Below are 57,671 nucleotides of genomic sequence, written 5' to 3'. Positions count from 1 at the left end.
TGTAGCTAGATGTAACGCTTTCTAATTTGGCTTTACCACCAATTGCAGCTACATAATCTGCTAATACTTTGTTTGCATCTACACCTTCAGGAATAGCAATATCATATTTAGGCTTTTCAACAGCGTTGCCATATCTATCATAATATTTAACGGGTACAGATTGGCCTTTAAAAGTAACTTTTTCTAGGTTTTCTAAAACGTCACTTCCTTTACCAGTAACAACTATACGTGCGTTAGAAGATTTAAAGTATTTTTTAGCAGCGTTCTCTACATCTGCAATAGTTATAGCGTTAACTTTCTCTAAATAAGTTTTGTAGTAGTCTTTGTCTAGACCTTCAGTTTCTATATTAAGGGCATAGTTGGCTATTGTGCTAGGTTTTTCTAAAGCCATAATAAAGTTACCTATGTAAGCTGCTTTAGCTGCGCTTAACTCTTTTTCAGAAACTGGAGTAGACGCTATTTTATCAATTTCAGATAAAATTTGTACTACAGCACTATCAGTAACGGCATTACGTACACTTGCGTAAGCTCTAAATCTAGATACAGAATTTTTATCATTTCCAATACTAGAGTAAGATCCGTAAGTATAAGCTTTATCTTCTCTAAGATTTAAAAATAATCTTGCAGATCCGCCACCACCTAATATACGGTTTGCCATCAAGGCAGCAAGGTAATCAGGATCACTCTTTTTAAGATTTACTAAGTTTTCTACAGCTATCTCAGACTGTACAGCATTAGGAGCGTCTATAAAATTAATTTGTGTGTATTGTACATCTTTAGGTGTAGCTAAAGAAAAAGAAGGAGGAGTTGCTTTTGTCCAGGCAACAAAGTTTTCTTTTACTAATTTTTTAGCCTCTTTGTATTCTACATCACCAATTATAACCATATATGCATTGGCGGGTACAAAATAGTCGTTATAAAACTGCTTTACATCTTGCAAAGAAATATTATTAATTGTCTCTTCTGTTACTTGCTCTCCATACGGGTGTTTTTGTCCGTAAGCTAAAGTACTTTGTACTTTACTAGCAATATTAGATACATTTTTTTCATCTGCTTTTAGGCCGGTTAAAATCTTTTCTTTTTCCTTGTCAAATTCTTCTTGTGTAAAGTTTGGATTAATACTAGCATCTGCTAATAACTCTACAATTCTAGGGAAATATTTAGATAATGCAAATGCAGAAGCACTTTCAGATCCAAAAGCCATACTTGCGCCCATAAAGTCTAACTCCTCATTAAAATCATCTTTAGAGATAGATGTAGATCCGTTGCCTAATAAGCTAGATACAAAAGAACTAACACCAGCTTTGTTACCTTCTGCAACAGGTGGGTTGTCTATAATTAATTGTATAGATACTCTTGGTAATTTATGGTTTTCAACTACTAAAACTTTTAATCCGTTTTTAAGTTCAAAACGTTGTGGTTCAGATAAATTTATTTCTGGTAGTGGACCAGCCTCTGGCATTTTACTACGGTCTACTTGTGCTTGTAGGTTAAAAGCTATTAATGCTATAACCAATAAAGAATATATTTTTTTCATTTTCTTAGTTTTCAGGTTTTGCAACAGGTAAATATTCTAATTCTACGCGTTGGTTAGGCTTAAGGTATTTGTTGGCTACAGTTTTAATGTCTTCTCTTGTAATAGCTTTGTAAATTTCTATTTCAGTATTAATTAAATTTGTGTTGCCGTATAACATATAGTTTCTTGCTAAAGAGTTAGCAATACCTTCTACGCCGCTGTTAGAGTTAACAAAGTTATTTTCAAACTTGTTTTGTAGTTTTTGGTAATCTTTCTCAGAAATTAATTCGGTTTGTAATTTTGCAATTTCTTTATCAAACTCAACAATTAAATCATTTAAAGAGGTTTTTCCTAAAGGTAGAGCACCTATTATGTAAGAGCCATAATCTTCTTGAGAATTGTTAAAAGCAAAAACTTGTAACGCCATTTTTTTGTCATCTACCAAGCTCTTGTATAGTTTAGAGCTTTTTCCGCTAGTTAGGTATGTAGATATCATATCTAATACATATGCATCTTTTTCTGTATTAGCAGGAGTTCTGTATGCAGTAAAGATTGCAGGAATTTGTATGTTTGGATCGTTGTAAGTAGCCTTAATAGTCTTTGTAATAGGCTCCTCTGTATACTTATTCCTTTTTATTTCTTTACCTCTTGGAATAGGTCCAAAATAATCTTGAATCATTTTTTTAGTACTAGCAACTTCAAAATCACCTGCTACTACTAAAACAGCATTGTTAGGGACGTAGTAAATTTTATTAAAATCTTTAAAATCTTCTAATGTAGCGTTGGCTAAGTGCTCTAAAGATCCAATAGTTTGCCATTTGTAAGGGTGATTTTTAAATAGGTTTATGCCAATTTGCTCTCGGAATTTACCGTATGGAGAATTGTCTACACGCATACGTTTTTCTTCTTGTACAACTTCTTTTTGTGTATCTACCCCTATTTGGTTAATAACTGGGTGCATTAGTCTTTCAGACTCTAGCCATAGGCCTAACTCTAATTTGTTAGAAGGAAAAACCTCGTAGTAGTATGTACGGTCTTGTGTTGTATTGGCGTTATTGGTTCCTCCGTTAGATGAAACAATTTCAAACCATTTACCTCGTTCAATGTTTTTTGTTCCTTCAAAAAGTAAATGTTCAAAAAAGTGAGCAAATCCTGTTTTTTCTGGGTTTTCATCTTTAGCTCCTACGTGGTACATTACAGATGTTGTTACTATAGGGGCAGTGTTGTCTTGATGCAAAATAACGTGCATGCCGTTATCAAGATCATATTCTTCAAAAGCAACCTGTTGTGCTTGCATTGTTAATGCGGCACAAAATAGGCTTGCCGATAGGAATAAATTTCTTTTCATTTTTAATAGTGTTTTTATTTAGTTATTTCATAAGTCTAAAATTACTTGATTTGTTACAGATTTTACTTAAAAAAAATAAAATAATTAAGAAAATACTCTCAAAACATTATATTAAAGCCTTCAATTAAGAATTAAAAACAGCTAAAAAACATAGTGAATATATAGGGGTTAAATCAACTTGTCTTTTTTTTGTAAAATAGCTTGTAAGTTAAGGAATTAGCAGTATATTTGCATCCGCTTATTTAGGTAGGCAAGTTCATTAAATTAAACATAATTAATTAATACACAAGCTATGTATGCAATTGTAGAGATAGCAGGGCAGCAATTTAAAGTTGCAAAAGATCAAAAAGTGTATGTTCACCGTTTACAAACAGAAGAAGGTCAAAAGGTAACTTTTGATAACGTTCTTTTGTTAGAGAATGGAAAGGACATTACTATTGGCGCCCCAGCTATAGACGGAGCCGCTGTTGAGGCAAAAGTCGTAAAGCACCTTAAAGGTGACAAAGTTATCGTCTTTAAAAAGAAAAGACGTAAAGGGTATAAAGTGAAAAATGGTCACCGTCAGTATTTAACGGAGATTGTTATTGAAAACATTTTAGCCTCTGGAGCAAAAAAAGCTGCTCCAAAAAAAGAAGCTGCTCCTAAAAAAGCAGAAGCTAAAAAAGCTGCACCAAAGAAAGCTGCAAAAGCAGACGACTTAAAGAAGGTTGAAGGAATTGGACCTAAAATTGCAGAAACATTAGCTGCGGCAGGAATATCAACTTTTGCTGAATTAGCAAAAACTGATGCTGCTAAAATTTCTGAAATCATCGCTGACGTTCGTGGTAACCACGTAACTGATACATGGCCTGCACAAGCTAAATTAGCTGCTGAAGGTAAGTGGGATGAGTTAAAGAAATGGCAAGATGAATTAGACGGTGGTAAAGCATAATTGCATTATCATTTAAGTATAACAAAATAAAACCTAGAAATTATGGCACATAAGAAAGGTGTTGGTAGTTCGAAAAACGGTAGAGAATCAGAATCGAAACGTTTAGGAGTTAAAATTTTTGGTGGTCAAGCGGCTATTGCAGGAAACATTCTTGTAAGACAGCGTGGTACTAAACATAATCCAGGAGATAATGTTTATGCAGGTAAAGACCATACTTTACACGCCAAAGTAGATGGTATTGTAAAGTTTCAGAAAAAAGCAGGCGGTAAGTCTTTTGTTTCTGTAGAGCCTTTTGAGGCTTAAGAAACTAGCTTAAAATTCTATAATTAGCTCTTCCTTTTACAAGGAAGGGCTTTTTGTGTTTTGTTATTTACATAAAAATAACAACCAATTAATAATTAAGAAATTTAGAAAAAATACCTTTCTGGTTTGTTTAATTATTATGAAACTTCTTTTTTCTTCTGTTGTTATATTCTTTTTTGTTTGTCAGGTAAAAGCACAAGTTGTTTCTGCGGAGTTTGTAAAGTTAGATAGTTTAGGAGGTGCTTTTAAAGAACTAAATAAAAGTTTAAAAAAAGCAAAGGAAACAAATAACAGTTATGGTATAGCATTAGCACACTACAAATTAGCTATATTTTGTAAAAATAATAATGCTTATACAGAAGCTTTACATCAAAATAATGAAGCTCTGGTATTGCTACAAAGTAAAAAAGATACATTAGTTGTAAATGTTTTAAACCAAATAGGAGCTTTACATTTAGAACTTAAAAATTACAATTACGCTAAGGATTATTTTGCAAAAGCAATTACACAGGCAACTACTTTAAAAGATTCTTTAGCGCTTGCTTTTTCAACCTCAAATTTAGGTAGTTGTTTTGAAAAGCAACATAAGTATGCAGAGGCTTTAAATTATCAAAATAAGAGTCTTAAACTGTACAAGCAACTAAATAACAGTAGCGGTTTGGCTATTGTAAATGAAAATATTGGTAGTATTTATGAGGATTTAGAAGACTACAAACTTGCCAAATATTTTTTTGAAAAAGCATTAGCTTATGCAAAAAATAGTAAGGAAGCTAGGCTAGCCAACATATATAATAATTTAGGCGATGTTTATAGAAAAACAGATAATTTAACTAAGGGATTAGAGTTTACAACAAAATCCTTAGAGTCTGCCATAAAAACTAATAGTAGTGCAGATGTTGCAAGCGCATATAAAGACTTGTCTAAAAATTATAATTTACAGGGAGATTATAAAAAAGCCCATAGCTATTTACAGTTGTTTGTTGTGCTAGATACTAAAAATAGTAAACAGCAAAATACAAATCAGGCTAGTGCGCTACAGCATATCTACAATTCTAAAGAAAAGGAATCGCAAATAGCATACTTGTTGCAAGTAAATAAGGTTAATAGAGCGCAAAATATAATATTGGTTATACTGGTTGTAACAGTGTTGGCTTTAAGTTTAATTTGGTTTATGTATGTTCAGAAAAAAAGAAGACACTCTCGTAAAGAGCAAGATTATGAACAGCAATTATTAAAAGCAAAATTAGATAAAAAGCAAGCAGAAGAGAAAACATTGCAAAAAGAGGTGTATATAAAAACAGCTGCTTTATCTAGATATAGTTTGCATTTGTCTCAAAAAAATAAAATGCTGTCTAACTTATCTCTAACATTAAAAAATAGTCTTCAGCGTTCTAATATAGATTTAAAGCGCAAGTTAAAAACACTTATAAAAGAGATTGATTTTAATTTGTCTCAAGAAAAAGAATGGGATGAGTTTATGTTGTTTTTTAAAGAAATTCACCCAAGTTTTATAACTAAAATTAGTGCGGCTGCACATTGTAAATTATCTCCTGCAGAGTTAAGGCTCTGTATTTTGCTAAAGCTGAATTTATCTTCTAAAGAAATTGCATCAATATTAAGGTTAACACCAGATAGTGTACGAGTGTCTAGATACAGATTAAGAAAAAAATTACCTATTAATGCCAAAGAGGAATTAGGTGCTTATTTAACCACTTTTTAGTGTGTATAGGTGCAAATATTTTTTTTGAGTTATGGGTGTGTAAATTAATCCTTATTGTTGCCTTGTTGTTTCCTTACTATTCTTGTCTTGTTGCCTTTTTGTTTCCATTAAAAAAATGTGCTATGTGTTTGATAAACATATTTTTGGAGAACAAATAAACAACTAAAATAAAAATGAAAAACTATTTAAAAACTAAGATTTTATTTCTAATTGTTGCTCTGTGTAGCGCAGCTACAATGGCACAAAATGGAAATGTTTCGGGAACAATTTCTGATGAAAACGGAATTTATGTTCCTGGTGCATCTGTAATGATTACGTCTTTAAAAAAAGGAGCTGTAACAGATTTTGACGGACACTTTTCTTTGGTAGACATTCCTGTTGGTACCTATGAGCTAAAAATTACATATTTGGGTTATGCAGACAGCAAGCAAAGTGTTACGATAAGTGCTAATAATACAACAGCAGTTTCTATCTACTTACAACCAAAAAGTGTAGAGTTAGATGGTGTAGAAGTTATGGGTTATGGTTTAGGTAGCCAGGCCAAAGCATTAAATACACAAAAAAATAATTTAAACATTACTAATGTAGTATCTACAGATCAGATTGGGAAATTTCCTGACGCAAATATAGGAGATGCTGTAAAGCGTATTTCTGGTATTACAATGCAGGTAGACCAAGGTGAGGCACGTAACATTATAATTCGTGGCTTGTCTCCACAATTAAACTCTGTTACATTAAACGGTAGTCGTATTCCATCTGCAGAAGGAGATAATAGAAATGTTCAAATGGATTTAATACCTGCAGATATGATACAAACCATTGAAGTAAGTAAAGCAATTACACCAGATATGGATGCAGATGCACTTGGTGGTTCTGTAAATTTAATTACTAGAACATCTCCACAAGGTTTTAGGTTATCTGCAACTGCAGGATCGGGGTTAAATTTTATTACAGATAAAGCAATAATTAATGGTTCTTTCTTGGTTGGTGACCGTGGTAAAGATGGTAAGTTTGGTTATATGTTATCTGCATCTTATAATAACAGCGATTTTGGTTCGGACAATGTAGAAGCAGATTGGACAGATGAGTTTGAGTATTACACAGGCGTAGATGATGTAGAAGGAGAACCTATTTTAAACCAAGTAGATGTAGATCCTTACACCAAAGAATTTCAGCAAAGAGAATATCTTGTGCAGCGTATAAGACGTAGTTTTTCGGCTAATATGGACTATAAGTTTGATGTTAATAACACTGTGTTTCTTAAAACTATTTACAACTGGAGAGATGATAGAGAAAATAGATTTAGGTTGTCTTCAGAAATTTTAGATGCAGAAGATATACAACTTCAAGACTTTACAGTAACTAATGGTATGCTTACTCGTTTTCCTGCAGAAGTTGCACGCGAAACTAAAGGAGGTATTAATAACAGTAGAAATAAAAACAGACGTTTAGAGGATCAGCGCATGCAAAACTATTCACTTGGTGGCAAGCATTTGTGGGGAGATTTAAAAGTAGATTGGTTAACTTCTTTTGCAAAAGCATCTGAAGAAAGGTTAAATGAGAGGTATTTGGTTTATGCCACAGAATATTCAGTATTAAATGATAATTCTAATACTAAATTCCCATTAATGACTGCAGAAAATGTAAATGATGCAGCACTTGATAATTTTGAATATGATGAAATTACAGAAGAAAATCAATTTACAAAAGAAGAAGATTTTAATGCATTTGTTAATTTTCAATTGCCTTCAAATATCTTTGGACAAGGAGATGGCGCTGTAAAGTTTGGAGCTAGAGCTCGTTTAAAAACAAAGTTAAGAGATAACAATTTTTTTGAGTTTGATTTAGAAGATGCATACCCTACATTAAGTACTACAAGAACTAATAATTTGTCTGATGCAGATTTTTTAGCAGGGAGTAAATACAAAATAGGATATTTTACAAGTCAAGATTGGTTAGGAGATTTAAATTTAGTAGATGGTGAGTCAGTCCCAGATGAGTTTTTAAGAGAAAATTATAACGTAGATGAAAATGTATTTGCTGGTTATGTAATGACAAATCAAAAATTATCTAAAAAATTAGATGTTTTGGTGGGTCTTCGTTTAGAGAGTACTAAAATTACGGCAACAGGAAACCGAATTGCTGATGAAGAAAATTTAGAAGGAGAAATTACAGAAGAAAGCTCATATACAAATGTTATGCCTGGTGTGCATTTTAAATATGCAATATCTAATGCTACAATACTACGTTTTGCCTGGACAAATACTTTGGCAAGACCTAATTATGCAGATTTAGTACCGTCTGTAGATGTTATTTCTGGTGATGAGGCAATTGTACTTGGTAACCCTAAATTAGATGCAACTACAGCTATGAATTTTGATGTAATGGCAGAACATTACTTTGCTAATGTTGGGTTGCTTTCTGGAGGTGTTTTTTACAAAGACATAGATAATTTTATTTACACTTTTGTTGGTGAAACTATAGATGATACTTACGGAGCAGATACAAGTGGGTTTGATGTTTATCAACCACTAAACGGTGAAGGGGCAAGTATTTTTGGAGCAGAATTTGCTTTTCAGCGTCAGTTAGATTTTTTACCTGGCTTTGCTAAAGATTTAAGTGTTTATTTAAATTATACTTACATATCTTCTTCTGCAGATGGTATTATAAATGAAGATGGTGATGAACGAGAAAATGTAGATTTGCCTAATACAACACCTAACACTTTTAATGCTTCTTTGGCGTATAATACCAAACGCTTTTCTGCAAGGTTGTCTTCTAATTTTTCAGATAGTTATATTGATGAGTTGGGCGGTAATGAGTTTGAAGATAGGTATTATGACAAACAATTTTTTCTAGATTTTAATGCAACATATAAAGTAAATAGCAATTTAAGTATTTATGCAGATTTAAATAACATTACAGATCAACCATTACGTTATTTTCAAGGAGTTAAAAACAGAACACAACAGGTAGAGTACTATGGTCAAAGGTTAACTTTTGGTTTAAAGTATGATTTGTTTAAAAAATAAATACCTAAAAATGAATAAATACATAAACTATATAGGGGTAATGGTTGTTGTGCTTGCATTTGCGTGTAAAGAAAATAGTTTGCCTGCAATAGCTCCAAATGTTATCACAGAAAAAACTAAGAATGATACAGACGACCCTGCTATTTGGGTGAACCCTAAAAATGCAGAAAAAAGTATTGTTTTTGGAACAGATAAAGAAACTGATGGCGGAGTGTATGCTTTTGACTTAAATGGGAAAATAATTAAGAATAAAAGTATTACCGGAGTAAAAAGACCAAACAATGTAGATGTGGCTTATAATTTTAAAATAAACGATTCTACCTTTACAGATGTTTTGGTTTTTACAGAACGAGAAAAACAACAAATTAGGATGTTTTCTGTGCCAGATATGATGCCTTTGGATAACGGTGGATTTTCAGTTTTTAAAAATGAAAAAAAATTAGAATACACACTTCCAATGGGTGTAGGCTTGTATACCTCTTCTGTAGATAATACATTGTATGCTATTGTAGGCCGTAAAAACGGCCCTAAAGATGGCTATTTACATCAGTATAAATTAAGTACAGACACAACTGGTGTTGTGCAGTCTACTTTGGTACGTAAGTTTGGTGTTTTTAGCGGGAAAAAGGAAATAGAAGCAATAGCTGTAGATAGTGAACTGGGTTATGTTTATTATTCTGATGAGCAACACGGTATACGCAAGTATTATGCAGAGCCAACAAAAGGTGATAAAGAAATTAGCTGTTTTGGAGGCGAGTTGTTTTTATCAGATATAGAAGGTATTGCAATTGCAAAGCAAGCTAAAGGAAAGGGTTACATAATAGTATCTGATCAGCAAAAAGGGCAGTTTAATATTTTTTCTAGAGATACAAATAAGTTTGTAAAAGCTGTTAACTTGTCTACAACAGAAACTGATGGTTGTGAGGTTGTAACAGTGCCTCTAAATAATGTATTTAAAAACGGATTGTTTGTTGCAATGAACGATGCTAAAGACTTTTATTTTTATGATTTAGCTAAACTGGGGCTATAAAAAGTAATACGTAGTTATAATAAAACCAAAAAAGGGATAACATTTTATGTTATCCCTTTTGTTATTGTAATGTGGTTATACTACCATTTCTGATTTCTAAAATTTTTAAGCTTTGCAAACTCTACTGTGTTGCCTAAATATTGTTCTAAATCGTACTTAGGTATAGGTAAAATGCTTTCTAGTAAAGAGGTGTCCCATTCATATGGTTTAGACGTTAAGTACGGGTTTAAGTGCACGCCAATAGTCTCGTAATAAAATTGTTCTAATTTAGATTCGAAGCCTGCTGCTTTAGTAATAATATCTTGTGTAATATTGTACGAGGTAAAATCTACCGTATCTAAAATTTTAGAAATACCTTTTGTTATGTTGGTAGCTTTGTTGTGTACAATATTTAGTTGTTGTACATCGGTATCAAAAACCTTAACAATAACTTTGGCAGCATAATCTGTTGGTATAATGTTTAACCCACTATCTGCATTTGCAGTAATTCTTATATGCTCCTTTGATGGGGTGTTGTAAAAGAATTTTGCAAATAGGTAAAACACCATATATTTAGAAATAAAAAAACTTGGATTGTCTATAGCGTTACCTCCTAGTACACTAGGTCTTAGTATTTGTAGTGGTATGCTATTTTCCTTACTCTTTTGAGTTAAAAACTTTTCAGAAGCGTGTTTAGATGCTTCATAAAAGTTACGGTAAGTTCCGCCTTCAATCTCTATATAATCATCGCCAATAATGCCGCCTAAATCACCAATAGAAAAAGCAGTGCTTATGTAAATAAACTTTTTTAAATAAGGTAAATATGCATTGTAAATAGACTTGGTGAAATTAAAATTTTCTTCAAAAATTTCATCTTTATTAACAGGGTCTACAGATAAGTTAACATAGCCAGCAGAATGTATAAAGTAATACTGCTTGTTAGTTTCTAAAAAAGATTTTGGCTCCAAAATATTATCAGCATTAATAACCTTTATTTTAGAGGTAATTGCATCTAAATTATCTTTCATAAACTGCGGAGCATATTCGCTTTTTAGCATATTTATAACTCTTTCAAGTGGGGCAGTTAAGCCTTTTTTACGAACCAAAAGATACACTGTATTAATTTGGCTGTATTTAGTTTCAAAAAGAGTGTGCAGCACTTTAGAGCCTAATGTACCCGTTGCTCCTGTTAAGATAATGTTCATTTATAAAGTTGTATAAGTGAGGTTGGTGTATAAAAAAAGCTCTTTTCCAAATAGGTTTATATATGAGGAAAAGAGCTGAGTTATTTTATAATGCTAAAAGAATTAGTATCTGTAATGCTCTGGCTTGTATGGGCCCTCTACAGTTACCCCAATATAACTAGCTTGGTCTTCTTTTAATTCAGTAAGCTCAACGCCAATTTTAGCTAAGTGTAATTTAGCTACTTTTTCGTCTAGAGCTTTTGGTAGCATATAAACATCATTTTTGTAAGCATCAGCATTTGTCCAAAGTTCTATTTGTGCAAGTGTTTGGTTGGTAAAAGAGTTGCTCATTACAAAACTAGGGTGTCCTGTGGCGCAACCTAAGTTTACCAAACGACCTTCGGCTAAAAGAATAATATCTTTCCCGTTAATAGTGTATTTATCAACCTGTGGCTTAATAGTGTTTTTGGTATTACCGTGTTTCTCATTTAACCATCCTACTTGGATTTCGTTATCAAAGTGACCAATATTACAAACTATGGTTTTGTCTTTCATGGCTTCAAAATGCTCAGCACGTACAATATCTTTGTTACCGGTAGTTGTAATAATAATATCAGCATTACCAACAACAGTTTCTAATCTTTTTACTTCAAAACCGTCCATTGCAGCTTGTAATGCACAAATAGGATCTATTTCTGTAACAGTTACTATAGAACCAGCACCTTTAAAAGAAGCAGCAGTACCTTTACCAACATCACCATAACCACAAACCACAACACGTTTACCGGCTAACATAACATCTGTAGCTCTACGTATAGCATCTACTGCAGACTCTTTACAACCGTATTTGTTGTCAAATTTAGATTTGGTAACAGAATCGTTTACGTTAATAGCTGGCATTGGTAAAGTTCCGTTTTTTACACGCTCGTAAAGTCTGTGAACACCAGTTGTAGTTTCTTCAGATAAACCATTAATACCTTCTGCAAGTTCTGGGTATTTATCTAAAACCATATTGGTTAAATCTCCACCATCATCTAAAATCATGTTTAATGGCTTTCTTTCCTCGCCAAAAAATAAGGTTTGCTCTATACACCAGTCAAACTCTTCTTCTGTCATATCTTTCCAAGCATAAACAGCTGTTCCTGTTGCAGCAATTGCAGCTGCAGCCTGGTCTTGTGTAGAAAAAATGTTACATGAACTCCATGTAACCTCTGCGCCTAAAGCTTGTAAAGTTTCTATTAAAACAGCAGTTTGTATAGTCATATGCAAACAACCAGCAATTCTAGCACCTTTAAGAGGCTGAGAATCTTTGTACTCCTCTCTTAAAGACATTAAACCTGGCATTTCTGCTTCAGCTAATTCAATTTCTTTTCTTCCCCAATCTGCTAGAGAAATATCTTTTACCTTATTTGGTACGTAAGCAACTGTATTTGAGCTCATTTTTTCTTTTTTTCGTATTTTTAATAAAAAGAAACACTTTGGCGTAGCGTTTTAAATAGTTAAATTCGCTTACCAATACTATTTCATTTGCCTTAAGCAGTGCAAAGATACTAATATCTTAAATAATGCTATGCCTCTTTACAAAACTATAACAGTAAACAATACCACAAAACTCTACATTTGGAAAATAGAAGAGCCAGAGGCAGAATTAGCTAAGCCAATTGCACTTACAGATCATTGCCAAAACAGATTAAACGGAATGAAATCTGATATGCACAGAAAAGGGTTTTTAAGTATAAGGCATTTGCTTAAACAAGCTGGTTATACAGATTTTGATTTAAGGTATGATGAGGTGGGGAAACCACACTTAAAAGATGGTAATTTTATATCTATAACACACTCACATCACTTTACAGGAATTATTGTTAGCAAGACAGATGAGGTTGGAGTTGATATAGAAATGCAGCGAGATAAAATTTTAAAAATTGCACATAAATTTACTCCAATTGAAGAGTACAAAACCATAGCAAATGTATCTGCATTAACCCAAAAACTAACTATAGTTTGGGGAGCAAAAGAATCGTTATATAAAATTTATGCGCAAAAAGGATTAAGTTTTTTGCATCACATAAATGTTAAAGATTTTACGTTTGCAGATGAGCAAACAACAGCAGAGATATTATACCAAGGAGCATCTTCATTTTATAAGGTTGCATTTTTAGAGTTTGAGGGTTTTACTTGTGTTTATGCATTAAAAACAACATAGACTTACTAATTTATTACTAATAATTTTACAATGAATATTTCTGTAGAACTTACATTTTCGCCACTTCAGGATACTTTTGAGGAGCACATAATTAATTTTATTAAAAAACTAAGAGCATCTGGATTAACAATTTTAGAGAACCCGCTAAGTACCCAAGTTTATGGAGATTATGATGAGGTAATGCGTGTTTTAAACTCAGAAATTAAAGAAGCATTTAAGTTAATGGACAAAGGGCTGCTTTTTATGAAAATTGTAAAATCTGACAGAAGCGATTATGAGCCACATTTTTGATTGGATTTTTGCGCAATACAATGGCGTACCAACACATTTAATAGTTTTAGAATCTATTGGTGTTTTATTTGGGTTGCTAAGTGTTATTTACTCTAAAAGAGAAAACATATTGGTTTTTCCTACAGGTATTATTAGCACCGCTATTTTTGTATATATTTTATTGGTATATGGCCTTTTAGGTGATATGATGATAAATGCCTACTATTTTTCTATGAGTATTTATGGTTGGTACGTTTGGACCAGAAAAGTAGATGCAAATCATTTTATACCAATAACTACAACAACGGTTAAAGATAAAATGTGGTCTGCAATTTTATTTACAATTACTATTGCATTTGTAACGCTTGTTTACTTGTTTTTTGATAAATTTAATAGTTGGACCGCTTATGTAGATACATTTACCACAGCAATTTTCTTTGTAGGTATGTGGTTAATGGCAAAAAAGAAGATTGAAAATTGGATATATTGGATTATAGGAGATGTTATTTCTGTTCCGCTATATTTGTATAAAGGACTTGTTTTTACAGCGTTACAATATTTTGTATTTACAGGAGTAGCAATTTTAGGATATTTAGCATGGAAGAAAAGTATAGGCAAGAGCCCACAAACATTGTTAAAGTAGTTTTGTTTGGGCCAGAGTCTACTGGTAAAACAACGCTGTCAGAACAATTAGCTAGGCATTACCACTCTGTTTGGGTGCCAGAATATGCTAGGGAGTATTTGCAAGACAAATGGAACAACGAGCGTAAAACCTGTGAACCTAAAGATCTTTTGCCAATTGCTGAAGGTCAAATGAAATTAGAGAATAAATTAGCAAAAAAGGCTACAGATGTACTTATTTGTGATACAGATTTGCTAGAGACTAAAGTGTACTCAGAGGCTTATTACATTGGAACTTGTGATCCTGTTTTAGAAAAATATGCCTTAGAAAACACATACGATTTATACTTTTTAACCTATGTAGACGTTCCTTGGGAGGCAGATGATTTAAGAGATAAGCCACAAGAACGTCAAGAAATGTTTAATTTTTTTAAACAAACATTGCTTAAGTATAATAGGAATTTTATTACTTTAAGGGGCGGTAAAGCAGAAAGACTAGCTACAGCAGTAGCAGCAATAGACAAAATACTAGAAAATAGATGAATTTTACAGATATAGATTTAAAGCAATTTGCAGCAAAAGGAATTACTAACGAAAAGGTTTTAGCTCAAATAGAAACCTTTAAAGAGGGGATACCTTTTGTAAATTTATCTAAAGCAGCCGTTGTAGGTGATGGTATCTTAAAATTTACAGATGAAGAGCAGGAAGAGCTTATTTCTTTGTTTGAAAAAGAACGTTCAGAAAAAGAATTGCTAAAATTTACTCCTGCCTCTGGTGCAGCAACACGTATGTTTAAGGCTTTATTTGCTTTTTTAGAAGTATATAACCCTAAAAAACAAACATTACAAGAGTATATAAATACATCAGAAGATAATGCTATTAAGACTTTTACAGAAGGATTAAAAAACTTCCCTTTTTATAAAGATGTAAAATCGCGTATAGGTAATAATTTTTCGTCTACAGGAGAAGAAGTGTATGCTTTTGTGGAAGAATTATTAGTAGAAAATAAATTAAATTATGGCTTTTACCCCAAAGGATTATTGCCTTTTCATGCATACAAAAACGGTATTGTAACTCCGTTTTATGAACATTTAAAAGAGGCTGCATTGTACGCAACAACTGCTAAAAAGGCCAAGCTGCATTTTACAATTTCAGAACAGCATAAAAAAATGTTTTTAGAAAAGGAAGCGCAAGTATTAGATGTGGTTACAAAAGAAACAGGTGTTAGTTTTGAGGTAGATTATTCATTTCAGAAAGTAGAAACAGACACCATTGCTGTAGATATAGATAACATTCCTTTTAGATTAAAAAACGGAAGCTTATTGTTTAGGCCAGGAGGTCATGGGGCACTTATTGAAAATTTAAACGATAAAAAAGCAGATGTTATTTTTATAAAAAACATAGATAATATTATTGTAGAAGAACATTTAGAAACAATAGCTAACAGCAAAAAAATGCTAGCAGGGTTTTTATTAAAAGTTCAGAATAAAGCGTTTAAATATGCTTCAATTTTAGACAATAATGATGTTGATGACGATTTAATAAATGAAATTAGATTGTTTTTAAAGGAGGAATTAAATGTCAGATTTAAAAATGGATTTATTCACTTAGGAAAAGAAGATCAAATAGCACTTTTAAAAAATCATATAAACAGGCCAATTAGAGTTTGTGGTATGGTAAAAAACCTTGGAGATCCAGGTGGTGGGCCATTTTGGATTAAAGATTATCAAGAAAATGTTTCACTTCAAATAGTAGAGTCGGCACAAATTAATACGTCTAATTACAATCAGGCTAAAATATTGCAAAATGCAACTCATTTTAACCCAGTAGATTTAGTTTGTGGTGTTAAAAATTACAAAGGAGAAAAATATAATTTGTTAGACTTTGTAAATGAAAAGCAAGGTTTTATAACAGAAAAAACAAAAGAAGGAAGGCCTGTTAAGGCTTTAGAATTGCCTGGTCTTTGGAACGGAGCAATGGCATATTGGAACACTATTTTTGTAGAGGTGCCAAGTATTACTTTTAACCCAGTAAAAACAGTAAACGATTTGCTTAAATCTGCTCACCAACCGTTGTAATTACACGTGTTGGTCTAGCAGAATAGGGTTTCCGTCAGGGTCTACAATAACTAAGTTTGCAGGTCCTGTAGTGTTTTCATCTGCTTTTGAGCTAAGCTCAAGTCCAGAGGCAATTAATTGCTTTTGTATGTCTCTAATATCATCATAATTTTTAAGTGTATTTGCATTTTGGTCCCAACCAGGATTAAATGTTAGCATATTTTTATCAAACATTCCTTCAAACAAACCAATAATGGTGTTTTCGTTTTTAAGTATTAGATACTTTTTATCAATTTCACCAGCAAAAACACTAAAACCTAATTTTTCGTAAAAAGCTTTAGATGTTTTTATGTCTTTTACGCTTAAACTTATAGAAAATGCTCCTAATTTCATAATGTACATTTAGTTGTTATAGTTAATAAAATTAACTTTTTTTTATGAATACTAGAAAGTGTGCCCTACATTTGCTGCCATCTCAAAGGGGTGCTTATTAGTTTAGGCTGAGATTATACCCAACGAACCTGAGCGGGTAATGCTGCTAAGGGAAGTAATAGCAACGCAGTACAGAAGTGTTAGCTAGGTTAAAAGGCAATTAATAAATGGAGCTTGCCACTCAAAAAAAATCTATACAATTTAACAAAAATAACAGCCCCTTTTATTTGTAATACTATTACGAATGAAAACAAACTGTTTTAAATTAAGTGCTACTACTCACAAAAATAGCAGCAATAAAAGACAAGTATACTTAAAAACTTTAGGCACAACTTTAGCTGTTTTTGGATTAGCTTTTACAAGCGCGGCACAAGAAAAAGAAATAGACACCTTAGAAGGTAAAAAGGTAGTTTTAGATGAGGTTTTAGTTTCTGGAGTACGTGTAACAACTCAATCTCCTGTAACATTCTCTAACTTAACCAAAGAGCAATTTAAATCTCGTAATTTAGGTCAGGATATTCCTATATTAATGAACTTTTTACCTGCTGTAGTAACCACTTCAGATGCTGGTGCTGGTGTTGGTTATACGGGTATTAGAGTGCGTGGTACAGATGCTACGCGTGTAAATGTTACTATAAATGGTATACCTTATAACGACTCTGAGTCTCACGGTACTTTTTGGGTTAATATGCCAGACTTTGCTTCTTCTACAGAGAATTTGCAATTGCAACGAGGTGTTGGTACATCTACTAACGGTTCTGGTGCTTTTGGTGCCAGTTTAAACATTTTAACAGATGCTGTTTCTGCAGATGCATACGGGCAAGTATCTACATCTATTGGTAGTTTTAATACGTTAAAAAACAATATTAAATTTAGTACAGGTTTATTAAATAATCACGTAGAAATTTCTGGTAGGTTGTCTAGAATTGCTTCAGATGGTTATGTAGACAGGGCTTCGTCTAACTTAGATTCTTACTTTTTGCAAGCTGCTTATGTAGATGATAATACTTTAATAAAGGCATTACTTTTTGGAGGTCATGAGGTCACGTACCAATCTTGGGATGGTATTGATGCAGAAACATTAAAAGAAAACAGAACATACAACCCGGTTGGTGCTTACAAAGATGAAAATGGTGTTACTCAGTTTTATGCTAACGAAAATGATGATTACAAGCAAGATCATTTTCAATTATTGTGGAACGAGCAAATTTCTGATACTTGGTCTACTAACCTGGCTGTACACTATACAAAAGGTCGTGGTTTTTTTGAGCAATACAAAGAAGATGAAGATCCTGCAGATTATAATGGTATTGTAGCTGGTTTTAACGGAACAGATGTTACAGATTTAATTAGAAGAAGGTGGTTAGATAATGATTTTTATGGGACTACTTTTTCTGCTAACTATAAAGAAAACGGAGTAAACTTTATTATAGGTGGTGGCTATAATAAATATAAAGGAGACCATTTTGGAGAAGTAATTTGGGCACAGCAATTTACAGCTAATAGTAGTTATGAAGACCGTTATTATGATGATAACTCTACTAAAACCGACTTTAATATCTACACTAAATTAAATTATAATGTAGATGAGAAATGGAGCCTTTTTGGAGATGTACAATTCAGAAGAGTTGGTTATAAGGCTAACGGAGAAGATACAGGTTTGGTAAATGATAGGTTTAATTTTATAAATCCAAAAGCTGGGGTAACTTTTAACTTAAATAAAAATAATAATTTTTATGCTTCTTATGCTGTGGCAAACAGAGAGCCTAACAGAAATGATTATGAAAGCGGTAGTCCTAAGCCAGAAAAATTAAATGATTATGAGTTAGGTTGGCGCTATGTAACTTCTGCCGTACAAGTAAACACAAACTTATACTATATGGGTTATAAAGATCAACTGGTTGTTACGGGTGAGTTAAATGATGTAGGAGCTCCGCTTAGAGAAAATGTTGGAGATAGTTACCGTTTTGGTTTAGAAGTAGATGCAAATATTGTTTTTAATGATCAGCTCTCTACCAGACCAAACATTGCCGTAAGTAGTAATAAAAATAAAGATTTTTTCACAGATAGAGATGGAGATATACAAGACTTAGGAGATACAAATATTGCGTATTCGCCAAACGTTGTTGCCGGAAATATTTTTACTTATGCGCCAAAAGAGAACATAAAATTATCTTTTTTATCTAAATTTGTAGGCGAACAATACTTAAGTAACACAGATACAGAAGACTCTAAATTAGATAGCTATTTTGTAAACGATTTTAATGTGGCTTACGAGATAAAATTTAATAAAATATTTAAGTCAGTTGTCTTAACCGGATTAGTAAATAATGTTTTTAATGAAAAATATGTATCTAACGGATATACATATTTAAATAGTTGGGACACTCCTGGCACTACTTTTGAAGTACAAGGTTATTACCCACAAGCAGGAACAAACTTTTTAGTGGGTGCAACATTTAATTTTTAAGATTTGAACACTAACCATGTTTACAAAGGGTGGGCCTTATTTTAGGTTTGCCCTTTTTTTAATTTCTAACAGTAACTATATTACCGTTTATAGATGAGCTGTAAAAAAGCATGTCATGATATCTATTGTCATCATCTGGCCTATTTAAAAATTGACCCGTAAATAAATTGTATTTATAGTCTTCGCATGGGCAAGTAACATTTTGCTTATCATCATCTAAAATCATAGTAGAGCAAGAGCTAGGCTCGTGGTTTGGGCAGCTAGCTTCAAAAGCCATAAAACTATCAAACCCTGTATTTATAACAAAAATACCTTTAGTGCCAACACCTTGACTGCCAACGTAAACGGCATTTCCAGTGTTTTTTAAGGCACTATATGATGGTAAGTTTAGGTTTAAATCTATTCTAAAACTAATCTCTTGTAGGTAAGGATTTCTGTTAGTTCTGCCGCTATCACAAGAAAGTAATAGAAAAACGGCTAAAAGTGTAAAAAGTGTTTTCATAATATGTTTTCTTAGTACTAATACAACAGCAAATGTGAACAAAAATTATGTATATTTGTATAAAATCCTCTAGAAATAAGAGGATTTTCTTATTTATAAAATGATCATGTTATGAGTAACGTATCTTATTATACCGCAGAAGGTTTAAAAAAGTTAAAAGACGAGCTTAATCAGCTTAAAGACATAGAGCGCCCAAAAGCGTCACAAGCTATTGCAGAGGCTAGGGATAAAGGAGATTTATCTGAGAATGCAGAGTACGATGCAGCCAAAGAAGCACAAGGTTTATTAGAGCTTAAAATTTCTAAGTTAGAAGAAATTGTTGCTGGAGCCAGAATTATTGATGAGTCTCAGTTAGATACATCTAAGGTACTAGTTTTATCTACGGTTAAACTAAAAAACCAGTCTAACGGTATGGAAATGAAATATACCTTAGTTGCAGAAAGTGAAGCCGATTTAAAAACAGGGAAAATATCTGTAAACTCTCCAATAGGTAAAGGTTTGCTAGGTAAAAGTGTTGGTGACGAAGCAGAAATTGCTGTGCCTAACGGAAAAATTAAACTTACAATTTTAGAAATAACTAGAGCATAATGGCATCTATTTTCAGTAAAATAATTAATGGCGAAATACCTTGTTATAAGGTGGCAGAAGATGCTAACTATTTTGCTTTTTTAGATATTAGCCCTAACGCAAAAGGGCATACGCTTTGTGTGCCCAAAAAAGAGGTAGATAAAATTCTAGATTTAGACGAAGAAACTTATATGGGGTTAATGGCTTTTTCAAGAAAAGTGGGCAAAGCTATTGAAGCTGTTATTCCTTGCAACCGTGTAGGTATGTCTGTTATTGGTTTAGAAGTGCCACATGTGCACGTGCATTTAATACCTCTAAATTCTATGGCAGATGCTTCATTTAAAAAGAAAGAGGAAGTTACTACAGAAGAGTTTACGGCTTTAGCAGCAAAAATAGCAGCTAAAATTCAATAATTTTTTGGGTAAAAATGTAAACTGCTATACCAACTATGGCAATTAGTACAAGCATAATTATATAAAATAAAGATGTAAATTTTACACTTGTTTTGTGCGGTATAGCTAACTTTTGGTAGTAGTTAAAAGAGCGCTCTATGTCATCTGTCCAGTTTACAGGGTATATTGTGCAGTGGCATCTTAGGCATTTTATATCATTACTTACCTCACTGGTAGTTTTGTGTATAAATTTGCCAAATTTTTGCTTTTGATAAAAAGTAACCATAAGCTCGTTATGAAAACATTCTGGACAGTTATTTTTTATGTTAGCCTCTTTTAGTACTACTAATTTCTCCTTAGACATAGTTAAATTTTTGTTTTTAACGAAATCTGCATTACAGTGCCATCTTTACTCGAAGATAACACTTTTACTTTACCGTTATGGTATTCTTCTACAATTCTTTTAACTAAAGACAGCCCTAAACCCCAGCCACGACGCTTAGATGTGTGCCCTGGATTAAAAATAGAAGCATAGTTTCCTTTAGGTATTCCATGGCCAGTATCAGACACTAAAATGTTTACAAAGCTTCCTGCAGGGATAATTTCTATGGCAATATGTCCTTTACCTCGCATAGCATCAATACCATTTTTAACTAAGTTTTCAATGGTCCAGTTGTACAAGGGTTTGTTAAGCATAACTGGCAGTTCATCTACTTTACTATCAAAAGAAAACTGAATTAATTTAGAGCTTCTTCGTTTTAAATAATCAAAAGCACTTTTAGTTTCGGCAACAATATCTTTTTCTTCAAGCTTAGGTAAAGACCCAATGTTAGAAAACCTGTCTGTAATAGTTTGTAGCCTACAAATATCTTTTTCAATTTCTACAGATATTTCTGGATTTATGTTTTCATCTTTTAACAACTCATTCCACCCCAAAAGAGAGGTAAGCGGAGTGCCAATTTGGTGTGCCGTTTCTTTAGCCATACCAGCCCAAAGTTTACTTTGTTCAGATGCTTTATTGGTTTTAAAGAAAAAGAAAATTACAGCACCAAATAAAAATATAATTAGTAATAGCGCTAAAGGGTAATATTTTAAATTATTTAAAACTTCAGAATTACCATAATAAAGGGTAGCAATTAGTTCTCCTTTATGGGTCATTAAAATAGGTGTATTTTCTTTTTTAAAATCCTCTATCTTTTGTTTTATAAAAGCAGTGTCTTTCTTTTTGTTGCCTTCTATGTTTTTTGCGTTAAAAGTGCCGCTTTTGTTCACCAAAATCATTGGTGTAGAGGTATTGTTTTGAAAAATCTTTAAATGTAAATCTCCTAAATCTTCCGTTTGTGAAGAGTTACGGAACTCGGTTTGGGCTGTGGCCCATATTTCCATTTTGTGTCTTTCTTCTTTCTTAAATTGCTCAAAAAAACTATTTGTATTCCATAAAATAAGGCTCACAATAAAGAAAGCGCCAACCATTAAGGAAATGTTTATAGTTTTGTTTTTTGGATTAAAATTCATTGTTCCAATTCTTGGGTTTAAAGATAACGTAATTTAATGCACATTTGGTATTTCTATCTTGCCATCTTGTTTTAAATAGCGGACAAATTATGTACCTTTGCATTCTATGAAAAAAACAATTTCTATAGTACCAAACGAGGTTACAACGGCTAAATTGCACGGATATTTTTTAGGTGCTGTTGGCCCTAGACCTATTGCATTTGCTAGCACAGTAGATAAAGATGGTAACCCTAACTTATCTCCTTTTAGTTTTTTTAATGTATTTAGTGCAAACCCGCCAATACTAATTTTTTCTCCTGCTAGGCGTGTTAGAAATAATACAACAAAACACACCTTAGAAAATGTATTAGAGACTAAGGAAGTTGTGGTAAATATTGTAAATTATGCAATAGTACAGCAAATGTCTTTGTCTAGTACAGAGTATGCAGAAGGGGTAAATGAGTTTAAAAAGGCTGGTTTAACAATGTTAAAGTCTGATGTGGTCACCCCTTTTAGGGTAGCAGAATCTCCAGTGCAATTTGAGTGCAAAGTTACAAAAGTAGAGGCTTTAGGTGATGAAGGTGGTGCCGGTAATTTGGTGTTTTGCGAAGTTGTTAAGGTGCACGTAGATTCTTCAGTTTTAGATGAAAACGGAAGTATAGACCAACATAAAATAGATTTGGTTGCCCGTATGGGAGGTAATTGGTATAGCAGAGCTAAAGAAGGTATGTTTGAGGTTCCAAAACCGTTATCTACCTTAGGAATAGGTATAGATAGTTTGCCAGACAAAATAAAAAACAGTAAGTTGTTATCTGGTAATGATTTAGGGTTGTTAGGTAATATAGAAGTTTTACCAACAGCCAAAAGTGTACAACAATTTGTTAATGAAAATGAAGATGCACAAGCAACACTAGCAACTAATGATAGTGTACAGCTGCAATTAAAGGCTAAAGAATATATTTTTAATAACAACCCATTGGGAGCATTAAAATTATTGTTAGCAGGTATAGATATAATAGAATAAGAACTCAATTAATAAACACGCATAAGAAACTAATTTAAGATGGAAGTACAAGGAAAAGTAAAAATGGTTGGGGAAACTCAGACTTTTGGAAGTAACGGATTTAGAAAAAGAGAAATAGTTGTTACAACAGAGGAGCAGTATCCACAGCATATAATGGTAGAGTTTGTTCAGGATAAATGCGATTTGTTAAACGGTTATAGTGTTGGGCAACCAGTAAAAATTAGCATAAACCTTAGAGGTAGAGAATGGGTTAACCCACAAGGAGAAACTAAGTACTTTAACTCTATACAGGGTTGGAGAATAGAAAACTTACAACAAGCTGCTCCAAGCGGAGATGCAGGAATACCACCAGCTGCGCCAGCACAAGCTTTTGAACCTGCTGATAATTTAAATGAAGAAGATCACGATGATTTGCCTTTCTAGGTTAAATGGTGAATCCAATATATTATTTAACAGATAAGTTAGAGTTTCCTCCAGTACATACAGCTAATGAAGAAGGTTTGTTAGCGGCTGGAGGAGATTTATCTGTAGAACGATTACAACTTGCCTATAAAAGCGGAATTTTTCCTTGGTTTGATGATGATAGATTGCCACTTTGGTGGAGTCCAGACCCAAGAATGGTATTGTTTCCGCAAGAATTAAAAGTTTCTAAAAGTATGCGTAAGCTTTTACGCGATGAAACTTTTACTGTCACAAAAAATAAAAATTTTGAAGAAGTAATTCACCGTTGTGCTACTGTACCAAGAGATGGGCAGCCAGGCACGTGGATTACCCAAAATATGCAAAACGCATATATAGAATTGCATAAAAAAGGCTTTGCACACTCTTACGAGGTTTGGTTAGATAGCCAATTGGTGGGTGGTTTGTATGGCATAGATTTAGGTACTGTGTTTTGTGGAGAAAGTATGTTTAGTGATGTTAGCAACGCATCTAAATACGGTTTTATAACAATGGTACAAGAAATGCAAGCTAACAATTACAAACTTATAGATTGCCAAGTCTATACACAGCACCTAGAGAGTTTAGGCGCCAGAGAAATAGATAGGGGTTATTTTATGGAGTTTATTGAGTAGTTGTGCGTATTTGGTAAACAGTCAAAAATTCGATAATATTGTTTACATTAGTTATACCTAAAAATAGAACTAAAAAATGGCGAATAAATATCTAAGCTTTATATCTGATGAACATCTTTTAAGTTGTATTGAAAATCTTCATAGATCATACTTAAAGGCAAAAGTCAATGTAACTAAAAAGAAGTTTTATAAAAACAAAATAGATACGATTAAACTTACTTTTGATGCTAAATTCAATGATTTAGATGAAGAAACTCTTATTAAGACAGAAATAAATCGTCAAATTGATAAGTCTATAAATAACTCAATTGGAACTTTTCACGAACAGATTTTGGGAGGAATCACAGGTTTTGAAATTGGGAACCTAAGCGGTTTTGACATTAAAGCAACTGACGATACTTTATTTGCTGACATAAAAAATAAGCACAACACAATGAATAGTAGTTCTGCTGAAAGTTTATTTCAAAAATTAGCAAAATATGCAGATACTTATAAAAAAGCGAATTGCTACTGGGTTCAGATTTTAGCAAAAAACAGTTTTAATGAAAAGTGGTTTAGCGAAATTAATGGAAAAGAATACAGTCATAGCAGAGTTTATAAAATATCAGGAGACCAGTTTTATAAATTACTTTCAGGTAAAGAAAATGCTCTTTTCGAATTATATCAAGTTTTACCTCAAGCTATATCAGATTATTTGAGTAAGCAAGAAAATGAAAAAACTCAAAGTAATTCTGCTCTTGAAGAAATCACTGAAAGTTCAGAAAAATCAAAAAGAAGTATTTTAGACGAAATTACCTTTGAAAATTATAGCTATTATTTAGGTTTTGACAAACTCAAATAATATTCATTTAAAAACTTAATAACTGAATATCCAATTTCTTGTCCTAAATTACAGGGAACGGCATTTCCTATTTGTTTGTATTGCTGAGATACAGAACCCATAAATTTCCATTCATCTGGAAAGGTTTGTATTCTTGCATATTCTCTTACTGTAAACGGTCGCGTTTCTTCCGGGTGACACCTTTCTGTTTGTTTTTGAGCTGGACTACAAGTAAGAGTTAAACTTGGTTCGTCCCATCCAATTCTTCGAGCAATACCAGTTTTTCCTCCTCCTAAATAAAAACTCTTTCCCATATACTCTTTTTGAATATCTAAAGGTAAGTTCCTCCAATACCCTTTTTGAGGAATTAAATCCAATACAGCCTTTTTATGTTCTGGATATTTTGAACCTTCTGATTTGGGTACGTTACAATTATATAACTCTCCTTTTTTAAGAGCATCTATTAAGTTGTAAATTTTATTATGTGGTTTAGGATATTCATATTTTATATCAATATCTTTTCGTACTCCTACTAAAATTACTCTTTCTCTTTTTTGAGGAACTTTATAATTAATTGCTTTCAAAACTTTTACAGGAACAACATTATAACCGATTTCATCTAAAATAGAAATCATTCCTTCAATTGTCTTTCCTTTTTCGTGAGATAATAAACCCTTAACATTTTCACCAATACAAATTAATGGATTGACTTCTTTAACTGCTCTAGCAAATTCGTAAAAAAGAGTTCCTCTTGCGTCTTGAAGTCCTAATTTTTTCCCAGCATAACTAAATGCTTGACACGGAAAACCACCAGTAACAATATCAACTTGATTATTGTATTCCGAAAAATTAAAAGACTTAATGTCTCCTTCTAGAACATTCCAATGAGGTCTATTCTCTCTTAAAGTTTGACAAGCCCATTTATCAATTTCATTTAAAGCGACACATTTAATCCCTGCCTTTTCTAAACCAACAGCTAAACCTCCAGCTCCTGCAAATAATTCTAAAACCTTAAACTCTTTTATTGGAGTAACAGAATTATCTATCGTATCTTCGTAGTCGATAGATAATTGTTCTAAAAGAGAATTGACTTGTTCTTTTTTATAAATTCTATATTGACTAATAGGCTCTCTAACAGCTGAAAACTTTCCATCTCTATCCCAACGCCTCAATGTTTCTTTGCTTTTTCCTAGAATTTCAGAAACCTCATTTAAAGAATAATAATCTTTAGTAACCATATTAAACAACCTTATACATTGGTTACAAAAATAAGACAAAAGTTAGAATAAAAAAAGCCTGCTAACAATCTATGAAAAATATAGGGTAGGTTAAAGGTATTTATAGCTATTGCGGTTTAGAGATTAAACAACATTTATTCTTTGGTCAAGCAGATAGAGCAAATGCTGAAATTATTGAACAGTGGGTAAAAGATATCGAATCAATATTTTAAAAATTGACGAAATATTATCTATAAGCGAATCCCGATGTTCTGGGATTCGCTTTTTTTATTTGTTTAATGAGCTAGTCATCTAGTACAACTTATTAAAAAAACATTACCTACTTTAAACTACTTGCTGTATGTGGGTTACTTAACAACTCTTTAAAAACTGCCCAACGTTTTTCTGGTTGGTCTACAGTACCTCCTTTAGCTTTTACATAGTCTGCAACTAGGTCTTTACCTAAATTATAATTTATAACATAGCTACGGTACTGGTCTATAAAACGTGTGCGTTGTAATGCTCTATCTGGTGCGTAAAACAAATATTTTTCTAGCCATTTGGCAGCTTCTTCTCTAGAGATTTCTCCGTTTAAATATTGCCTTGCAGCTTCATTACCTGCGTAATTTAGCTTGCCTATTAATCCTAGAATTTTATAGTATTTATCGGCCTTGCTAGCATCTAAACCTGCAATAGGGAAAAGTACTTCTTTTTCAAAAGCAACACGCTCATCTCCTGGGAAAGCTACGTCTATACCATAGTTTGCACTACCTTCTGCTATTAAAGATTGCGGAGAAAATAATGGATATACCGAAAATTCTTTCCATCCTTTAGCATCAACTAAATTTTGTTCTAATAGCGCATTAAATACGTGGTGACCAGGGTAACCTTCGTGGCAAGCTAAGTCTATTGCGCGTTGTATAAAAATTGGAAAATCGGTATTTATCTGTATTAAACTTTTGCTTTTTCCTTGGTAGTAATTGTAACCAGACCAGCTTTTATCATTTACATATTCTAACACAAAATCTTCATTCTGCGGTAATTTAAAATGGTGATTAGTTCTTTTTCTTGCTTCTGTAATAGCAACTCTAAAAACAGTATCTAGCTTATCTTTTGGTATTATAAATTGTTTTTCAAAAGCAGCATATCTTGTTGCCAAATCTTCATCGCCAGGTAGCTCTTCTTCAAGTGCGGCAATAAGTTTGTTAAAGTGCTCTTCTGTAAAATGCGGTGGTTCTGCATCATATAAAAGTTTAGCTTCTTCATCAAAACTATAGGTTTTACCTGCTAGCATTTCTAACTTGGTTTTTACAGCAGTTAGTTGCTTTTTAAACATTGTATGTCTTGCTTTTTCAATGCTAGAAAAAGCAGTTGTATCTACCAAATGAGCGTTTTCTATTAATGTGTTGGCTCTGGCTATAAAATCTGAAGCTGGTATAGTATCTAATTTAGCTGAGGTTGGTTTCCATTCTTCTGGGCCATAATAAGCATCAACAAAATCACTATTATATTGTCCTACTTCTAAAACCAGTTTTACGTAATCTTCTGCTAAAGCATTCATTTTAGGCTTTTCTGGTGGTTTACTACAAGATCCTAATGCTATTACAGCAAATAAGGCTGCTATTTTATTCTTCATAAATGTTATTCTTTAGTGGTAATGTTTAAAAGACTCTCATTAAACAAATTAAAAATACGTGTATATTCATTTGTCCAGCTACTAGGCTCTACAAAACCGTGACGCTCTACAGGATAAACAGCCATTTCCCAGTTCTTTTTTTCTAACTCTATTAAACGCTGAGATAAACGTACCATATCTTGAAAATGCACATTATCATCTACCATACCGTGTAGAATTAATAAATCTCCTTTTAAGCCATCTGCATAATAAATAGGAGAGCTTTTTCTGTAAGCAATGCTATCTGTAACCGGAGTATTTAAAATACGTGCAGTATAACCGTGGTTGTAAGCAGCCCAATCACCTACAGAACGTATTGCAGCACCAGCTTTAAAAGTGTCTGGAGCATTAAACATTCCCATTAATGTTATAAATCCGCCATAAGAACCGCCATAAATTCCGACTTTATCTTTGTCTATACCATATTTATCTACTAATAATTTTGCGCCATCTACTTGGTCCGATAAATCTTTACCACCCATATGGCGGTAAATCCCGGTTCGCCACTTGCTGCCATAACCAGCACTACCTCTATAATCTATGTCTAACACAGTATACCCATTATCTACCAATATGTTATGAAACATATACTCTCTGTAGTAAGAGCTCCACCATTTGTGAGCATTTTGTAAATAGCCAGCTCCGTGTACAAAAATTACAGCAGCTTTGTTTTTTGTTGCTGTTTTAGGTTGATATAACCTTGCGTATACCTCGGCTCCGTCCTCAGCTTTAAAGGTAATAACCTCAGGATCTTTCCAGGTGTATTTTTTAAAACTGTCTGTAAGTGAATTTGTAATTTGTTTTGGAGCTGTTTTAGATCTGTTTTTTATTGGGTTAGGTTGTATGTATAACTCTGTTGGTTTGTTGCTGTACGAATGTAAAATAGCCATTTGGCGCTCATCTGGAGATAAAGTAACCTCGTTATTACCAACCATTGTGGTTAACTGAGTTAATTTACCACCTTTTAAAGGCATTGTATAAAACTGTCTGTCTCCAGGATGATTTTTATTAGCTGTAAAATACCAACGTTTTTTGTCTGTAGAAATGGTTGGTTCATAAATTTCAAAATTACCAGAGGTAAGTGCTTTTGTTTTTTTAGTTAACACATTAGTGGTGTACAAATGAGAATAACCTGTTTTTTCAGACTGGAACCAAATACTATTGTCATCTGGTAACCAACCTAAATTACCCCAACCAATTCCTGGGCCGGCAATCCAAGCTTTATCGTGTTGGTGGTCTAAATTGGTAACGGTACCATCAGCAAGATTTAAAAGAACTATCCAACGGTCTTTATAATCGTTAGAGCTAATATCTAAAACGGCTTTTTTACCATCTGCACTCCAAATAGGACCAACTATGTAGCCAATTCTGTTGTCGTTTTTATATGTTTTGTTTGGGTAGTCTTTAGTGTACTCTGGCACATAATCTAAACCTTCTAAATTATTTAAAGATACAGGGTATGTTTTTTTGTTTTTAATATCATAAATATGAAGCTCATAGCTGCTTGGCTTGTCACCAACCTTAGAGCGTGTATTTTCATTTTCTACATAGCCAGATTCTGTTACAAAATGCGGCATAGTAGTACGCTTGTTACTTGCATAAGTGGCAGCAATGTAGGTTACATAACTACCATCTGTACTAATACTTTGGCTGCTAATAGACTTACCTTTTGTGTATATAGAAAATAGCTCTTTTTCTTTGTAGCGTTCCATTGCTTTTTTGCGAGCGTCTTCTTTGGCTTTGCGTTCTCTTAAAACATCAAAAAGAGCAAGTTGGTCATTACGTAACCATTCATCTTTATCGCTTAAGTGTTTTTCTTTATCTTTTTTATCTGTAAAATTTGTGATTTGTGCAGTTGCACCAGTTTTTATATTCCAAGTATAAATATTTTGTCCTTTTTGATATGCAATTTTACTGTCGTTTTCTATAAATTTTGCATTTCTTTCGCGGTCTGTAGTTTGGGTAACCTGTATGGTTTTATTGGTAGTAATATCTGTATAAAAAATATCACCACGTTTTATATATACATTTTTTGTTCGTTTAGAATTAAAAGTTGGGGTAGAAGGTAGGTTGTATTCGGTTTCAAAATCTACTTTACTAATATTGCCATTAGTGCTGTTGTAAACGTAAAGAGAGTCGCTATATGCATTTTCTGTATTCCAGTTAAAATAAATGCTTTTACTGTCTTGAGACCATTTAGCACTAGAAGGTAAGTGGCCAATAAAGTCACTACCCTGCATAATTTGTTTAATGCTTAAAACCGATTTGTTATTTTCTTGAGCGTAGATTGATAGTGAGCAAAGCAGAATGCTTATGCTAAAAAGGAACTTTTTTTTCATTTTCTTTTGGTTCTTTCTGATGATTTTTGGCTAAGTCAGTGTCAGTATTTTGTTTAATGCACTAAAGTTAGCATTATTTCCAATTCTATAGTAATATATTCCAAGTATCTGTTTGGTCTGTAAACGAGTGGCTGTAGAATGTAAAACTTAATTTAATTAAGAATAAAATAGCTAAAATGGATTATCAACTAAAAAAAAGGTATAAAAAAAGGCTGGTAAATAACCAGCCTTTAAAATATGTAATCTTAAAATTTAATTTACAACCAATACAAAATAGTTCTTTTTGCCACGTTGTAATAATACAAATTTGTTGTTAATTAAGTCTTTGCTAGTAATAACGTAATCTTCTTTTACTTTTTCTTTGTTTACAGAAATAGAATTTTGTTTTAGCTCTCTACGCGCAGCACCGTTAGAGTCTAAAAACTGAGTTTTAGCAGCTAAGGCACCAATCATATCTAAACCTTCTTCAATATCTGTTTTAGTTACTTCTGCTTGTGGTACACCTTCAAAAATATCTAAAAAAGTTTTTTCGTCTAAGGTTTTTAAATCATCAGAAGTAGATTTTCCAAATAAAATATTACTTGCTTTTATTGCGTTATCTAAATCTTGTTTAGAGTGTACACTAATTGTAATTTCTTCTGCTAATTTTTTCTGTAAAGCACGCATATGTGGCGCTTCTTTATGCTCTGCAATTAATGCATCAATTTCTTCTTTAGTTAAAAAAGTAAAGATTTTTATAAATTTTTCAGCATCCTCATCAGATGTGTTTAGCCAGTATTGGTAAAACTTGTAAGGAGAAGTACGTTCTGCATCTAACCAAATGTTACCACCTTCAGTTTTTCCAAACTTAGTACCATCTGCTTTTGTAATTAATGGGCAGGTAAGTGCATAGCCTTTACCGCCACCAATTCTACGTATCATTTCTGTGCCAGTAGTAATATTTCCCCATTGGTCACTGCCACCCATTTGTAAGGTACAGTTGTGTTCTTTAAACAAGTGGAAAAAATCATACCCTTGCACTAATTGGTATGTAAACTCTGTAAAAGACATTCCTTCTTTGGCTTCAGAAGTTAAACGTTTTTTTACAGAATCTTTAGCCATCATGTAGTTAACGGTAATATGTTTACCAACATCACGAATAAATTCTAGAAATGAAAATTCTTTCATCCAATCGTAATTATTAACTAAAACAGCAGCATTTTCTTCGTCACTTTTAAAATCTAAAAAGCGAGATAGCTGGTCTTTTATAGCATTTTGGTTGTGTCTAAGTGTTTTTTCATCTAGCAAATTACGTTCTGCAGATTTTCCAGACGGATCACCAATCATACCTGTAGCTCCACCAATTAACGCATATGGTTTGTGACCTGCTAGTTGAAAATGACGTAGCATCATTACACTAACCAAATGGCCAATATGTAAAGAGTCTGCTGTTGGGTCTATACCCACATAAGCAGCACGCATTTGTTCTAGTAAGTGTTCCTCTGTTTCGGGCATAACATCATGTATCATACCCCTCCATTTTAATTCTGCGACAAAATTAGAAGCCATTGTGTTTTATGTTTTGTAATAGTAGATGCAAATATAAAAGAAATAGAGAGCTTTGGCAGTAGTCTACAGTAAATTAAATTGCTAAATTTGAACTATGATATTGGTAACAGGAGGCACAGGATTAGTAGGCGCGCATCTTTTATTGCAGCTGCTTAAAACAGAGGATGCAGTAAAGGCTATACATAGGCCAAGCAGTAACTTGGAGCAGGTAAAAAAAGTATTTTCTTATTATGTAGACAATGCAGATGAGTTATTTGCAAAAATTAATTGGGTTGTTGCAGATGTTACAGATATACCTTCTTTAGAAGATGCATTTATTAACGTTACGCACGTTTACCATTGCGCAGCTTTAATTTCTTTTGACCCTAATGATTATTTTAAATTAAGACACGTAAATACAAAAGGCACTGCCAATATTGTAAATATTTGTTTGGCTAATAATGTGCAAAAGTTAACTTACGTAAGTTCTATTGCTACTTTGGGTAAAAATGAAGCAACACCAATTGTTACTGAAGAAACAGAATGGAATGATGCAGATGTAAATGTTTATGCACTTACAAAATATGCAGCAGAAATGGAAGTTTGGCGAGGTACACAAGAAGGTTTAGATGCTGTTATTGTTAACCCAGGTGTTATTTTAGGGCCTGGATATTGGGACTCTGGAAGTGGACAATTTTTTAGTAAAATAGCAAATGGTTTAAAATACTACCCACCAAGTGGTAGCGGATTTGTAGGTGTTGCAGATGTTGCAGATATGTGTATTAAGCTAATGAAATCTGACTTAAAAAACGAACGCTATATTGCTGTAACCAAAAATGCTACGTTTAAAGAGGTTTTAGATAAAATAGCAAAAGAAATTAACAAGCCAAAACCAACTAAGGCTTTAAAAATATGGCAGTTAAATATTTTGTATAAGTTAGACTGGTTGGTGCATTTATTTACCAGAAGAGGTCGTAAGCTGTCTAAAATGCAAGTACACGGCTTAAAAAGTCAAGATATGTACCAAAACGCAAAAATTAAAGAAGCTATAAACTTTAAGTTTACAGATTTAGATACCGTTATTAAAACTACTTCTTCCCTGCTTTTACAGGAGCAACTTTAAGTTTTTCTGGATTCTTTTTTCTGCTAGCAGCAATACTATCTGCTTTTAATTCTCTTTTGCGGTCTAATTGAGTTCTTATGGTGTCTAATTTACGCTGTATTTCTTTATAAAAACCTTCATAAACAACAGGGTTAGCAGCATAATAAATATCGCTATCTGCAAACTGTGTACTATCTATATTGTATTTTTTATAGATATATGGCATTGTTTTTACATTGTTTTCTACCAATACATTGGAGTTGGTATTTTTTGCAGCTGTAATAAGTGCTAAATCATACAAAATATCTACCATTTCCTCTTCACTAATAAGATTATCTGGTTTTTTAATAGCACTCTCTGCACAAGAAGCAACTGTAGCAATCACTAAAAGTAACGTTAAAAACTTTTTCATCTTTTATATGTGTTAATGGTGTAACGCTAATTCTTTAATTACCTGTTAAAGGTTAATCTATGTGCATTTTTTTGTTCAGAGACCACGCCGTTTTCATATGCTAAATGTCCATTAACAAAGGTATGAGAAATTTTAGATTTAAATGTGTAGTCTTCAAACGGAGACCAACCACATTTGTATAAAATGTTAGACTTGCTTACTTGCCAAGGACTATTGGTGTCTACAATAACTAAATCTGCAAAGTACCCTTCTTTAATATATCCTCTTTTTTCAATTTGAAATAAAATAGCAGGGTTATGACACATTTTTTCTACCATACGCTCTATGGTAATAGTACCATCTAAAACTTTCTCTAGCATAGCTGGTAAAACGTGTTGTACTAACGGTCCTCCAGATGGTGCTTTTGTGTAAACGTTATCTTTTTCTTCAAAAGTATGTGGTGCATGGTCTGTTGCAATAACATCAATACGGTCATCTAAAAGAGCGTCCCACAGCATAGACCTGTCTTCTGCAGTTTTAACAGCAGGATTCCATTTTATAAGTGTTCCTTTTTCTTTGTAATCTTCATCAGAAAACCACAAGTGATGAACACAAACCTCTGCTGTAATTTTTTTGTCTTTTAAAGGAATATCGTTTCTAAAAAGACTTGTTTCTTTTCCTGTAGATAAATGAAAAACGTGTAGTCTGGCACCCGTTTTTTCTGCCAGAGCAATAGCCTTAGAGGAAGACAAATAACACGCCTCTGTACTTCTAATAATTGGGTGATATTCTATAGGAATGTTGTCTCCGTACTTTTCTTTATACGTAGCCATATTTTTGCGAATAGTAGTTTCGTCTTCGCAATGAGCCGATATAACCATTTCTGTATTGCTAAATATTTTTTCAATAACCTCTTCGTTATCTACCAACATATTTCCGGTAGAAGAACCTAAAAATAGTTTAACACCAGAACAAGCGTTTTTATCTAGTTTTTTTAATTCCTCTAAATTGTCATTAGTACCACCAAACAAAAACGAATAGTTAGCGTAAGAGCTCTCTTTTGCCACAGCAAATTTTTCTTCTAACTTTTCTATTGTTGTTGTCTGCGGATTTGTATTTGGTTGCTCCATAAAAGTAGTAACACCACCTGCAACAGCAGCTTTACTTTCTGTAGCAATATTTCCTTTGTGCGTAAGTCCTGGTTCTCTAAAATGTACTTGGTCATCTATAATGCCAGGTAATACGTAATTGCCTTTAGCGTCTATAACCGTAGCATTAGCATCACTAATAGAACTACTTATTTTTTCTATATAATTACCGTTTAAAAGAATATCACAATTGGTAATTGTGCCTTCATTTACAACCTTAGCGTTTTTTATTAGTGTCTTTTTCATTTTAAAATTTGTTTTTTTGAAACAAGCTTATGTATTTCATTTTTATTACTCCAAAAACAGCTTCGCCAATAATTGAAGAACTCATCTTAGATTTTCCGCGTACTCTATCTGTAAAAACAATAGGTACTTCTTGTATTTTAAAGCCTTTTAAATGTGCTCTAAATTTCATTTCTATTTGAAAAGCGTACCCTATAAAACGGACCGTATCTAAACTTAGGTTTTCTAATACTTTTCTTTTATAACAAATAAAGCCAGCGGTTGGGTCATCTACACACATACCAGTTATCATTTTTACATAAAATGATGCGCCATAAGAAAGCAATATTCTAAACAAAGGCCAATTTACAACATTAATACCTTTTACATACCTAGAGCCAATGGCTAAGTCTGCACCAGCAATACAAGCATTGTAAAGGTTCATTAAATCTTTTGGAGAATGAGAAAAATCTGCATCCATTTCAAAAATATAGTCGTATTTATGAGCAATTGCCCATTTAAAACCGTGTATGTATGCGGTTCCTAAACCTGCTTTTTCTTTACGTACTTCTAAAAACAGTTTGTGTTTAAATTGTGCCTGTAGTTCTATTACTTTTTGTGAAGTACCGTCTGGCGAGTTATCATCTACAATAAGAATATGAAATTCTTTTTTTAATGCAAAAACGGCATTAATAATAGCCTCTATATTTTCTATCTCATTAAAAGTAGGAATTATAACTAAGCTATCTGTCATTCTTTTTTTTAGTATTGAATGCACAAAAGTACTATTTAAATTTTAGTGGTAAAACCCAAAGTGCGTTTTATGATTTATTTACAATAGTATTGCGTCTTTTTTAAGTTTTAACACGTATTAATTAATAAAGTTGGTCTAAGTATTAATTTGTAGTTTTGTGCCAATTATACTTATACAAAAAGAAAAATGGAATCTATAACAAGGGTTTTTAATAATGTAGATTGGGTTACCGCGATATTTGTGGTTAGTCTTTTTGTGTTGGTTTTAAGCAAAACTTTTTTTTACCATAAGTTTATAAATTTTGTAGCGCTACCATTTAATAACAAATACATTTTTTTACATAGTAAAAAACATATTTTATTTAACTGGTTTAATGTTTTATGGAGCGTTTTTTTATGGTTAAATGTAGCTTTGTTTGTTTATTATTTGCTTAGTATTTTTAAAATAGGAGGTACGCTTACTCCTATAAATTACCTTTATATTTTTGCAATTATTAGTTTATTTGTTGTAGTAAAATTAGTATTACAATTTATTAATAGTTTTATTTTTAACGCCGAAACAGCAATAGTTCATATAGTTTTTAATAAAGTTTCTTATCAAAATTACAGCGGATTAGTGTTGTTTGTCGCTAATATTTTTCTTACATATATTACACCATATTCTGAGCTAGTTGCTTATTTGGCGCTGGTTTTGTTTATCGTTGTACTGTGCATTGGTTGGGTTAATCTGCTAAGAATTCATCGAAATTTCATTACAGTTAATTTTTTCTATTTTATTTTGTACCTTTGCGCACTCGAAATTTCACCTTTTGTGATAATAGGTAGTTACCTAAAATATTGATGTCTATGAAGATAAAAACGATTTTGGTTTCTCAACCAGAACCTAAAATGGAGAACTCTCCCTATTCAAGACTTATTGAAAAGGAGAAGTTAAAAGTAGATTTTAGACCGTTTATACATGTAGAGGGAGTTGATGCTAAAACAGTGCGTCAGCAAAAAATTGATTTAAATAACTTTACAGCAATAGTGCTAACGAGTAGAAATTCTGTAGATCACTTTTTTAGAATAGCAGAAGAAATGCGTTTTAAAGTGCCAGATTCTATGAAGTACTTTTGCCAGTCTGAGGCTGTGGCTTACTATCTTCAGAAATATGTAGTTTACCGTAAACGTAAAATATATGTTGGTAAAAGAATGTTTGCAGATTTAGCCCCGTTGTTAAAAAAGTATAAAACAGAAAAATTTCTTTTACCTTCTTCAGATGTATTAAAGCCAATTGTTCCTGAAACATTGGATGGTCTTGGTTTGGATTGGAAGAGAGCTATTTTTTACAAAACAGTAATTAGTGATTTGTCTGACTTAAGAGATGTGTATTATGATATACTTGTTTTCTTTAGTCCGTCTGGAATTGAATCTTTATTAAAGAATTTTCCTGACTTTGAACAGAATGATACTAAAATAGCTGTTTACGGAAATACAACAGTTAATGCTGCTACAGATGCTGGTTTACGTATAGATATACTTGCGCCAACACCAGAAACGCCATCTATGACAATGGCTTTACAGAAGTACATTACTACTGCAAATAAAAAATAAAAACAATACGTTATACGCAAAAGCCTCATTTTTTAATGAGGCTTTTTTTATTGCAATTTATACAATACTAAAATGTTATTTTTTTAAACTATGTAAAAAAGATCTCATTTTTGGTATAATTTTATCTGCATCTTCTTCTAGAGCAAAGTGACCGGTATTGTAGATATTGTAATCTATATTTTTTACATCTTTTTTAAATGCTTCTGCTCCACTTTCAGGAAAGAATGCGTCATTTTTACCCCAAACAATTAATAATGGAGGTTGGTTGTCTCTTAAATATTGTTGCCATTTAGGGTATAGTTTTATATTATTTTGATAATCATAAAACAAATCTAAATTTACAGTATGCGCATTTTGTCTAGATAATCTAAGGTAGTCTAAATGCCAAGTATCTGGATTTATATTTTCTGAATTTCTGGTGCCGTGCGTGTATTGCCATTCTAAACCTTCTAAGGAAAATGATGGTAGTAATGCATTTTCTGTAGTTTCATTTCTGTTAGCCCAAAACTCTTTTGTAGTTTTCCAAGCTTCACCTAAACCTTCTTCATAAGCATTACCATTTTGGTTAATTATGGCGGTTATTCTATCTGGGTTTGCTGTTGCTATTCTAAATCCTATAGGTGCGCCATAATCTTGTATCATAATAGCGTAACTTGTTATAGATTTTTGCTCTAAAAATGAATTTATTGTTTTAGCAATATTGTCAAAAGTATACTCATATTCTTTTTGTGAAGGAAAATCACTATTTCCAAAACCAGGATAGTCTGGAGCTATTAAATAGTACTCATTTGATAGCTGGTTTAATACTTTTCTGTATTGATGAGAAGAAGACGGAAACCCGTGTAATAGTACTATTGTTGGGTTGTTACTGTCTCCTGCTTCTCTATAAGCAATTTTTACACCATTTACATTTTCCGTTTTGTATTTTACATTATTCATTTTTTTATTTTTTATAGTTTCTACATTTTTTTTACTGCTTGTTGTTTCTGTTTTATCCTTGCAGGCAGTTATTAACATTAATAATAACAAGGGCACTAGTTGTAATTTTCTCATTTTATATTATTCTTTCGTTTTTATTTATTTGCAAATCATTAATACTTGCATAGCGTTTTTGCATTAATCCGTTTTCGTCAAATTCCCAATTTTCATTTCCGTAAGCTCTGTACCATTGTCCATTATTACTTTGATACTCGTAAATAAACCTAACGGCAATTTTATTTTCATTAAAGCTCCAGAGCTCTTTTTTTAATTTATAGTTATGCTCTTTTATCCATTTGTTTTTTAAAAACTCTTGCACCTCTTTTCTACCATTAATAAAACTGGTTCTATTACGCCATTCTGTATTAAGGGTATATGCCATAGATACTTTAATGGGGTCTTTACTGTTCCAAGCATCTTCTGCTAATTGTACCTTTTGTATGGCTGTTTCTTGGGTAAAGGGAGGTAATGGGTATTTTTTCATAATTATTTATTTAAATTACCGAACATTCGGTAAAATATTAATTTAATTTTTTTTATCTTTTTAAGTAACTATTTTCTATGTTTTGCATTGTGTTTTCAAAAACTGACAAATCACCTAAGCCCTTTGTTACAATTAGGCAACCTTGTATTTGTATTAGTACTTGCATAGCTTTTTTTTCAGCTTCTTCTGATGTAAAGCTTAGGGCAATACCTATTTCTTTAAAAGCAGACAACCACTGTGTCATCCCTTTATTTATTTGCGCTTCAAACAACTCTATACCAGCTTGCATAGATAGTGCTCTAAATATACAAATGGCATCTCCACCATCATACAATTCACGTATGGCCAATAATCCTTTTTTTAAACGGACTGTAGGTGTTAAGTTGGTGTCTAAAAGCGTATGAAAAATATTGGTGTTAATCCACTCTTCTAAATGTACTAAAACAGCGTCTGCCATCTCTTGTTTGCCGTTAGGAAACCTATGGTAAAGACTTGCTTTTTTTAAACCAGTAGCATCAGATAATTCTTTTAAACTAGCACCTTCATATCCTCTAGATCTAAAAATTTTAGTTAAGCCGTTTAATATTTCTTTGTCTAATACTTTTTGTGGTCTCATAGGGCAAATGTAATATATTTTTTTAATTACCGAACGATTGGTAAAATATTTAACATAATTTTAAATATTATCATTGTATTTTTTTGTCTTTCTATTAATGTACTGTCACAAATGTTAAGAACTAAAATTAATTTTATTGGTACAATACATACCTTGGAGGCTTTAATCCGTTTAAGCGCATATAAACTAGCATTTGAGCTCTATGGTGCGTAATATGATCTGTGAGTAGTAATAAAATTTGTCTTTTGGTTCTGTTGGCTCCAAAATAGTCAAGTCTTTCATCTAGCTTTTTTGTATCAAATTCAGAAATAAAAGCACTAGTAACGTCAAAAGTATTGCTAATTGTGGCAATCATTTCTTCTTTAGATTTGTTACCTATTTTAAGCTCTGTATCTGTTTCCCAATTTCTAGCATCTCTACCACCCATTAAAGATTGGCTATGCCAATCCATAGCCCAAGCAATGTGCATTAAATGCTCTGCAAAACTCATAGACTCTGGTGTTGGTTTAAAAGTATATTTATCGTTAGGCATAGTTTCTGCAACAAGAATTAAATACTTTTTAGAAGTTTCTAAACGTTCTAAATATTCTTTTATAAAAGTCTTGTTGGTTTGTGCAAATAAAGGTTTTACAAAACAAGAAATTAGAAGAACAAGAGTGAGAGTTTTTCTCATATTATATAGTTTTTTGATATGCAACAAGTTACTAAATTAATCGGTGTCTGTATATGCTAATATCCAAATTGTTCTTGTTTCCATACAAACTATCAAATACGTATAATCTATAATAAAATCTATAAACCACGTATTCCACGCAGTGCTAGAGGTGTAATACCTAACATAATCATAACTGTATTTTTCATAAAACAACTGCGAGCAAAATAACCGTGCTTTTTCTTTAATTTGCTTAGGTTCTTTTTTGTATTGAGAGCCGTATGCGCCTCCATGAAATAGTAACGCAGCAAGTTCTCCATCAATTACAAAACCATCTTTAGTATCAAAATTTGGTTCTTTATCAATTTTAAAAGCCCTTTTTTCAGAATTATTTTCATTATTAAAGGTTTTAAGAACTTTATCAGAAAGTAAAAAATTATTATAAAAGTCAATTTCGTCTAATCTTCCGCGAGAGCAAAACCAATCAAATATTTCATTTTCATGAAACTTAAATCCCTTAAAATAAATATCGCCGCCAAGGTTAGCTTTTACTAAATTTATAAACTCAAATTCTTCGTCAATAACATCAAAAACCAACTCTTGCCACATTTTCTGTATTTGGCTTTCATTAGGCAAATTTATTGTCCAGTTAACTGTAATTGGTTTCATTTTAAATAAGTAAGATATTTACTTAAAACAATAATAGCTATAATCTAACAAATTTATATAGCTAAACTTGGTAAAGTATAGTTTGTTGTTTTCTACAGATGGATTTATTTCTTCTATTAGAACCTCACACCTATTAAATAGGCTTTGTTTAGCTAAAGTATTTCCGTCTAAATTTTGTAGTTCTATGTAGGCTAATTTATGACCGTCTTGACTAGAAAAACCAAAGTGACTAAAGTTGTTTTGTACATAAATAACCACCTGTAAGTCTTTACCTTTTATTATTTCTGTTTTGTAATATGTATAATTTGGTTTTAGAAGAAACCAAATTACTACAACCGTAATTAAAATTGAAAGTAATATATGTATAGTTTTTGATTTCATTTTAACATTATGACTTTCTGTTTTATCCAGGCAATAAAAATCGTTTTAATTCCTTACTATGCATTCTAATAATCTCCTTTTCAATATACTTTAGAAGCTCAGGGCATTCCCTATCAAAATCTTCAGAAACTACTTTTTTTAATTGGTTGTTAAATTTAACCGCAACCGTTAAGTGGCTATTGCAAGTTGTGTTGCTAGCGTAGAAGTTTTTAAGTTTAAAAAAATCATCATTAAGAATCTTTTTTACAAAATTATTTCTGGTCTGTACGCTAATGATTTTTTTAGAAATTTGATTGTAATTACTGTTATCTACTCCTATATTTTCTTTAGATGGATAAAAAGTGATTAAAGTGTCTTTAAGTACAAACTTATCATAATGAAAAGCGCCACGTTCTACTGTAATTTCTATGCTAGATGAATCTATTTTAGATTTTTGCTCTAACGCTGCATCAATATTACCATTGCTTTGGTCAGTATTTTTTTTGCTAGATAAGTTACAAGCAAAAAAGCAAAATGGTAGTATGTAAAAAAGTAATTTAAACGATTTCATTTTTAACAGTTTATGCAATTTTTTAAGTGTGTTACTTTTTTATCCAGCCAACAGCGTAGGATCCATTTTGTTTAATAAAAACCAAAAGCCAATTTTTTTCTTGGTTTACAACTATTGCAGACTCATTTTCTACAATTCCTATTCTATTTCCAGTTTTTTCTTCAGCTGTACAAGGATCTTTTTTTGTAACATCATCTACTACTGGTGTACTTCTTAAAATTCCGGATACTGTTTTAGCATATAATTTGTTTGATGCTGTAATAGTTGTTTTGTCATGAAATGATATTGTACTTTCCTTAACAGCAGATGTATTGTTAATAGTTACTTTAATTAAGTTAGAATAATACTCACAACAGCAACTGGGATTGTAACTATTTATTTCTGTACCATTTGTAGTACTTGTTATTGATAGTATTTTACCAGGAGCATCATATACTAACTGAAATCCTTTTTTACTATTTAAAAATATTGCTGTTTGATGATATGGTTGACACGTTCCTGAAAATATGAGGTCTTTTAAGCCATCATTATTTAGGTCTTGCACGTGCCGATTGTTTTTTGTGCCATTAGTGTTGCAATAATATGTTGGTATTGGTATTTTAGAAATACCTGTAGAGTCTACCTTAAAATTAGCAGTAGCTTTTAATAAACCAATTCTAGTTTTAATGTCACTAAAATCTTGACTAAATAAACTTAGAGACGTTAATAAAAATACAATTCTAATTACACATTTCATAAAACTAAAATTATTAAAAGTAGTTAATAGGTAGTAGTACTTTGGTTTAATTGATGATAGTTTTATAAGTCTATCTCATACAATTTTGGAAACTTAGGGTAATAAGATAGCCATTGTATTGTAATTGTTCTTCCTTCAAATGATTTATAAATTCCTATTACAGTTAAATTTTTACCATTTACTGTTTTTTCTTCTATACTGTAGGCTAACTGTTCTTTGTCTTCTATTATTTTTTTAATCAATTCATTTTTAGAATTAACTATATAATTTTCAACCTCAAGATAAAGCTTATCTAAATAATCTTGCGTGTAGTTATTTGTATAAGTGTATTTTATTTCTTTTTTATAAGCCTCTCTAAAGTCAGCAATTTTACCATTTTTAATTTTTTTAGTAGTAACAATAAAATCAGCTAGTTGTTTTCTGTCACCGTCACCAGCAATATAAACAACACCAGTTTCCCATTCAATTTCAATACTGTCTCCTTTTAAATAGCTGCGACCTTCTTCGGTATTAATAAAGCCGTAGAAAGATTTTCCTTTTGAGGCTCCTATAACAGGATAATCAAAATTGTCGTTATAATGAAGAAAATTAAACGTATCCTTTTGTTTTGGCTGGGATAAAAAACCACTAAAAACATAGCCGGTAAGCTCTTTGTTATTATCAGCCTTACCAGATACTTTGTACCATTGTCCTTTTATTTTTTTTCCGTCGTCAGTTACTTCAAAAAATAGGTCTGTTTTATGTAATACCGCTACTTTTTCGGCATAATTAAATTTTCCTATTTTTTTAGCGTCCAAACTAGAATTTTCCCTAACGTTTAAGCCACTCTTGGCAGTAACAAACAAATTGTTTTGAGCACAAAGAGGTATAATTTGGATAAAAATTATAAAAATTAATGCAATTTTTTTCATATTTATTCTTCTATTAATTCCCCTTTGTAGTTGTACTTTACTCTACCATAATTAAAGCTGTAAATTCTTTTTTTGTTTTCGTCTTCTTTTAAAAAGTCAAAATCATCTTCTTTAGTGTCTACTAATACTTTTCCATTTGTATCAATAAGCTTATAAGTACCATTTAATTCTACCGCAGTAATACCATCTTCAAAGTCTTTAGCATCAGTATATTTAAAAGGAATAACTAATTTGCCCTTACTATTAATAAACCCTATTTTAGAGTTGGTGTTACTAACCATAATTCTGTCATCAGCTAAGTTATTATATATTTTATGTATGCCAGGTAGTAGGGTGGCGTTAGCATTTTCATCTAATAGGTAGTATTTGTTGTCATAAGTAATCCCAAATAACAAATTGCCAACTTCTTTAACTTGCCAGTATAATTTAGATCCTATTGGTTTGTTATCTTGTGTAACAAGCGTATAATTATCACTTTCTTGTTCTGGTAGTATACCAACAAGGCCGTTACTAAAAGCCTCTACACTGTAAACTAAAAGCGTGTCTAATTTTTCTTCAGCTTTATTTAAGTGATAAAAGTGATTGTAATCTTCATAAAAATTACCTCCTATATTTTCTAAACCTCCAACCCCTTGTATTGTTATTTTTGGTTCTCCATTACTGTCTATAAATACAATTGCATTCTCTGTTTGCATCGCAACTAGTGCATCATTTTCTTTAATTGGTTGGTAGTTGTATGCTGTAAATGTTGTTTCCTCGGTTTTTGTATTTTTTTTAAAAAATAACTTTACGCTTTTTACAGTACCATAGTAGTAATATTGCTTATGAAAAATACCATCATTATCGTTAAAAAAATCTATACTAGATAGGTTGTCTTTTAAATACTCTTGTAATTCTGCAGTATCTTTAAAATCATCATCATTTAATTTTTTTTGTAGTTTTTTAAAGTACCCTAACATTTCTGTAAGTATATCTTCTTGTTCGTCAGGAGCTACACCGTTGTTAGAGTAGCCGCTGCGGTCTAAGACTTTACCTTCTTCATTATGGCCTTGTACTTTTATAGGAGAAGCAATTGTATCACTCAATGTAAAATAAATATAATTGCCTTCTGCTTTTACAAAGTTAATTTCTCCGCCTTTATATTGTACTGTTGGGTTGTCTGATGAAATTTCAACTACATCATAATCTTTAATATAATCTACTTTAAATGTAATATCTACGCTGTCAATAGCTTTAGCTTTTCCCCATTTTTCAGTAAAATGAAAATCTAACCCATAATCTTCAATACTATCTGTACGAACCTCGCCATTATGGTAATATATTTTTTTAGGGGTGAATGTTTGTGTAACACCTTGGCCAAGCTTTATAGGGTTTTTATTATCATTATTAGTACCTACAAATTGCAAATCACTTTTATAATCGCTATACGTTTGTGAAAACGTCACATTTTTAAACTGATTAAGAGCTTTGTGTACCCCTGTAGTATCTACTTTAAAAGGTTCTTCATACTTTTCGTCTTCTTTGTCAATTGTTTTAATATCATTAGAAAAAGAGCCACTAAATAATTTAGCCATAGACTCAAATTGTTTAATATTGGAGTTTACTTCTTCTTTAATTTCCTCTAAGGGTTTATTGTCTAAAGCAGATATAAACTCATTTAACTCGGTATTGTTTTTTGGTTGAGTTTTGTTACAACTAACAATAGCTAAAAGTGCCGTAATTATATATAGTATTTTTTTCATTATCGTATTATTTTTAGCTCGTTAGTACCTTTAGGTTGGTATAAAAAATGATTAAAGGCATCATCGTAATTTTTGCCGGTTAAAATGATCATATCAGATTTGTCTTTAGCGTAAGTATAAATTAATTTACCACCAGCATTAAATTCAATATCAAAATCCTTTGCTAACGTGTACTTATACGTATTTAGTAACATAGTTAAGTAGGCTTCCCACTTGGTACGTGCGGTTTCAAAATTAGTATCAAAATCTAGCTGTTGCGTTTCAAAATCTTTTTGATAAAACAAGTCGTTAATAGCTTGCTCATCATTTGCTAAAATGGCATTTCCTAATTTGGTGTATAATGCAATTACTTTTTCTTTTAAATCCTTGCTGTTTCTTAAATCTGTACCATTTGTCCAAGCTTCTGGGTAGTATGGTAATGTGGAGTTAAAGTCTATTTTAAGGTTTACTGGAATATTATTTCTAATACTTGTTTTTTCTATACTTTTAACAACTTCATTTGTACTGTTATCTATAATTTGTATTGAAAAACTAGGATCTTCATAATATGTATTTGGTTCTTTTTTTATGGTTTTATCTTCTGTTTTAGCAGTTAATTTTATTGAAGAATTTGGACCAGTAATGTAGTTGTTTAAATTAAAAGTATCTGAGTCTGTATCTGTGGCAATACTAACATCATTTATACTAATATCAAAAACACTGTTGTACGACTTAATATTTAGTACGTATTTAGGCGCTGTGTCAAAAACTTTAACCTTACTGTGTATTTTTGCTAAGGGTATGGTGTATATAGGGTTGTATGTAATAGTTAACTTGCCATAATCTTTATTACCAAAAGCAGCTAAATGTTTGCCATTTACAAAATTAACTTCTAGTTTTTTAGTTTCAATTTCATCTTTCCATTCAAATTCAACATCATCACTATAGCTGTTAGTTTGGTTTGTTAACCCTTTTTCGGCTTCCAAAACTTCAAGTATTTTCTTTCCAGAAAAATTAACAGTGTCAGTTGTAAGTAAAGTGTAACTGTTTGTGATTAAGGCACTTTTTATAGGAACATCTGCGTAGTGCATCCCTTTTAAGGTAAGGTCTATAAAGCTAGATGTGCTATCTATATTTTCTTCTTTGTTTTCTAATATCATTTTAGCAATTAACGCCTTTGTTTGTGAGCTAGATTTAACTTCTGCAAAGTCATATCTAGGAGTAGCAACACTATCACAAGAAACAAGTGTTGTATAAATTGATAAAACTAGAACTGTTATTATGTTTTTCATTACGTGTATTTTTTTATTGGAATAATGTTACTACCAGTTCATCAAATTCTGTAAATAAGCCATCTTCGGTATTAACTCTTAGCATTAGGCTTTTGTTATCCGTTTTCCACTCGTAATAAGCAGAACTACTACTTTGGTTAGTATTAGGATTACCATACAATTCTGTTAGTTTAGTTTTAAGTTTGTTGAAATTAGATATTTCATCAAAAAAATGCATAGTTATTCTTTTGCCTTCATAGCTCGTATTTATTTTTACTTTATCTACAAAAACTCCATAAAAACGTAAAAAACGTTCATCACTAAATTTAATTTCACCATATTCTTCAGTAAACGGTAAGCCTTTAAGATGAGCTTTTATATCAGTTTCTAAAGTAATATCCTCTATATTCTTTACAAGTCCTTTATAGTCTACTTGTGCGTGTCCAAATAGGCTAACAAGCAGCAGAAGTACGGTTAGTTTTTTCATAATTATATCTGTTAATTTTTTTCTTTTGTAAGCTAATTTTAATCAGTGTTATTTTTAAGAGAAAAAGCCTAAAGACTTTTTTACTCAGCTACTTTTGGTAAAAATGATAAGTCTACTACATACTTTTTAGGATTATCGCGGTCTATTAAAACATTTATTTTTTCTGTTTTAATAAAGTCTGTAGGGTCAAACCAAATATTATCACTAGTAAAAATATGAAGTTCAGATGTTTTAGGGTTTAACCATTGTGATACCACAACAAAAGGGTTTTTACCATTAACAGCAATAGAAGTATTTAAAGTTACATTCTGAAAATCTGACTCTACTTTAGTACCGTGTAGTTTTAGGTGGTTGTGCATTTTCTTTTTCTTAATGCCAGATATTATAATACCAAAACCAATTAATGCAAAAACTAAACCCATACCGCCAAGTATAGTGCTTAAACCCCAAAGAGAGAAAAATCCTTTTATTTTAGCTTTGTTGGGGGCATCTGGACTGTAAATTACATCTACTTTTTCATTAACACTGTAACTAGGAGGGTTGCTGCTTACAGTAGACGTAAACTGAAACTGTTCTCCATTTTTATCTGTAAATTCTACTACAGGTTTGTATGTTATAGAATTGTCTGAAGAACTACTAGAACTAGACTCTAGCATTTGTATTACTATGCCTTGTGTTTCTGTAGCATTTTGTAAAAAACTGTTGGTACTTTGGAACGCAAAAAATGCTCCTAAAAGCATACCAATACCTATTATTGTAAATACATACTTAACAATGTTTATTGCTTTCATTTTTTGTGGTTTAGTTATTTATTACTGTTTAGTTGCAGCAAGTGTTATTGCAACAACAAATTGCTGCTAACTAAAGCAAACTTAGTACTTAATATGAGTGCTTTACTATGTAAATATATATTCGTGTGGGTTTAGTATATATTTGATAAAGTGGAAAGTATTGTCAGCTGGCTGTGTAGCTTTTAGTGTGCAACACAAGTCTTAGTTCTGTATTTTTTAATTGTATTTAACAGTGCTAATATAGGTCCAGATGATAAATAAAAATTGTAATGGAACTCTAAACCATAAATAACTAATACCATTTCCATCAAATGTTCCTTTTTGATAGTTTACCTTGTTTAAAGAAGCGTAAATATTAGCAGGCAACATTAACAAAAGAAAAATAATTAATATCCATCCAGAAATATATTTATATCGGGGAATAAGAAGGCTTATGGCCAGTATAACTTCAAATACTCCTGTTAAATAAACAAATGTTTCTTTATAGGGAATATATTTGGGTATCATTAAAGACATTCCTTTGGTAAATGCAAAATGCCCAAGAGCAGTAAATAGTAACATTACAGACATTGCTATGTTAGCTGATAATGCAAAATCATATTTATTATATATAATTTTTATAACCAACAAAATTATTGTAAAACTAGATAAAAGTACAATTAAAGGCTTCATATTTTTTGCATTTTCTTCAAACACAAAGATCAGAAAAGAGCTAATAAAAATACTGAACTTAAGTTAAGTAATACGTTTTCTTATTCTACATTTAAAATCATCGTAAAATAAACTCATTAACAACACAATTGCTGGAAAAAATAAAGTATTAAGTTTAAACTCCATTTTAGAGTACAAAAAGCCGCCAAATATACCACCTAAAAAGAAAAAGGAAATAATATAAATATGTAGTTTAATAGTTTCTTTTATTCTGATGCGGATATGATTTAGAAAAAAACAATTGAGACAATTCAATTCCTAAATCGGTGAATAAGCCTGTAAGGTGAGTAGTTCTTACAACAGCGTTAGAAATTTTAGTTACAAATGAGTTTTGAAGTCCCATTGCAAAAAACAAACCCTCTTGTATTTGGGTAAATTATGTGTTACAAAGTTTACTTAAATCTATTAATTAAGTGCTCTATGTTCCCTTTCCATTTAGGGGCAAAGTAGTTCATATTTCAAATAATCAAATTTAATTGTATTTTAAAAATCAAGATTTGAAAAATGTTTTCGTACCTGTTATTATTTCATCGATAAAATCATATGCAGTATCGTCATCAAATACTCCATAGCCCCAAGCTGCCATATTCTGTTTTTAGTGTAGTTAAATTTTTTACAATGTATAAAAAAATATGTTCTCTATTGTTTTAATCCCACCACAAAAAAAGTTGTTTTTCATCCCTAATTATTCTTTCAAGTTCACTTAATTCCCCAACTCCTTGGTCTACAGAATCCGGACAAAAATCATAAACTTCTGCAGCAAAGGCAGCATCATTAATGTTATTATTAAAAGTTAAAGCAACCCAATCATAATCGGCTCCTAATATTTCAATGCCATAATTCTTGTCCCAAACCTTAAGTTTTTCTATAACATCATTGTTATCTATATCAAAGTTAATTCCATCTGTTTTCTGAACTCTAAGAATATCAAATTTGTCTGTAGATTTAATTACAGATACAGTTGAAGGACTTTGATATCCGCTTTCTGATAAAAACAGTTGATACCCTTTGCTTTTTAATATTGCTTTATTTTCTAGTATAATTTGGTACGCTCTATTTTCTGATATTTTAAATGAAATTCCGTTTAACTGTTCAATTCCAGTTTTGCTTTCTGTTCCATTTTTGTTTATAACATAACCAGGTTCAGATATTTCAAACCGAAAAAAATCTTCAGTAGTTGCTTTTTTCAAATCAATAAAAACCTCTTTGTTAAACCCTATATTTTTAAACAATAATAGCTCAGGTTCAGAAAAAACTGTTGAATTTTGTTTGCAACCAATCAAGGAGAATACGAGTAATGCGTATATAAATTGTTTCATAATTTTATAAATACTGCTTTGTAATGGTATAAAAGTGGTAAGGCCCTATAAATTAAAGCTATTATTGATGCTTTTGTTTTTGCAATTAGCAATTACTAAAAGTAACTTAATATACGCTATTTTAATTTGTACTTGGGTTAAAATTAATACACAAATTAAATGTTTTTAGTATCTCTAATCTTATCAATCCAATTTATTATGTGTTCTGGCGGTATGTCATAACCAACAGCTTTTTTTCCGCTCCAATTTATGCCTACTAGTTGTTTATGAGATTTTAATATTTTTAACCAGTAATTGTAAAACGTATTTAAATCTAGCTCTACGGGCTCAAAACCTTTATAAGCCTTAACTGTTTTAATAATTATTTCTGCTCTAGATTTGCTAGACCAAAATGGCATAGCTCTAATACCGTCTCTGTTTTTTGGCGCAGGAAAACCTCCGCTATCTTTTATAGTCCATACTTTTTTAGATGACTCAACATCTCTATAAAATATTGCGGCTTGTGATGCAGATTGTGACATATTTAATTTTTTAGGGTACTTTAAGGAGAAACGGAATGAAACTTTAACGATTAATGACTATTATGTGGCCGAAAATCAGTTCTTATTTTTCTATCCACCATTCAATTCCATTTTTAAATTCATTTTTAACAAAATCGTAAGCAACAAAGAACCCAGATTGTAGTGATGGATGCTCACTTTGCAGGAGTTCCCTTTCCTGGTTTTTCATTCTCCAGTGTGCATCAAGTCTTTTTAGTTTTTTGAGTTCTAAAATTGGTTTGTAATTTTTGTCTCTTATTGATGCACAGGACATATCAAGTTCAATTAATTCATTTAAGTTTGTAAAAGGTTCAAGACTATGTAGTATTAAATTTTTTGGAGCAAATGTGTCCCCGCCAAGCTCCAAGGATTTTAACCATTTCATTTTTCCAATTAATTCATAATTAGCAACTTTAAAAGACGCGAGAATTGAAAGACTCTCTAATGATTTTAATTCAATTAATGGTGAAACATCTTCTAGTCTTGAAAAATTACTTAGATACAAGGCTTTCAGTTTCGTTAATTTTTTAATTGATCCGATGTCTGTAACGGTAGAAGACCAAATGTTTAAAACTTCTAAATTCTTCATTTTGCATATAACATCAAAGTAGTCTTGGTCTACTTTATGTCTAAGGTTTAGTCTTTTTATATGGCTAAGTTGCGGTAGTTTTTCTTTCCATTGTTCATCAATTTCCTTTCTTCTTTTTAAAGAAGTGCCTGAAGGAAAATCAATAGCCAAAGTGGAGATAAAAATGTTGTTTGTTTCCAAGATTTTATCTCCGTACTCCTTAAAAGTTTGCTCTTCATCCAATTCCGCTATGATAGGATAATAGGTGTCAGCTATCTGGTCTTTTCCAACAATTAGTGCCTTCATTTAAAGTTTTCTGTAATTGAGTTCAACGTTGATGTATATGATTAGTTGCGTGTTTTAGCAACTAATTTAGTAAACAAAAACGAACGCGAGAAAATTCCGAAGGAATTTCCCAAGTAAGCACTTGCCAAAGCAATTAATTATACAGGTGTTGTACCCAGTTTTTAATATTTAGAAATTCTATATTCATCATCTAATTCGATGCAGATGTAATTCCCTCTGAATTTTCCTCCATCTTTGATTTTCTTAAAGGTCAAATTCTTAAAATATCCAGTGTTAAAATTGCGAGTAGATTCCACTTCTCCAATTTCAGTTGAGTGAAAAGGATAGTTATATTCTTTATTTTTTGTCAATCTATTGATATGTTATTTTTGAATAATCTTATTTGGCATTTAGTTTTCTAATTTTAGTTTCCGATTCAATTGCCAATTCATTAGTAAAATATTCCACATCGCAAAAAAGTCAGAACCTTTAAAGGCAGGAATAACGAACTGTTCAGAATTCAGATTAGTGATAGTCAGTTCATCCCATTCAGCTTTTTTCACTTGTTCTCTTGTTACTTTTTCATTTTCGCTAATTTCAACTAACGATTGAGGTCGCATTTCTTTAATATCACTTATCAGCAGACTTTCAAAGTTGTTATATTCTCCCCAAACTATTTTCCGAGTTCCAAAAACAGTCCATTTGTCATTTGTGGGTTGAGTGAAAACTAAAACAGGAATTCCAATATTTTGAGATTTAAATAATTCCGAGTAGAATTTTTGGTTTTCAGATGGCAAACTTTCGAATAAGAACGAATGTTGGGTTGGAAGGCTGTGTTTTCCAGCTTTCCACTTTAATCTTTTCGCTATATATTCATCTGTTTTCTGCATTTCTCAAATTGGGTACAACGGTCTTGTGTATAATTTCGTTGTGTGTTTAAGCACTAAAGTTAGCAAATAAACCACAGATAGAAAGTCCGCTAGTCCCGACGCTTCGGGATTCGTAAGTAAGCTTGCACTAGCAATTAATTTTATGCGGTGCTGTAAGTCGTTTTATTCTTTTCTATTTATCAAATTCAAAACTTCGTCTGCAACAAACTTTCCACTATTAGCAAAAGAAGCAGTTATCAATCTGTTTTCAGAATCTACAATTTCATAATTTATTTTTCTTTCGTGATTATACACTTTTAAGTTTGCACCTCTTTTTTTTAATTCGGTTTCCATATCATAAGGTAACAACTTTCCATAATCTGATTGTTTCATTATATTTTTTTCATTCCACGTAGGAAAACTTGTCATTGTTTTGTTTTTTACCAGATATTCACCTGATTTTAATTTCACATCGATAAGTGTAGCAGTTCCGTGGCCTATTGTTCCAATAATTCCTCCATTATCATATATTTCTGATATCACTCTAAGAATATCTACATCTTTATGCGTATCCCAAAATTGTCCATATCCGCCAGGAATAATTATACCTAAATATTCTTTTGGATTAATTTCGGTTGGTTTTAAACTATTCTTTGTCTTATTTTGGAATAATTCACTTTTGATAACTGCTTTTACTAAACTGGTTGTGTCTCCGCTGTGGTATATTGGAATTTCACCACCTTTAGGTGATACAATATCAATTTCAAGATTTTTTTCAGAGAATTTATTGAAAGGAATTGCCAATTCAATTAAATAAGTTCCATTTGGTTCATTTTTCATTTCATTAACGTTGGTTGTAATGAAAAGTACTTTGGTTTTTTCATTACTTTTATTACAAGAAATGATCAAAAAAGACAATAGTAATATTGTAAAAATCTTATTCATAGTTCTATTTTTATCAAATGGCTTACAACGGTTTTGTGTATGGTTAGTTGCGTGTTTAAGCAACTAATTTAGTAAACAAAAACGAACGCGAGAAAATTCCGAAGGAATTTTCCAAGTAAGCAATCCCCAAAGCAATTAATTATACACGGTGTTGGCATTAGTTTTTTATTGCGCTATATACATTGGGATTGTGTTTTTCCATATAAAATTCAGGTTTAGGTATTTCTGTAAACCCAAATTTTTTATAAAGCCACTCGGCTGTATCCGTTAATAAAATCCAACGTCTTAATCCTTGAAGGTTTGGATGCTCCATTATTTCATTTATCAACCACTTACTTAACCCTTTTCCTCTGTACTCTTTTAAAATATATACATCTCCTAAATATGCAATAGTTGAAAAGTCTGAAATTATACGAGCAAATCCTATTTGTTTGTTTTTGTAGTACAGCCCAAAATTTAAAGAGTTTTCAATTGATGTTTTCAAAGTATTTAAAGGAATTCCGTTAGCCCAATCAGTTTGGTTAGCTAGGAATTTGTGGATGCTCAAAACATCTAATTTATTCTTGTCAGTTGAAATGGTATAATCATTTCTATGTGTTTCTCTAACTTTCAATTTGGTTTGTCTTAATTAATGCCAACGGTTTGGCAATGGTTAATACGTGGTTTAAGCTCCTAATTTAGCAAATAAAAATCTCATAAGATTATACATAATGGTTGTGATTTGCTATTAATTTTTAGGTTCTGAGTAATGTGGTTGGTTTAAATATTTGTATGACGTAAATAATAAAAAAGCGGAATACCTAAAAATAGATATTCCGCTTTTATTGTTATTAATTTTTAATCTAAAAATAAATAGCCTTTTGCAAGCACTATTTTTTAACAAATAAAGAACGTTTTTTAGAAGTTGTACCTGTAATTTCTATAACATATGTTCCAGGTAAAATTTCAGAAATATTTAATTTTAACAACGCACTATTATCTTGTTTGTCAATTAATAGTTTTCCTTGTAAATCATAAATTTTAACGGATACTAGTTTTTCATCTTCAGCGCTCACAAAAATAGTTTCGTCTAAAGCAGGATTAGGGTAAAGCTTAAAATTAATACTAGAATCATCAGTAATTTTACTTATTTGGTTACTAGGCGTAACATTACAAATAGGAGCAGTAGCGTCATTACTAAAGTATATCGTAAAATTATTAGTTTTAGATACCATCACAAAATTACCGTTATCTGATGTTACCCAGTAATCACCATCAAAATTAGGAATTAAGCTATTGCTAATAGATATTTCTGGATTTGCATTTTTAAACTGAAAGGTAATTTTTGGTTTTAAATTTATATAATAATCAGGTACACCGTTGTTTGTGTTTATTGAAAATTGATATAACCCATTGTATTGCGAATTCCAATTAATAGTAAATGTTTTTAAATTACTTAAAGATGGTCCGCCAGATCCTAACACAAAAACGTTAGAAAACTTTTTAATGTCAAAATCTTCTAAACCAGTTGAAGAAGGTGTATTAAAGTCACAATTCTCAGACGGACTTTGTTCTGTTATTACAGTTAACGTAAATTGCGTTTCTGTAGAAGCCCCGTCGTTATCAGTTGCAATTGCTTTTAAGGTATAAGTTCCTTCTGTAAGACCATTAAGTTCATCTGTATTTGGAGAATCAGAATGGCCCCATTTATATGAAGTAGAATTTATTTGCCTAACTAAATTGTTATCTATATAAAGTTTTACATTATCAATAGTTCCATCTGCATCAGTAGCATTAACTTCAACTTGTAAATTATAACCTTCAACTAAAGTAATATTGTTAACAGGAGATAGGAAGCTTATTGTAGGTGCTTGGTTGGTTTCGTCTACAGGATTACATGGTTCTATATTCCAATCTGGGCAGAAATTATTTACTAGATTTTCTGTACCATCACTTATTGGAAAATCAACAGAATTAGGGTTTCTAATATTATCCCAAACGTGAGTTTGTTCAGGAGAACCTTGTTTTTTACGAGCAGTTGAAATTTCTGAAGCTCTACTGCCAAGGTTATATGTATTTTCAAATATTGCATTTCTAAAACCTGTATTAAATCCTGTACCTCTATCTAAAAAGTCTACTCCAGTATTTATTACTTCAGAACCATCAACATTAAACGTGTTTCTGTATACAAAACCATAGGCTCCTTTTAAATCAATAAAAGCATCTGAGCTATTTTCTCCTGAAATTCCTTCTGCAGAAAACACGCAATTTCTTATAATAGTGTTCATTGTACCTTCCTTAACATCTACGCCTTCTGCTGTTACATTGGGTCCAACGGTACAGTTTTCAATAGTGTTATTGTTACAAGCTCTTTCATAAGTGTCATGTTGTCCTTTATCTGAGCCTACATATAAACCTTCACCAAAACCAGGTTTAGTTCTACCTGTATTGTATATAGTGCAACCATCTATACTATTATTGCTAGATCCATCACGCAAGTGAATAGCTTCTTCTCCAATATCATGAACAACAAGGTTTTTTAATTTACTACCATTAGAATTGTCAAGAACAATACCTTTAGACCCAGTTTTAAACTCTATATCTTTAATATTCCAATAATCACCTTCAATACTTAATAGGTAGCCATTGTTATAATCTAATCCTGAGAAAACAGGAGGGTTTGTAGCGCTTTCGCCTCTTAATATAATAGGGTTTGTACTGTTTCCGTTAGCACTACCATAAAGGTAAACACTACGGTTAAAGGCACCTTGTATCTTGTCTTGAAAATTGTAGTTTCCAGGGGCAATTATAATTTCATCTCCTGCTTGTGCTGTTTCCATTGCAGCTCTAATACATTCTATAGTACTACATTGTGTTGTTTTAGGTCCTGTAGAGGTCTCTGTATCCCAGTTTTGGATGATGTTTTTTACAATTTCACCAGAGGCTGTAAGTTTATTGCTAATTAAACCAGATACACCTTGTCCTGCTTGAACTACAGACCCTGTTTCAGGAAAAGCTTTGTCACTCAAAGACCAATTAGCGTGACTTATACCTTTTTCTTTCAAAAAGGCCATCCAAGTATTAGTGCTTTCTTTGTCTGGTTCTCCTTGTCCGGTATTTAAAATTGTACCCCATTCTGTAACAAACAAAGCAACATTATTATCTAATGCTGTCTGTGCTACATTTCTTAAGTTATCATGCGGGTTAAATGCTGCATAAAAATGTAAAGTATATGCCACATTAGTATCAGATATTGGGTCTGCTGATGCTACATCAACTTGCTGAGAATAATTGCTAGTACCTACAATTATTAAATTATCTGGGTCTTTAGAACGTATACCAGCAATTACTTGCTCTGCATAATTCTTAATAACAGGCCAACTTTGGTATATAGGCTCGTTATAAATTTCATACATTACATTGGGAGTATCTCCGTATAGGTCTGCCATTCTGGTAAAAAAGTCAACAGCCTCATCTGTGTATAACTCTGCTTCGTGAGTGTGCCAGTCTATTATTACATATATGCCGTTAGCAATAGCTGCATCAATAACTTTTCTAATTTTAGCTTCTTGCTCCTGCGGACTATCAATATAGCCATTTCCGCCATCCCAATTTTCTTTTACGCCCATAGCTATTCTAATAAGTGAGCTATTCCAGTTTTCTGCTAAAAAATCAACAGTTTCTGCATTATAAAAATCGGAGGTGTCTCCAGCATTACTCCAAAAGAGGCTGTTACCAGCTAAGCTCGTAATTTCTCCAGACGCATTAAGAATGCGGTTTCCGTCAACTTGTAAACGGCCATGTTTTTCTACAGGAGATTGAGCTACTGAACTTAGTGAGAGCAGCATTAAAAACAAAGGTAGATACGTAAGCCTTTTAAACATTAGTAGATTTTTTTTCATAATTTTTGTATTTGGGTTAAAGTATAATATTACAAATTTATAAGATTTTAATTGTTAAATTTTTGTTTTTTTGATTTAACTAGTGTTACTAGAATGTTATAAAGTCCTAAAGCTTGATAATTTTTTTACTTAGAATGATTTTTTAGGCATTTTAGTAGTGGTAGTGAATTATGTAGTTATGCTGGGTTAACACCAGTGTTCATCAAAGTAGGAGTAGGGTAAAAAGAGGCCCGCGAATTAGTAAAATAAGAAATCAAAAATTACAAAACTTATTATTCATGTGCAGCTTTAATGCGTGTAAATATAATAAGGTCTGTAAGGCTATTTATGACCGAATAGTAGCCAAAGGAAAGAGTAAAAAGTTAGCGTTAATAGCCTTTGCTATCGCAAAATCAGGGCTTATCCTATGATAATAATTATAGAAGTGTTTTAGTGGAAAGTTAATGAGTTTTTACTTGTTTTTTACCACAGTACTTTGCTGCCAGTAGTTTTTATATTTCCATTTCTACCATTTCCGCTCTTGCTCCAAATCGGATTGGTAAAATACTTGTTCCAATTCCTTTTGATATATACATTTTCGGTTCCGATTCTTTATACCAACCTTTTAAATACTTTCCACTCCCTTGAGGTTTAAAAGGAACGATTCCTAAAAATGTAATCTGTCCTCCGTGAGTATGACCAGAAAGTACTAAATCAATATTTAAATTCTCTTTTTGTTTTGTGATTATATCTCTATATTCAGGACAATGTGATAAAACGATATTGGTTTCGGTTTGTTTTAGATTTTCAATTGCTTTTCCGAAATCAGCATTTCCACCAACTAAATCGTCAATTCCGATTATTGAGATTTTACGATTTTTAATTGAAATAGTTCTGTTCTCGTTTATTAATAATTCGCAATTATTTTTAGAATAAGTATTTTTAAGTTTTGTCAAATCCACTTTTCCCCAATATTCCCAATTTCCGGTAATCGCATATTTTTTTATAGAATTATCTATTAATTGCAAAAAATCATTCAGTGAATCTATTTTTTCAGTTTTGTCAACAGAATCTCCAGTTATAAATACTAAATCAGGTTTAATTAAATTTATTTTTTTCGCAATAGATTTATGAAAATATCTTAATTGGTCAAAGTGTAAATCCGAAATTTGAATGATTTTTATTTTGTCTTTTTGCGATTTTGAGATGTCAAAGTAATTCCAGTCAATTACATATTTCTCAAACCAAAGTGAGTCTAAAAGTACTAATCCAATTGAGGCTAAAATTCCTCGTTTTATAAATTTTCTTCTGTTTAAGTTCGTCATTTCTTAAATTACTTGCAACGACCTTTGGTTAAGCCCAAAATTGAGCAATTATTTTTATTCATTGT

59 protein-coding genes and 1 pseudogene (1 of these 60 cut by a window edge) are annotated in these 57,671 nt (G+C 31.8%); 21 read left to right on the top strand and 39 right to left on the bottom strand.

Features of this window, described 5'->3' with window-relative positions; genetic code table 11:
- Positions 1–1,537 carry the 5' portion of a M16 family metallopeptidase gene (locus tag CELLY_RS05130; RefSeq protein ID WP_013620599.1) on the bottom strand. It extends 521 nt beyond the left edge of the window, so only the first 1,537 of its 2,058 coding nucleotides appear in the window; its start codon is at positions 1,535–1,537; the stop codon falls past the left edge of the window.
- Positions 1,538–1,541: 4 nt separating this feature from the next.
- Complete coding sequence (locus CELLY_RS05125; RefSeq protein WP_013620598.1) at positions 1,542–2,864, bottom strand: M16 family metallopeptidase; 1,323 nt, start codon at positions 2,862–2,864, stop codon at positions 1,542–1,544.
- 292 nt (positions 2,865–3,156) lie between these two features.
- On the opposite strand from CELLY_RS05125, the gene rplU reads away from it, so the two are divergent.
- The 5 genes from rplU (at position 3,157) to CELLY_RS05100 (ending at position 9,880) form a co-directional block, all read left to right on the top strand.
- Complete coding sequence (gene rplU / locus CELLY_RS05120) at positions 3,157–3,795, top strand: 50S ribosomal protein L21 (protein WP_013620597.1); 639 nt, start codon at positions 3,157–3,159, stop codon at positions 3,793–3,795.
- A 42-nt stretch (positions 3,796–3,837) separates the two neighbouring features.
- Positions 3,838–4,098: a 50S ribosomal protein L27 gene (rpmA, locus tag CELLY_RS05115; protein ID WP_013620596.1), complete on the top strand. Its 261-nt coding sequence runs from the start codon at positions 3,838–3,840 to the stop codon at positions 4,096–4,098.
- 139 nt (positions 4,099–4,237) lie between these two features.
- Complete coding sequence (locus CELLY_RS05110; protein WP_013620595.1) at positions 4,238–5,818, top strand: tetratricopeptide repeat protein; 1,581 nt, start codon at positions 4,238–4,240, stop codon at positions 5,816–5,818.
- Between the two features lie 173 nt (positions 5,819–5,991).
- A complete protein-coding gene (locus CELLY_RS05105; protein ID WP_013620594.1) occupies positions 5,992–8,850 on the top strand; it encodes a TonB-dependent receptor in 2,859 nt (952 codons plus the stop codon).
- A gap of 10 nt (positions 8,851–8,860) precedes the next feature.
- Positions 8,861–9,880 carry a phytase gene (locus CELLY_RS05100; protein ID WP_013620593.1) on the top strand — a complete coding sequence of 340 codons (1,020 nt, stop codon included), beginning with the start codon at positions 8,861–8,863 and terminating at the stop codon, positions 9,878–9,880.
- 80 nt (positions 9,881–9,960) lie between these two features.
- Here the strand turns inward: CELLY_RS05100 and CELLY_RS05095 are convergent, their stop codons facing one another.
- Together CELLY_RS05095 and ahcY are read right to left on the bottom strand one after the other, a co-directional pair.
- On the bottom strand, positions 9,961–11,064 hold the full coding sequence (locus CELLY_RS05095; RefSeq protein WP_013620592.1) for an SDR family oxidoreductase: 1,104 nt from the start codon (positions 11,062–11,064) through the stop codon (positions 9,961–9,963).
- Positions 11,065–11,166: 102 nt separating this feature from the next.
- Positions 11,167–12,483: an adenosylhomocysteinase gene (gene ahcY / locus CELLY_RS05090; protein ID WP_013620591.1), complete on the bottom strand. Its 1,317-nt coding sequence runs from the start codon at positions 12,481–12,483 to the stop codon at positions 11,167–11,169.
- Positions 12,484–12,613: 130 nt separating this feature from the next.
- Between ahcY and CELLY_RS05085 the strand changes: the two genes are divergently transcribed.
- From CELLY_RS05085 to CELLY_RS05065, 5 genes are read left to right on the top strand one after another with little or no spacing between them, the layout of a single operon-like run.
- A complete protein-coding gene (locus CELLY_RS05085) occupies positions 12,614–13,249 on the top strand; it encodes a 4'-phosphopantetheinyl transferase family protein (protein ID WP_013620590.1) in 636 nt (211 codons plus the stop codon).
- Positions 13,250–13,279: 30 nt separating this feature from the next.
- Positions 13,280–13,540 (top strand): thiamine-binding protein, encoded by a 261-nt coding sequence (locus CELLY_RS05080; RefSeq protein ID WP_013620589.1) that lies wholly within the window; start codon positions 13,280–13,282, stop codon positions 13,538–13,540.
- Positions 13,524–14,162: a nicotinamide riboside transporter PnuC gene (gene pnuC / locus CELLY_RS05075; RefSeq protein WP_013620588.1), complete on the top strand. Its 639-nt coding sequence runs from the start codon at positions 13,524–13,526 to the stop codon at positions 14,160–14,162. Before CELLY_RS05080 ends, pnuC begins: the two co-directional genes overlap by 17 nt.
- Positions 14,117–14,683 carry an AAA family ATPase gene (locus CELLY_RS05070; protein WP_013620587.1) on the top strand — a complete coding sequence of 189 codons (567 nt, stop codon included), beginning with the start codon at positions 14,117–14,119 and terminating at the stop codon, positions 14,681–14,683. The genes pnuC and CELLY_RS05070 overlap by 46 nt, the downstream gene beginning before the upstream one ends.
- The gene (locus tag CELLY_RS05065) at positions 14,680–16,218 is read left to right on the top strand and encodes a DUF4301 family protein (protein ID WP_013620586.1); all 1,539 of its coding nucleotides are present in this window, start codon (positions 14,680–14,682) and stop codon (positions 16,216–16,218) included. Before CELLY_RS05070 ends, CELLY_RS05065 begins: the two co-directional genes overlap by 4 nt.
- Here the strand turns inward: CELLY_RS05065 and CELLY_RS05060 are convergent, their stop codons facing one another.
- The gene (locus tag CELLY_RS05060) at positions 16,219–16,590 is read right to left on the bottom strand and encodes a VOC family protein (RefSeq protein ID WP_013620585.1); all 372 of its coding nucleotides are present in this window, start codon (positions 16,588–16,590) and stop codon (positions 16,219–16,221) included. It lies immediately after the preceding gene.
- A 283-nt stretch (positions 16,591–16,873) separates the two neighbouring features.
- Between CELLY_RS05060 and CELLY_RS05055 the strand changes: the two genes are divergently transcribed.
- Positions 16,874–19,099, top strand: coding sequence for a TonB-dependent receptor (locus CELLY_RS05055; protein WP_013620584.1), 2,226 nt, complete (start codon positions 16,874–16,876; stop codon positions 19,097–19,099).
- A gap of 58 nt (positions 19,100–19,157) precedes the next feature.
- On the opposite strand, the gene CELLY_RS05050 is transcribed toward CELLY_RS05055, so the two are convergent.
- Positions 19,158–19,601 carry a Rieske (2Fe-2S) protein gene (locus CELLY_RS05050; RefSeq protein WP_013620583.1) on the bottom strand — a complete coding sequence of 148 codons (444 nt, stop codon included), beginning with the start codon at positions 19,599–19,601 and terminating at the stop codon, positions 19,158–19,160.
- 111 nt (positions 19,602–19,712) lie between these two features.
- Between CELLY_RS05050 and greA the strand changes: the two genes are divergently transcribed.
- Positions 19,713–20,189, top strand: a complete 477-nt coding sequence (greA, locus tag CELLY_RS05045; RefSeq protein WP_013620582.1) for a transcription elongation factor GreA — start codon at positions 19,713–19,715, stop codon at positions 20,187–20,189.
- Complete coding sequence (locus CELLY_RS05040; RefSeq protein WP_013620581.1) at positions 20,189–20,581, top strand: HIT family protein; 393 nt, start codon at positions 20,189–20,191, stop codon at positions 20,579–20,581. Before greA ends, CELLY_RS05040 begins: the two co-directional genes overlap by 1 nt.
- Here the strand turns inward: CELLY_RS05040 and CELLY_RS05035 are convergent.
- Entirely contained in the window at positions 20,568–20,924 is a 357-nt protein-coding gene (locus tag CELLY_RS05035; protein WP_013620580.1) for a hypothetical protein, read from the bottom strand. The two genes, CELLY_RS05040 and CELLY_RS05035, sit on opposite strands and share 14 nt — an antisense overlap.
- A gap of 2 nt (positions 20,925–20,926) precedes the next feature.
- A complete protein-coding gene (locus CELLY_RS05030) occupies positions 20,927–22,075 on the bottom strand; it encodes a sensor histidine kinase (RefSeq protein ID WP_013620579.1) in 1,149 nt (382 codons plus the stop codon).
- Positions 22,076–22,181: 106 nt separating this feature from the next.
- On the opposite strand from CELLY_RS05030, the gene CELLY_RS05025 reads away from it, so the two are divergent.
- The 4 genes from CELLY_RS05025 (at position 22,182) to CELLY_RS05010 (ending at position 24,992) form a co-directional block, all read left to right on the top strand.
- Positions 22,182–23,078, top strand: coding sequence for a flavin reductase family protein (locus CELLY_RS05025; protein WP_013620578.1), 897 nt, complete (start codon positions 22,182–22,184; stop codon positions 23,076–23,078).
- A gap of 39 nt (positions 23,079–23,117) precedes the next feature.
- Positions 23,118–23,501 (top strand): DUF3127 domain-containing protein, encoded by a 384-nt coding sequence (locus CELLY_RS05020; RefSeq protein WP_013620577.1) that lies wholly within the window; start codon positions 23,118–23,120, stop codon positions 23,499–23,501.
- A 5-nt stretch (positions 23,502–23,506) separates the two neighbouring features.
- Entirely contained in the window at positions 23,507–24,151 is a 645-nt protein-coding gene (gene aat / locus CELLY_RS05015) for a leucyl/phenylalanyl-tRNA--protein transferase (protein ID WP_013620576.1), read from the top strand.
- Between the two features lie 76 nt (positions 24,152–24,227).
- Positions 24,228–24,992: an Eco47II family restriction endonuclease gene (locus CELLY_RS05010; protein WP_013620575.1), complete on the top strand. Its 765-nt coding sequence runs from the start codon at positions 24,228–24,230 to the stop codon at positions 24,990–24,992.
- Here CELLY_RS05010 and dcm read toward each other — a convergent pair.
- From dcm to tyrS, 4 genes are all read right to left on the bottom strand, one after another.
- A complete protein-coding gene (gene dcm / locus CELLY_RS05005) occupies positions 24,965–26,209 on the bottom strand; it encodes a DNA (cytosine-5-)-methyltransferase (protein ID WP_013620574.1) in 1,245 nt (414 codons plus the stop codon). The two genes, CELLY_RS05010 and dcm, sit on opposite strands and share 28 nt — an antisense overlap.
- Before the next feature lie 319 nt (positions 26,210–26,528).
- Positions 26,529–27,824: a DUF885 domain-containing protein gene (locus tag CELLY_RS05000; RefSeq protein ID WP_013620573.1), complete on the bottom strand. Its 1,296-nt coding sequence runs from the start codon at positions 27,822–27,824 to the stop codon at positions 26,529–26,531.
- A gap of 5 nt (positions 27,825–27,829) precedes the next feature.
- Positions 27,830–30,202 (bottom strand): S9 family peptidase, encoded by a 2,373-nt coding sequence (locus tag CELLY_RS04995; RefSeq protein ID WP_013620572.1) that lies wholly within the window; start codon positions 30,200–30,202, stop codon positions 27,830–27,832.
- A gap of 252 nt (positions 30,203–30,454) precedes the next feature.
- Complete coding sequence (gene tyrS, locus CELLY_RS04990; protein WP_013620571.1) at positions 30,455–31,750, bottom strand: tyrosine--tRNA ligase; 1,296 nt, start codon at positions 31,748–31,750, stop codon at positions 30,455–30,457.
- Between the two features lie 94 nt (positions 31,751–31,844).
- Here tyrS and CELLY_RS04985 point away from each other — a divergent pair, with 94 nt between their 5' ends.
- Complete coding sequence (locus CELLY_RS04985; RefSeq protein ID WP_013620570.1) at positions 31,845–32,852, top strand: NAD-dependent epimerase/dehydratase family protein; 1,008 nt, start codon at positions 31,845–31,847, stop codon at positions 32,850–32,852.
- Here the strand turns inward: CELLY_RS04985 and CELLY_RS04980 are convergent.
- Genes CELLY_RS04980 through CELLY_RS04970 form a run of 3 tightly spaced genes read right to left on the bottom strand, consistent with a single transcriptional unit; the run spans position 32,818 to position 35,346 of the window.
- A complete protein-coding gene (locus CELLY_RS04980) occupies positions 32,818–33,243 on the bottom strand; it encodes a DUF4296 domain-containing protein (protein ID WP_013620569.1) in 426 nt (141 codons plus the stop codon). The two genes, CELLY_RS04985 and CELLY_RS04980, sit on opposite strands and share 35 nt — an antisense overlap.
- Before the next feature lie 38 nt (positions 33,244–33,281).
- Entirely contained in the window at positions 33,282–34,616 is a 1,335-nt protein-coding gene (locus CELLY_RS04975; protein WP_013620568.1) for a dihydroorotase, read from the bottom strand.
- Between the two features lies 1 nt (position 34,617).
- Positions 34,618–35,346 (bottom strand): polyprenol monophosphomannose synthase, encoded by a 729-nt coding sequence (locus CELLY_RS04970; RefSeq protein WP_013620567.1) that lies wholly within the window; start codon positions 35,344–35,346, stop codon positions 34,618–34,620.
- A gap of 186 nt (positions 35,347–35,532) precedes the next feature.
- On the opposite strand from CELLY_RS04970, the gene CELLY_RS04965 reads away from it, so the two are divergent.
- Together CELLY_RS04965 and CELLY_RS04960 are read left to right on the top strand one after the other, a co-directional pair.
- A complete protein-coding gene (locus CELLY_RS04965; protein ID WP_013620566.1) occupies positions 35,533–36,186 on the top strand; it encodes a DUF4271 domain-containing protein in 654 nt (217 codons plus the stop codon).
- Positions 36,187–36,191: 5 nt separating this feature from the next.
- Positions 36,192–36,938, top strand: a complete 747-nt coding sequence (locus tag CELLY_RS04960; RefSeq protein WP_034645978.1) for a uroporphyrinogen-III synthase — start codon at positions 36,192–36,194, stop codon at positions 36,936–36,938.
- Positions 36,939–37,013: 75 nt separating this feature from the next.
- Here CELLY_RS04960 and CELLY_RS04955 read toward each other — a convergent pair whose 3' ends face one another.
- The 23 genes from CELLY_RS04955 to CELLY_RS16630 form a co-directional block, all read right to left on the bottom strand.
- On the bottom strand, positions 37,014–37,991 hold the full coding sequence (locus CELLY_RS04955; RefSeq protein WP_013620564.1) for an alpha/beta fold hydrolase: 978 nt from the start codon (positions 37,989–37,991) through the stop codon (positions 37,014–37,016).
- Position 37,992: 1 nt separating this feature from the next.
- Positions 37,993–38,400: a nuclear transport factor 2 family protein gene (locus CELLY_RS04950; protein WP_013620563.1), complete on the bottom strand. Its 408-nt coding sequence runs from the start codon at positions 38,398–38,400 to the stop codon at positions 37,993–37,995.
- A 52-nt stretch (positions 38,401–38,452) separates the two neighbouring features.
- The gene (locus tag CELLY_RS04945) at positions 38,453–39,016 is read right to left on the bottom strand and encodes a TetR/AcrR family transcriptional regulator (protein ID WP_013620562.1); all 564 of its coding nucleotides are present in this window, start codon (positions 39,014–39,016) and stop codon (positions 38,453–38,455) included.
- Between the two features lie 133 nt (positions 39,017–39,149).
- Positions 39,150–39,689, bottom strand: a complete 540-nt coding sequence (locus tag CELLY_RS04940) for a DinB family protein (RefSeq protein WP_013620561.1) — start codon at positions 39,687–39,689, stop codon at positions 39,150–39,152.
- 36 nt (positions 39,690–39,725) lie between these two features.
- On the bottom strand, positions 39,726–40,337 hold the full coding sequence (locus CELLY_RS04935; RefSeq protein ID WP_013620560.1) for a hypothetical protein: 612 nt from the start codon (positions 40,335–40,337) through the stop codon (positions 39,726–39,728).
- Positions 40,338–40,355: 18 nt separating this feature from the next.
- Positions 40,356–40,718 carry a hypothetical protein gene (locus CELLY_RS04930; protein WP_013620559.1) on the bottom strand — a complete coding sequence of 121 codons (363 nt, stop codon included), beginning with the start codon at positions 40,716–40,718 and terminating at the stop codon, positions 40,356–40,358.
- A gap of 22 nt (positions 40,719–40,740) precedes the next feature.
- Positions 40,741–41,268: a hypothetical protein gene (locus tag CELLY_RS04925; protein ID WP_013620558.1), complete on the bottom strand. Its 528-nt coding sequence runs from the start codon at positions 41,266–41,268 to the stop codon at positions 40,741–40,743.
- A gap of 31 nt (positions 41,269–41,299) precedes the next feature.
- Entirely contained in the window at positions 41,300–42,004 is a 705-nt protein-coding gene (locus tag CELLY_RS04920) for a hypothetical protein (protein ID WP_013620557.1), read from the bottom strand.
- Between the two features lie 62 nt (positions 42,005–42,066).
- Positions 42,067–42,915 carry an SH3 domain-containing protein gene (locus tag CELLY_RS16635; RefSeq protein ID WP_013620556.1) on the bottom strand — a complete coding sequence of 283 codons (849 nt, stop codon included), beginning with the start codon at positions 42,913–42,915 and terminating at the stop codon, positions 42,067–42,069.
- A 2-nt stretch (positions 42,916–42,917) separates the two neighbouring features.
- Complete coding sequence (locus tag CELLY_RS04910; RefSeq protein ID WP_013620555.1) at positions 42,918–44,657, bottom strand: WG repeat-containing protein; 1,740 nt, start codon at positions 44,655–44,657, stop codon at positions 42,918–42,920.
- Positions 44,657–45,928: a hypothetical protein gene (locus CELLY_RS04905; RefSeq protein WP_013620554.1), complete on the bottom strand. Its 1,272-nt coding sequence runs from the start codon at positions 45,926–45,928 to the stop codon at positions 44,657–44,659. The genes CELLY_RS04910 and CELLY_RS04905 overlap by 1 nt, the downstream gene beginning before the upstream one ends.
- A gap of 13 nt (positions 45,929–45,941) precedes the next feature.
- Positions 45,942–46,394: a hypothetical protein gene (locus CELLY_RS04900; RefSeq protein WP_013620553.1), complete on the bottom strand. Its 453-nt coding sequence runs from the start codon at positions 46,392–46,394 to the stop codon at positions 45,942–45,944.
- An 80-nt stretch (positions 46,395–46,474) separates the two neighbouring features.
- On the bottom strand, positions 46,475–47,185 hold the full coding sequence (locus CELLY_RS04895; protein ID WP_013620552.1) for a DUF3592 domain-containing protein: 711 nt from the start codon (positions 47,183–47,185) through the stop codon (positions 46,475–46,477).
- Positions 47,186–47,401: 216 nt separating this feature from the next.
- A complete protein-coding gene (locus CELLY_RS04890; RefSeq protein ID WP_013620551.1) occupies positions 47,402–47,857 on the bottom strand; it encodes a DoxX family protein in 456 nt (151 codons plus the stop codon).
- Positions 47,858–48,089: 232 nt separating this feature from the next.
- Positions 48,090–48,239 (bottom strand): DUF1275 family protein, encoded by a 150-nt coding sequence (locus CELLY_RS17345; RefSeq protein ID WP_409222026.1) that lies wholly within the window; start codon positions 48,237–48,239, stop codon positions 48,090–48,092.
- 147 nt (positions 48,240–48,386) lie between these two features.
- Positions 48,387–48,482: a DUF4259 domain-containing protein gene (locus CELLY_RS17340; protein ID WP_013620550.1), complete on the bottom strand. Its 96-nt coding sequence runs from the start codon at positions 48,480–48,482 to the stop codon at positions 48,387–48,389.
- 61 nt (positions 48,483–48,543) lie between these two features.
- Positions 48,544–49,086: a DUF4253 domain-containing protein gene (locus CELLY_RS04885; protein ID WP_244847072.1), complete on the bottom strand. Its 543-nt coding sequence runs from the start codon at positions 49,084–49,086 to the stop codon at positions 48,544–48,546.
- A 284-nt stretch (positions 49,087–49,370) separates the two neighbouring features.
- Positions 49,371–49,736: a DUF2750 domain-containing protein gene (locus CELLY_RS04880; protein ID WP_013620548.1), complete on the bottom strand. Its 366-nt coding sequence runs from the start codon at positions 49,734–49,736 to the stop codon at positions 49,371–49,373.
- 82 nt (positions 49,737–49,818) lie between these two features.
- Positions 49,819–50,628: a leucine-rich repeat domain-containing protein gene (locus tag CELLY_RS04875; protein WP_013620547.1), complete on the bottom strand. Its 810-nt coding sequence runs from the start codon at positions 50,626–50,628 to the stop codon at positions 49,819–49,821.
- 389 nt (positions 50,629–51,017) lie between these two features.
- A complete protein-coding gene (locus tag CELLY_RS04870) occupies positions 51,018–51,497 on the bottom strand; it encodes a hypothetical protein (RefSeq protein WP_013620546.1) in 480 nt (159 codons plus the stop codon).
- Between the two features lie 162 nt (positions 51,498–51,659).
- Positions 51,660–52,316, bottom strand: coding sequence for a DJ-1/PfpI family protein (locus CELLY_RS04865; RefSeq protein WP_169309917.1), 657 nt, complete (start codon positions 52,314–52,316; stop codon positions 51,660–51,662).
- A 262-nt stretch (positions 52,317–52,578) separates the two neighbouring features.
- Positions 52,579–53,034, bottom strand: coding sequence for a GNAT family N-acetyltransferase (locus CELLY_RS04860; RefSeq protein WP_013620544.1), 456 nt, complete (start codon positions 53,032–53,034; stop codon positions 52,579–52,581).
- Between the two features lie 256 nt (positions 53,035–53,290).
- Positions 53,291–56,302, bottom strand: coding sequence for a cellulase family glycosylhydrolase (locus CELLY_RS16630; protein WP_051983444.1), 3,012 nt, complete (start codon positions 56,300–56,302; stop codon positions 53,291–53,293).
- 141 nt (positions 56,303–56,443) lie between these two features.
- Here CELLY_RS16630 and CELLY_RS17220 point away from each other — a divergent pair.
- Positions 56,444–56,746, top strand: a pseudogene (locus CELLY_RS17220) (transposase); the annotation flags it as partial.
- Between the two features lie 47 nt (positions 56,747–56,793).
- On the opposite strand, the gene CELLY_RS04850 reads toward CELLY_RS17220, so the two are convergent.
- A complete protein-coding gene (locus tag CELLY_RS04850; protein WP_013620542.1) occupies positions 56,794–57,606 on the bottom strand; it encodes a metallophosphoesterase in 813 nt (270 codons plus the stop codon).
- Positions 57,607–57,671: the final 65 nt, after the last annotated feature.

This window comes from Cellulophaga lytica DSM 7489 (assembly GCF_000190595.1).
Classification (GTDB): Bacteria; Bacteroidota; Bacteroidia; order Flavobacteriales; family Flavobacteriaceae; genus Cellulophaga; species Cellulophaga lytica.
Note: the sequence above shows the minus strand (reverse complement) of the source record. Positions and strands in the feature narration are given on the sequence as shown.

Excerpts from the sequence above, each read along its gene's own strand:
- CELLY_RS05125 (WP_013620598.1), bottom strand. The coding sequence starts at position 2,864 with ATGAAAAGAAATTTATTCCTATCGGCAAGCCTATTTTGTGCCGCATTA.
- rplU (WP_013620597.1), top strand. The coding sequence starts at position 3,157 with ATGTATGCAATTGTAGAGATAGCAGGGCAGCAATTTAAAGTTGCAAAA.
- rpmA (WP_013620596.1), top strand. The coding sequence starts at position 3,838 with ATGGCACATAAGAAAGGTGTTGGTAGTTCGAAAAACGGTAGAGAATCA.
- CELLY_RS05110 (WP_013620595.1), top strand. The coding sequence starts at position 4,238 with ATGAAACTTCTTTTTTCTTCTGTTGTTATATTCTTTTTTGTTTGTCAG.
- CELLY_RS05105 (WP_013620594.1), top strand. The coding sequence starts at position 5,992 with ATGAAAAACTATTTAAAAACTAAGATTTTATTTCTAATTGTTGCTCTG.
- CELLY_RS05100 (WP_013620593.1), top strand. The coding sequence starts at position 8,861 with ATGAATAAATACATAAACTATATAGGGGTAATGGTTGTTGTGCTTGCA.
- CELLY_RS05095 (WP_013620592.1), bottom strand. The coding sequence starts at position 11,064 with ATGAACATTATCTTAACAGGAGCAACGGGTACATTAGGCTCTAAAGTG.
- ahcY (WP_013620591.1), bottom strand. The coding sequence starts at position 12,483 with ATGAGCTCAAATACAGTTGCTTACGTACCAAATAAGGTAAAAGATATT.
- CELLY_RS05085 (WP_013620590.1), top strand. The coding sequence starts at position 12,614 with ATGCCTCTTTACAAAACTATAACAGTAAACAATACCACAAAACTCTAC.
- CELLY_RS05080 (WP_013620589.1), top strand. The coding sequence starts at position 13,280 with ATGAATATTTCTGTAGAACTTACATTTTCGCCACTTCAGGATACTTTT.
- pnuC (WP_013620588.1), top strand. The coding sequence starts at position 13,524 with ATGAGCCACATTTTTGATTGGATTTTTGCGCAATACAATGGCGTACCA.
- CELLY_RS05070 (WP_013620587.1), top strand. The coding sequence starts at position 14,117 with ATGGAAGAAAAGTATAGGCAAGAGCCCACAAACATTGTTAAAGTAGTT.
- CELLY_RS05065 (WP_013620586.1), top strand. The coding sequence starts at position 14,680 with ATGAATTTTACAGATATAGATTTAAAGCAATTTGCAGCAAAAGGAATT.
- CELLY_RS05060 (WP_013620585.1), bottom strand. The coding sequence starts at position 16,590 with ATGAAATTAGGAGCATTTTCTATAAGTTTAAGCGTAAAAGACATAAAA.
- CELLY_RS05055 (WP_013620584.1), top strand. The coding sequence starts at position 16,874 with ATGAAAACAAACTGTTTTAAATTAAGTGCTACTACTCACAAAAATAGC.
- CELLY_RS05050 (WP_013620583.1), bottom strand. The coding sequence starts at position 19,601 with ATGAAAACACTTTTTACACTTTTAGCCGTTTTTCTATTACTTTCTTGT.
- greA (WP_013620582.1), top strand. The coding sequence starts at position 19,713 with ATGAGTAACGTATCTTATTATACCGCAGAAGGTTTAAAAAAGTTAAAA.
- CELLY_RS05040 (WP_013620581.1), top strand. The coding sequence starts at position 20,189 with ATGGCATCTATTTTCAGTAAAATAATTAATGGCGAAATACCTTGTTAT.
- CELLY_RS05035 (WP_013620580.1), bottom strand. The coding sequence starts at position 20,924 with ATGTCTAAGGAGAAATTAGTAGTACTAAAAGAGGCTAACATAAAAAAT.
- CELLY_RS05030 (WP_013620579.1), bottom strand. The coding sequence starts at position 22,075 with ATGAATTTTAATCCAAAAAACAAAACTATAAACATTTCCTTAATGGTT.
- CELLY_RS05025 (WP_013620578.1), top strand. The coding sequence starts at position 22,182 with ATGAAAAAAACAATTTCTATAGTACCAAACGAGGTTACAACGGCTAAA.
- CELLY_RS05020 (WP_013620577.1), top strand. The coding sequence starts at position 23,118 with ATGGAAGTACAAGGAAAAGTAAAAATGGTTGGGGAAACTCAGACTTTT.
- aat (WP_013620576.1), top strand. The coding sequence starts at position 23,507 with ATGGTGAATCCAATATATTATTTAACAGATAAGTTAGAGTTTCCTCCA.
- CELLY_RS05010 (WP_013620575.1), top strand. The coding sequence starts at position 24,228 with ATGGCGAATAAATATCTAAGCTTTATATCTGATGAACATCTTTTAAGT.
- dcm (WP_013620574.1), bottom strand. The coding sequence starts at position 26,209 with ATGGTTACTAAAGATTATTATTCTTTAAATGAGGTTTCTGAAATTCTA.
- CELLY_RS05000 (WP_013620573.1), bottom strand. The coding sequence starts at position 27,824 with ATGAAGAATAAAATAGCAGCCTTATTTGCTGTAATAGCATTAGGATCT.
- CELLY_RS04995 (WP_013620572.1), bottom strand. The coding sequence starts at position 30,202 with ATGAAAAAAAAGTTCCTTTTTAGCATAAGCATTCTGCTTTGCTCACTA.
- tyrS (WP_013620571.1), bottom strand. The coding sequence starts at position 31,750 with ATGGCTTCTAATTTTGTCGCAGAATTAAAATGGAGGGGTATGATACAT.
- CELLY_RS04985 (WP_013620570.1), top strand. The coding sequence starts at position 31,845 with ATGATATTGGTAACAGGAGGCACAGGATTAGTAGGCGCGCATCTTTTA.
- CELLY_RS04980 (WP_013620569.1), bottom strand. The coding sequence starts at position 33,243 with ATGAAAAAGTTTTTAACGTTACTTTTAGTGATTGCTACAGTTGCTTCT.
- CELLY_RS04975 (WP_013620568.1), bottom strand. The coding sequence starts at position 34,616 with ATGAAAAAGACACTAATAAAAAACGCTAAGGTTGTAAATGAAGGCACA.
- CELLY_RS04970 (WP_013620567.1), bottom strand. The coding sequence starts at position 35,346 with ATGACAGATAGCTTAGTTATAATTCCTACTTTTAATGAGATAGAAAAT.
- CELLY_RS04965 (WP_013620566.1), top strand. The coding sequence starts at position 35,533 with ATGGAATCTATAACAAGGGTTTTTAATAATGTAGATTGGGTTACCGCG.
- CELLY_RS04960 (WP_034645978.1), top strand. The coding sequence starts at position 36,192 with ATGAAGATAAAAACGATTTTGGTTTCTCAACCAGAACCTAAAATGGAG.
- CELLY_RS04955 (WP_013620564.1), bottom strand. The coding sequence starts at position 37,991 with ATGAGAAAATTACAACTAGTGCCCTTGTTATTATTAATGTTAATAACT.
- CELLY_RS04950 (WP_013620563.1), bottom strand. The coding sequence starts at position 38,400 with ATGAAAAAATACCCATTACCTCCCTTTACCCAAGAAACAGCCATACAA.
- CELLY_RS04945 (WP_013620562.1), bottom strand. The coding sequence starts at position 39,016 with ATGAGACCACAAAAAGTATTAGACAAAGAAATATTAAACGGCTTAACT.
- CELLY_RS04940 (WP_013620561.1), bottom strand. The coding sequence starts at position 39,689 with ATGAGAAAAACTCTCACTCTTGTTCTTCTAATTTCTTGTTTTGTAAAA.
- CELLY_RS04935 (WP_013620560.1), bottom strand. The coding sequence starts at position 40,337 with ATGAAACCAATTACAGTTAACTGGACAATAAATTTGCCTAATGAAAGC.
- CELLY_RS04930 (WP_013620559.1), bottom strand. The coding sequence starts at position 40,718 with ATGAAATCAAAAACTATACATATATTACTTTCAATTTTAATTACGGTT.
- CELLY_RS04925 (WP_013620558.1), bottom strand. The coding sequence starts at position 41,268 with ATGAAATCGTTTAAATTACTTTTTTACATACTACCATTTTGCTTTTTT.
- CELLY_RS04920 (WP_013620557.1), bottom strand. The coding sequence starts at position 42,004 with ATGAAATGTGTAATTAGAATTGTATTTTTATTAACGTCTCTAAGTTTA.
- CELLY_RS16635 (WP_013620556.1), bottom strand. The coding sequence starts at position 42,915 with ATGAAAAAAATTGCATTAATTTTTATAATTTTTATCCAAATTATACCT.
- CELLY_RS04910 (WP_013620555.1), bottom strand. The coding sequence starts at position 44,657 with ATGAAAAAAATACTATATATAATTACGGCACTTTTAGCTATTGTTAGT.
- CELLY_RS04905 (WP_013620554.1), bottom strand. The coding sequence starts at position 45,928 with ATGAAAAACATAATAACAGTTCTAGTTTTATCAATTTATACAACACTT.
- CELLY_RS04900 (WP_013620553.1), bottom strand. The coding sequence starts at position 46,394 with ATGAAAAAACTAACCGTACTTCTGCTGCTTGTTAGCCTATTTGGACAC.
- CELLY_RS04895 (WP_013620552.1), bottom strand. The coding sequence starts at position 47,185 with ATGAAAGCAATAAACATTGTTAAGTATGTATTTACAATAATAGGTATT.
- CELLY_RS04890 (WP_013620551.1), bottom strand. The coding sequence starts at position 47,857 with ATGAAGCCTTTAATTGTACTTTTATCTAGTTTTACAATAATTTTGTTG.
- CELLY_RS17345 (WP_409222026.1), bottom strand. The coding sequence starts at position 48,239 with ATGGGACTTCAAAACTCATTTGTAACTAAAATTTCTAACGCTGTTGTA.
- CELLY_RS17340 (WP_013620550.1), bottom strand. The coding sequence starts at position 48,482 with ATGGCAGCTTGGGGCTATGGAGTATTTGATGACGATACTGCATATGAT.
- CELLY_RS04880 (WP_013620548.1), bottom strand. The coding sequence starts at position 49,736 with ATGTCACAATCTGCATCACAAGCCGCAATATTTTATAGAGATGTTGAG.
- CELLY_RS04875 (WP_013620547.1), bottom strand. The coding sequence starts at position 50,628 with ATGAAGGCACTAATTGTTGGAAAAGACCAGATAGCTGACACCTATTAT.
- CELLY_RS04870 (WP_013620546.1), bottom strand. The coding sequence starts at position 51,497 with ATGCAGAAAACAGATGAATATATAGCGAAAAGATTAAAGTGGAAAGCT.
- CELLY_RS04865 (WP_169309917.1), bottom strand. The coding sequence starts at position 52,316 with ATGAAAAATGAACCAAATGGAACTTATTTAATTGAATTGGCAATTCCT.
- CELLY_RS16630 (WP_051983444.1), bottom strand. The coding sequence starts at position 56,302 with ATGAAAAAAAATCTACTAATGTTTAAAAGGCTTACGTATCTACCTTTG.
- CELLY_RS04850 (WP_013620542.1), bottom strand. The coding sequence starts at position 57,606 with ATGACGAACTTAAACAGAAGAAAATTTATAAAACGAGGAATTTTAGCC.